General features: G+C 59.9%; 51 protein-coding genes (2 of these 51 cut by a window edge). 16 read left to right on the forward strand and 35 right to left on the reverse strand.

From position 1 onward, the window contains the following. The 6 genes from ASG55_RS25145 to galE form a co-directional block, all read right to left on the reverse strand. Positions 1 to 114 carry the 5' end (the start) of a YjbH domain-containing protein gene (locus tag ASG55_RS25145; protein WP_056791450.1) on the reverse strand. 1,965 nt of this gene lie to the left of the window's left edge, so 114 of the gene's 2,079 nt are visible here — the first part of the coding sequence; it begins with the start codon at positions 112 to 114; its stop codon lies beyond the left edge, outside the window. Continuing rightward, on the reverse strand, positions 111 to 872 hold the full coding sequence (locus tag ASG55_RS25150; protein WP_056791453.1) for a capsule biosynthesis GfcC family protein: 762 nt from the start codon (positions 870 to 872) through the stop codon (positions 111 to 113). The genes ASG55_RS25145 and ASG55_RS25150 overlap by 4 nt, the downstream gene beginning before the upstream one ends. Further along, positions 869 to 1,534, reverse strand: coding sequence for a YjbF family lipoprotein (locus ASG55_RS25155; RefSeq protein ID WP_056791455.1), 666 nt, complete (start codon positions 1,532 to 1,534; stop codon positions 869 to 871). Before ASG55_RS25155 ends, ASG55_RS25150 begins: the two co-directional genes overlap by 4 nt. 12 nt (positions 1,535 to 1,546) lie before the next feature. Then, positions 1,547 to 2,662, reverse strand: coding sequence for a polysaccharide biosynthesis/export family protein (locus ASG55_RS25160; RefSeq protein ID WP_177180896.1), 1,116 nt, complete (start codon positions 2,660 to 2,662; stop codon positions 1,547 to 1,549). A gap of 91 nt (positions 2,663 to 2,753) precedes the next feature. Then, positions 2,754 to 2,990 (reverse strand): hypothetical protein, encoded by a 237-nt coding sequence (locus ASG55_RS25165; protein WP_016775457.1) that lies wholly within the window; start codon positions 2,988 to 2,990, stop codon positions 2,754 to 2,756. 230 nt (positions 2,991 to 3,220) lie between these two features. Further along, complete coding sequence (gene galE, locus ASG55_RS25170; protein WP_016775458.1) at positions 3,221 to 4,237, reverse strand: UDP-glucose 4-epimerase GalE; 1,017 nt, start codon at positions 4,235 to 4,237, stop codon at positions 3,221 to 3,223. A gap of 387 nt (positions 4,238 to 4,624) precedes the next feature. On the opposite strand from galE, the gene galU reads away from it, so the two are divergent. Then, positions 4,625 to 5,458 (forward strand): UTP--glucose-1-phosphate uridylyltransferase GalU, encoded by an 834-nt coding sequence (gene galU, locus ASG55_RS25175; RefSeq protein ID WP_056791458.1) that lies wholly within the window; start codon positions 4,625 to 4,627, stop codon positions 5,456 to 5,458. Positions 5,459 to 5,490: 32 nt separating this feature from the next. Then, positions 5,491 to 5,904 carry a mannose-1-phosphate guanylyltransferase gene (locus ASG55_RS25180; RefSeq protein WP_016770593.1) on the forward strand — a complete coding sequence of 138 codons (414 nt, stop codon included), beginning with the start codon at positions 5,491 to 5,493 and terminating at the stop codon, positions 5,902 to 5,904. A 99-nt stretch (positions 5,905 to 6,003) separates the two neighbouring features. Here the strand turns inward: ASG55_RS25180 and ASG55_RS25185 are convergent, their stop codons facing one another. From ASG55_RS25185 to ASG55_RS25220, 8 genes are all read right to left on the reverse strand, one after another. Then, positions 6,004 to 7,134, reverse strand: coding sequence for an SGNH/GDSL hydrolase family protein (locus ASG55_RS25185; protein ID WP_056791461.1), 1,131 nt, complete (start codon positions 7,132 to 7,134; stop codon positions 6,004 to 6,006). Between the two features lie 104 nt (positions 7,135 to 7,238). After that, positions 7,239 to 8,285, reverse strand: a complete 1,047-nt coding sequence (locus tag ASG55_RS25190; protein ID WP_056791464.1) for an acyltransferase family protein — start codon at positions 8,283 to 8,285, stop codon at positions 7,239 to 7,241. Between the two features lie 12 nt (positions 8,286 to 8,297). After that, positions 8,298 to 9,401 carry a hypothetical protein gene (locus ASG55_RS25195; protein ID WP_056791467.1) on the reverse strand — a complete coding sequence of 368 codons (1,104 nt, stop codon included), beginning with the start codon at positions 9,399 to 9,401 and terminating at the stop codon, positions 8,298 to 8,300. Beyond that, complete coding sequence (locus ASG55_RS25200; protein WP_056791469.1) at positions 9,392 to 10,624, reverse strand: polysaccharide biosynthesis C-terminal domain-containing protein; 1,233 nt, start codon at positions 10,622 to 10,624, stop codon at positions 9,392 to 9,394. The genes ASG55_RS25195 and ASG55_RS25200 overlap by 10 nt, the downstream gene beginning before the upstream one ends. Then, a complete protein-coding gene (locus tag ASG55_RS25205) occupies positions 10,621 to 11,733 on the reverse strand; it encodes a polysaccharide pyruvyl transferase family protein (protein WP_056791471.1) in 1,113 nt (370 codons plus the stop codon). The genes ASG55_RS25200 and ASG55_RS25205 overlap by 4 nt, the downstream gene beginning before the upstream one ends. 15 nt (positions 11,734 to 11,748) lie before the next feature. Next, on the reverse strand, positions 11,749 to 12,831 hold the full coding sequence (locus ASG55_RS25210; protein ID WP_056791473.1) for a glycosyltransferase: 1,083 nt from the start codon (positions 12,829 to 12,831) through the stop codon (positions 11,749 to 11,751). A 40-nt stretch (positions 12,832 to 12,871) separates the two neighbouring features. Continuing rightward, positions 12,872 to 15,094 (reverse strand): polysaccharide biosynthesis tyrosine autokinase, encoded by a 2,223-nt coding sequence (locus ASG55_RS25215; RefSeq protein WP_056791475.1) that lies wholly within the window; start codon positions 15,092 to 15,094, stop codon positions 12,872 to 12,874. Positions 15,095 to 15,133: 39 nt separating this feature from the next. Beyond that, positions 15,134 to 15,574 (reverse strand): low molecular weight protein-tyrosine-phosphatase, encoded by a 441-nt coding sequence (locus tag ASG55_RS25220; protein ID WP_041477312.1) that lies wholly within the window; start codon positions 15,572 to 15,574, stop codon positions 15,134 to 15,136. A 289-nt stretch (positions 15,575 to 15,863) separates the two neighbouring features. On the opposite strand from ASG55_RS25220, the gene ASG55_RS25225 reads away from it, so the two are divergent. Next, positions 15,864 to 16,820 (forward strand): glycosyl hydrolase family 5, encoded by a 957-nt coding sequence (locus ASG55_RS25225; RefSeq protein WP_056791478.1) that lies wholly within the window; start codon positions 15,864 to 15,866, stop codon positions 16,818 to 16,820. A 202-nt stretch (positions 16,821 to 17,022) separates the two neighbouring features. After that, positions 17,023 to 17,949, forward strand: coding sequence for a transaldolase (gene tal / locus ASG55_RS25230; RefSeq protein WP_041477315.1), 927 nt, complete (start codon positions 17,023 to 17,025; stop codon positions 17,947 to 17,949). Between the two features lie 214 nt (positions 17,950 to 18,163). Here tal and rssC read toward each other — a convergent pair whose 3' ends face one another. From rssC to ASG55_RS25245, 3 genes are all read right to left on the reverse strand, one after another. Then, a complete protein-coding gene (gene rssC, locus ASG55_RS25235) occupies positions 18,164 to 18,646 on the reverse strand; it encodes an anti-sigma factor antagonist RssC (protein WP_003226553.1) in 483 nt (160 codons plus the stop codon). Continuing rightward, complete coding sequence (gene rssB / locus ASG55_RS25240) at positions 18,646 to 19,827, reverse strand: two-component system response regulator RssB (RefSeq protein WP_041477317.1); 1,182 nt, start codon at positions 19,825 to 19,827, stop codon at positions 18,646 to 18,648. Before rssB ends, rssC begins: the two co-directional genes overlap by 1 nt. 344 nt (positions 19,828 to 20,171) lie before the next feature. Further along, the gene (locus tag ASG55_RS25245; RefSeq protein WP_016775470.1) at positions 20,172 to 20,861 is read right to left on the reverse strand and encodes an MlaA family lipoprotein; all 690 of its coding nucleotides are present in this window, start codon (positions 20,859 to 20,861) and stop codon (positions 20,172 to 20,174) included. Positions 20,862 to 21,060: 199 nt separating this feature from the next. Between ASG55_RS25245 and ASG55_RS25250 the strand changes: the two genes are divergently transcribed. Together ASG55_RS25250 and ASG55_RS25255 are read left to right on the forward strand one after the other, a co-directional pair. Then, positions 21,061 to 21,681 (forward strand): phosphatase, encoded by a 621-nt coding sequence (locus ASG55_RS25250; RefSeq protein WP_056791481.1) that lies wholly within the window; start codon positions 21,061 to 21,063, stop codon positions 21,679 to 21,681. A 108-nt stretch (positions 21,682 to 21,789) separates the two neighbouring features. Beyond that, entirely contained in the window at positions 21,790 to 22,056 is a 267-nt protein-coding gene (locus ASG55_RS25255) for a DUF4404 family protein (RefSeq protein WP_056791483.1), read from the forward strand. A 187-nt stretch (positions 22,057 to 22,243) separates the two neighbouring features. Here the strand turns inward: ASG55_RS25255 and queF are convergent, their stop codons facing one another. Together queF and copI are read right to left on the reverse strand one after the other, a co-directional pair. Then, positions 22,244 to 23,074: an NADPH-dependent 7-cyano-7-deazaguanine reductase QueF gene (gene queF, locus ASG55_RS25260; protein WP_056791486.1), complete on the reverse strand. Its 831-nt coding sequence runs from the start codon at positions 23,072 to 23,074 to the stop codon at positions 22,244 to 22,246. A 61-nt stretch (positions 23,075 to 23,135) separates the two neighbouring features. Further along, positions 23,136 to 23,669, reverse strand: a complete 534-nt coding sequence (gene copI / locus ASG55_RS25265) for a copper-resistant cuproprotein CopI (protein WP_056791490.1) — start codon at positions 23,667 to 23,669, stop codon at positions 23,136 to 23,138. 166 nt (positions 23,670 to 23,835) lie between these two features. Between copI and ASG55_RS25270 the strand changes: the two genes are divergently transcribed. Both ASG55_RS25270 and ASG55_RS25275 read left to right on the forward strand, forming a co-directional pair. Next, positions 23,836 to 24,516, forward strand: a complete 681-nt coding sequence (locus ASG55_RS25270; RefSeq protein WP_056791492.1) for a heavy metal response regulator transcription factor — start codon at positions 23,836 to 23,838, stop codon at positions 24,514 to 24,516. Then, positions 24,516 to 25,862 carry a heavy metal sensor histidine kinase gene (locus ASG55_RS25275; protein WP_056791495.1) on the forward strand — a complete coding sequence of 449 codons (1,347 nt, stop codon included), beginning with the start codon at positions 24,516 to 24,518 and terminating at the stop codon, positions 25,860 to 25,862. Before ASG55_RS25270 ends, ASG55_RS25275 begins: the two co-directional genes overlap by 1 nt. Positions 25,863 to 25,981: 119 nt before the next feature. Here the strand turns inward: ASG55_RS25275 and ASG55_RS25280 are convergent, their stop codons facing one another. The 3 genes from ASG55_RS25280 to ASG55_RS25290 form a co-directional block, all read right to left on the reverse strand. Continuing rightward, a complete protein-coding gene (locus ASG55_RS25280; RefSeq protein WP_056791498.1) occupies positions 25,982 to 27,226 on the reverse strand; it encodes a lipoprotein-releasing ABC transporter permease subunit in 1,245 nt (414 codons plus the stop codon). A 63-nt stretch (positions 27,227 to 27,289) separates the two neighbouring features. Further along, complete coding sequence (gene lolD / locus ASG55_RS25285) at positions 27,290 to 27,988, reverse strand: lipoprotein-releasing ABC transporter ATP-binding protein LolD (RefSeq protein ID WP_024013628.1); 699 nt, start codon at positions 27,986 to 27,988, stop codon at positions 27,290 to 27,292. After that, a complete protein-coding gene (locus ASG55_RS25290; protein ID WP_041477329.1) occupies positions 27,981 to 29,231 on the reverse strand; it encodes a lipoprotein-releasing ABC transporter permease subunit in 1,251 nt (416 codons plus the stop codon). Before ASG55_RS25290 ends, lolD begins: the two co-directional genes overlap by 8 nt. 94 nt (positions 29,232 to 29,325) lie before the next feature. Between ASG55_RS25290 and ASG55_RS25295 the strand changes: the two genes are divergently transcribed. Together ASG55_RS25295 and ASG55_RS25300 are read left to right on the forward strand one after the other, a co-directional pair. After that, positions 29,326 to 29,907: a PilZ domain-containing protein gene (locus ASG55_RS25295; protein ID WP_016775478.1), complete on the forward strand. Its 582-nt coding sequence runs from the start codon at positions 29,326 to 29,328 to the stop codon at positions 29,905 to 29,907. 14 nt (positions 29,908 to 29,921) lie between these two features. Continuing rightward, on the forward strand, positions 29,922 to 30,644 hold the full coding sequence (locus ASG55_RS25300) for a glycerophosphodiester phosphodiesterase (RefSeq protein ID WP_056791501.1): 723 nt from the start codon (positions 29,922 to 29,924) through the stop codon (positions 30,642 to 30,644). Between the two features lie 42 nt (positions 30,645 to 30,686). On the opposite strand, the gene sthA is transcribed toward ASG55_RS25300, so the two are convergent. Both sthA and ASG55_RS25310 read right to left on the reverse strand, forming a co-directional pair. After that, complete coding sequence (gene sthA / locus ASG55_RS25305) at positions 30,687 to 32,081, reverse strand: Si-specific NAD(P)(+) transhydrogenase (RefSeq protein ID WP_016775479.1); 1,395 nt, start codon at positions 32,079 to 32,081, stop codon at positions 30,687 to 30,689. A 201-nt stretch (positions 32,082 to 32,282) separates the two neighbouring features. Beyond that, positions 32,283 to 33,296 (reverse strand): FAD:protein FMN transferase, encoded by a 1,014-nt coding sequence (locus tag ASG55_RS25310; RefSeq protein WP_056791504.1) that lies wholly within the window; start codon positions 33,294 to 33,296, stop codon positions 32,283 to 32,285. Positions 33,297 to 33,404: 108 nt separating this feature from the next. On the opposite strand from ASG55_RS25310, the gene ASG55_RS25315 reads away from it, so the two are divergent. Further along, a complete protein-coding gene (locus ASG55_RS25315) occupies positions 33,405 to 34,703 on the forward strand; it encodes an MFS transporter (protein WP_041477332.1) in 1,299 nt (432 codons plus the stop codon). 172 nt (positions 34,704 to 34,875) lie between these two features. Here ASG55_RS25315 and ASG55_RS25320 read toward each other — a convergent pair whose 3' ends face one another. Next, positions 34,876 to 36,339 carry a glyceraldehyde-3-phosphate dehydrogenase gene (locus ASG55_RS25320; RefSeq protein ID WP_016775482.1) on the reverse strand — a complete coding sequence of 488 codons (1,464 nt, stop codon included), beginning with the start codon at positions 36,337 to 36,339 and terminating at the stop codon, positions 34,876 to 34,878. A 354-nt stretch (positions 36,340 to 36,693) separates the two neighbouring features. Here ASG55_RS25320 and mfd point away from each other — a divergent pair, with 354 nt between their 5' ends. From mfd to ASG55_RS25335, 3 genes are read left to right on the forward strand one after another with little or no spacing between them, the layout of a single operon-like run. Further along, positions 36,694 to 40,143, forward strand: coding sequence for a transcription-repair coupling factor (gene mfd, locus ASG55_RS25325; protein ID WP_024013632.1), 3,450 nt, complete (start codon positions 36,694 to 36,696; stop codon positions 40,141 to 40,143). 10 nt (positions 40,144 to 40,153) lie between these two features. Continuing rightward, entirely contained in the window at positions 40,154 to 40,720 is a 567-nt protein-coding gene (locus tag ASG55_RS25330; RefSeq protein ID WP_056791507.1) for a CsiV family protein, read from the forward strand. 11 nt (positions 40,721 to 40,731) lie between these two features. Then, complete coding sequence (locus ASG55_RS25335; protein ID WP_056791511.1) at positions 40,732 to 43,422, forward strand: DEAD/DEAH box helicase; 2,691 nt, start codon at positions 40,732 to 40,734, stop codon at positions 43,420 to 43,422. A 148-nt stretch (positions 43,423 to 43,570) separates the two neighbouring features. On the opposite strand, the gene ASG55_RS25340 is transcribed toward ASG55_RS25335, so the two are convergent. The 4 genes from ASG55_RS25340 to ASG55_RS25355 form a co-directional block, all read right to left on the reverse strand. Next, a complete protein-coding gene (locus tag ASG55_RS25340; RefSeq protein WP_056791514.1) occupies positions 43,571 to 46,864 on the reverse strand; it encodes a DEAD/DEAH box helicase in 3,294 nt (1,097 codons plus the stop codon). Positions 46,865 to 46,873: 9 nt separating this feature from the next. Beyond that, on the reverse strand, positions 46,874 to 47,611 hold the full coding sequence (locus tag ASG55_RS25345) for an S-methyl-5'-thioinosine phosphorylase (protein WP_056791517.1): 738 nt from the start codon (positions 47,609 to 47,611) through the stop codon (positions 46,874 to 46,876). 13 nt (positions 47,612 to 47,624) lie between these two features. Continuing rightward, positions 47,625 to 48,635, reverse strand: coding sequence for a beta-N-acetylhexosaminidase (gene nagZ / locus ASG55_RS25350; RefSeq protein WP_056791520.1), 1,011 nt, complete (start codon positions 48,633 to 48,635; stop codon positions 47,625 to 47,627). Positions 48,636 to 48,793: 158 nt separating this feature from the next. Further along, the gene (locus tag ASG55_RS25355; RefSeq protein WP_056791523.1) at positions 48,794 to 49,501 is read right to left on the reverse strand and encodes a TetR/AcrR family transcriptional regulator; all 708 of its coding nucleotides are present in this window, start codon (positions 49,499 to 49,501) and stop codon (positions 48,794 to 48,796) included. Between the two features lie 229 nt (positions 49,502 to 49,730). Here ASG55_RS25355 and lexA point away from each other — a divergent pair, with 229 nt between their 5' ends. Together lexA and sulA are read left to right on the forward strand one after the other, a co-directional pair. Further along, entirely contained in the window at positions 49,731 to 50,339 is a 609-nt protein-coding gene (lexA, locus tag ASG55_RS25360) for a transcriptional repressor LexA (protein WP_016775490.1), read from the forward strand. A gap of 10 nt (positions 50,340 to 50,349) precedes the next feature. Further along, the gene (sulA, locus tag ASG55_RS25365; protein ID WP_041477346.1) at positions 50,350 to 50,823 is read left to right on the forward strand and encodes an SOS-induced cell division inhibitor SulA; all 474 of its coding nucleotides are present in this window, start codon (positions 50,350 to 50,352) and stop codon (positions 50,821 to 50,823) included. A 97-nt stretch (positions 50,824 to 50,920) separates the two neighbouring features. Here the strand turns inward: sulA and ASG55_RS25370 are convergent, their stop codons facing one another. The 6 genes from ASG55_RS25370 to fadB form a co-directional block, all read right to left on the reverse strand. After that, positions 50,921 to 51,154, reverse strand: coding sequence for a hypothetical protein (locus tag ASG55_RS25370; RefSeq protein WP_003226592.1), 234 nt, complete (start codon positions 51,152 to 51,154; stop codon positions 50,921 to 50,923). A gap of 106 nt (positions 51,155 to 51,260) precedes the next feature. Next, positions 51,261 to 51,785 (reverse strand): DUF6586 family protein, encoded by a 525-nt coding sequence (locus ASG55_RS25375; protein ID WP_056791526.1) that lies wholly within the window; start codon positions 51,783 to 51,785, stop codon positions 51,261 to 51,263. Positions 51,786 to 51,929: 144 nt separating this feature from the next. Continuing rightward, positions 51,930 to 54,563, reverse strand: coding sequence for a type I DNA topoisomerase (gene topA / locus ASG55_RS25380; protein WP_056791529.1), 2,634 nt, complete (start codon positions 54,561 to 54,563; stop codon positions 51,930 to 51,932). Positions 54,564 to 54,677: 114 nt separating this feature from the next. Continuing rightward, a complete protein-coding gene (locus ASG55_RS25385; protein ID WP_041477350.1) occupies positions 54,678 to 54,914 on the reverse strand; it encodes a DUF1653 domain-containing protein in 237 nt (78 codons plus the stop codon). Positions 54,915 to 55,007: 93 nt separating this feature from the next. Continuing rightward, a complete protein-coding gene (fadA, locus tag ASG55_RS25390; RefSeq protein ID WP_016775495.1) occupies positions 55,008 to 56,183 on the reverse strand; it encodes an acetyl-CoA C-acyltransferase FadA in 1,176 nt (391 codons plus the stop codon). Positions 56,184 to 56,212: 29 nt separating this feature from the next. Continuing rightward, positions 56,213 to 57,671, reverse strand: partial view of a fatty acid oxidation complex subunit alpha FadB gene (gene fadB / locus ASG55_RS25395; protein ID WP_024013640.1) — the 3' portion only. Its footprint extends 689 nt past the window's final position; only the last 1,459 of its 2,148 coding nucleotides appear in the window; its start codon lies beyond the right edge, outside the window — the gene reads right to left on this strand; it ends in the stop codon at positions 56,213 to 56,215.

The raw sequence follows: 57,671 nt of genomic DNA on the forward strand, positions 1-57,671 counted from the left end.
CGCCGTCGGCGTCTGCAACAGACCGGCGCCACCGAAGTCATTCTGGGTGATGCGCGGCTCGGCGTGAGCCAGACCGCAGGGCAATAACAACACAGCTGCAAAACGTAACTTCAACGAACCACCTCGGCCAGCTGCGTGGCAATGAATTCGGCCAACTGCTGATTCAATTCAGGAAGAGGCGGATCAAGATCATCATTTTTTATCGGCACCAGAATCCTGCTGCCGGCCACCGGAAACTGCCCGGACTCGCGATTCCAGTGCGCGATGCCGACGCGCCGCGAGACGCCGTTGGGCTGGATCAACCACAGGTAATCGGCCTCGGCATCGTCGAGAATCGAGCAGCCTTCGAGATATTCGCGGGCCTCCTGCAATGGCTGGTACGGCAAGTGACATGGCTCGGTGACCGCGCCCAACACCTGCACTTCATCAACCCGTTTCGGATAGATCAGCTGATCGCCGTCATCCAGACGAATGTTGCGCGCGAAGCCGACTTCCACCGCCACCGGATCGAGGTCAGCGATCTGCCGTCCGGTCACTGGCATTTGTCGGACTTCTTCAGCAACGCGCTGCGCCAGTGCCGCGCGGCTTGGCCGATCAAACAGCGTCGCCATGCGCTGCAGCACCTCGAGATCGAACAACACGCCGACCTTGAGCCGCGTCTGTTCCTCGACCAGCGACTGGCGCAACAAGCCGCCCGCCAGCCAATAGCCTTCGGCATTGGGCACGGCTTCGCTGATCACATCGAACAGGCGTCCACCCGGCGGCAATGCGATCGGCCCGGGATTGGCGACGTCGCCGGACACAGTGACGGCAGCCTGACTCGCCCCTGCGATCAGCAAAAGACCCGCCGCGATTAGGTTTAAGCGCTTCACGGCAGATGCCTGCGGTCAGGCGTCAATTGCACCAGTTTCACGCGCAGTTGCGAGGTCAGTTGTTGCTCGCTCTGCAGAATGAAACCGTCGCGCGGGTCGACCCAGTAACGGTTGGTTGCGCTGAGGCCGATGGCTGGGGCGTCGATCTGTTCATCGATGCGCAGCACCGAGTAAGCCTTGTCGAGAATCTCCAGGGTCTCGGTGGAACGGCGCGAAAAGCGGCTGTTGACGATCACGCCGACTTCCTGGCCCTTGTACAGATCGATCCAGCGCCGTGTGGTGAAACCGTCGGCGACGTGATGCAGACCGTGCTTGAACGGCGAATCATCGGCCAGCCGTGTGCCATCCAGATCACCTTGCAGACCGAGGCCGATGCTGCGCACGGCGAGGCCATCGCGCAGCAGCAACACCTGCTTGCCGGAGGCGACCCAGAATTGCAGGTCTCCGCGCTCGCGCACCAGCGCCAGCACGCCTGAGCCGGATGGCGTGGTCAGTTTCAGTTGCGGGTAGTTGACCCCGGCGACCTCAGCTGCTGTCACATCAACCTCGTCGGGGCCGACGACGGCGGCCTTGAGGTTGTTCAGCGACGCGCTCATCAGAGGATTGCAGCCGCACAGCAACGAGGCCGCCATCAGGCAGACGCCCACTTTCAATAGGTTCACAGTCGGGCGGCCTTATTTGCTGTTGTTGCTGTATTCGCTCCAGTTCTTCGCTGCCGAAGCCCCGGTGCCGACAATCGACGCCGACGGCACCAACTGGCTGATGAAACGGTTCCAGCGAGTGACGTTGGCCGGGCCGACGTAGACCACATCCTGTGGCCGCACCTGGAAGTGCGAAGCCAGCGCCATGGCGGTCGGTGATTCGGCTTCGAGCTGATAGATCTTCGCCGGCTCGACGTCGAGGTTTTCCACCCCGCGAATGACATAGACCGCGTTGCCGTTGGAGCTGGTCTGACTCAGGCCACCGACCGAACCGAGCACGTCGGAAAGATTCATGGTCGCGGTCTTGAAGCTCAGCGCGCGCGGCTGGTTGACCTCGCCCATGACGTAGATGCGCTTGTTGTCGTTGTACGGCAGATACAGCTGATCGCCGCCCTTGAGGTAGACGTTCTGCAGTTCGGAATCCTGCTGATTGAGCGTGTCGAGATTGAGCGGATAGACCCGCCCGTTGCGCGTCAGCAGCAGGCCCGACAAGTCGGCGTTATTGGTGTCGATGCCAGCGGAACCGAGAGCCTCGACCACGCTCAACGGATTGGTCGAAATCGCTTGCGGGCCGGCCTTCGTCACGGCGCCGGTGACCACGACTTTCTGACTGGCGAAGCGCAGCACCGCGACGTCGACCTGCGGCTCGGCGATGAATGCCGACAGGCGTTGTTCGATGTCCGCACGCAGTTGCTGGATGGTCCGGCCGGCGGCCTGGACTTCCTTGATGAACGGGTAATACAGCGTGCCATCGGAGCGCACCAGTCGGCCGTTGGCATCGATCTGTTGTTGCGCGCCGGAGGGGGCGGTGAGCTCCGGGTGATCCCAGACGGTGATGTACAGGACGTCGTTGTTGCCGATGCGATATTCCGCCGGCGTCACCAGCAGCTCCGCCGGCAGTGACTCACGTTTTTGCGTGGCGCGGTTCATGGCGATCAGCTTCGGGGTGATCGGGATCAGCTCGACCCGACTGCTTTCGCTGGCACCCTGGCGGGTGATATCGCTGGTGCTCAGGTACTGGCCGGGGGAAAACATGCAACCTTGCAAAGCGAGACTTGCCAACATTAAAAGATAAACACTACGAGTCATAATGGCACTACGCTATTCAAGGGCGAATCCAAAAAACAAAGTCACCCGACTTGCGTCGGGCGACTCTGTACTGCACTAACAAATGTTCCTGTTAGTTATGCGTGCCGGTTGTACCGGTGGTACCCGTCGTACCGGTGGTACCGCCGTTGGCACTGCCACCGCTGTTGGACGCCGCTACAGCACTGGCAACCATTGCAGTACTGGCCGCGGGCGCTTGCGAAGCCGCCACACTGCCACCTACATTGGTTACCGCTGTCAACGGCGCTTCAGCGGCGGCAGCCCAGTTGCTCAACATCGTCAACAGGGCAACTGCCATCACTTTTTTCATAACAACTCCTTTCTAACATTCGAACTGTTAAAAAACAGATCTGTGTCAGAGCTGGTAGCTTTCAAGTCCGCAAAGAGCGCGAACAAGATCCGTTGTTCTTTCACAGTCCTGTGCAACTGCTAAAGTCGAACGGCAGGTTTATATCTACGGACTTGCAAAAGGCATTGCCAGTGTAATTTCCCGACGTTATCTAACAACCTGACTGAAACTAACATCGGACTAAATGGCCATCATCGCGAATAACCATTGGGATGATTCGACTGCCAGCGCCAAGTGTCGGCAACCATGTCCTGCAAGTTGCGCGTGGCTTTCCAGCCGAGTTCTTTCGCCGCTTTCGAAGCATCGGCAAAACTCTCGGCAATATCACCGGCGCGACGCGGCATCATCCGGTACGGCACCGGCCGCCCGCAGGCCTGTTCGAAGGCATGCAGCACTTGCAGCACGCTGTAGCCATCGCCGGTGCCGAGGTTCCAGGTGTGAATGCCGGTGCGCTCGCTGATCGACTGCAACGCTTTCAAATGCCCGTCCGCCAGATCGACGACATGAATGTAATCGCGCACGCCGGTGCCATCGGCGGTCGGATAATCGTTACCGAAGATCGACAGCTCGCGCAGGCTGCCGACCGCAACCTGGCTGATATACGGCACCAGATTGTTCGGGATGCCGTTGGGGTCTTCGCCCATGTGCCCGCTGGCGTGAGCGCCGATCGGATTGAAATAGCGCAGCAGCGCGATGCTCCAGCGCGGCTCGGCGAGGCTCAGGTCGCGCAGCACGTTCTCGACGATCAGCTTGGATTGGCCGTAGGGATTGGTCGGATTGCCCGTCGGAAAATCCTCGCGAATCGGCATTTCTTCAGGCTCGCCGTACACCGTCGCCGAGGAACTGAACACCAGCCGGAACACCCCCGCCGCTGCCATCGCCTGACACAGGGTGATGCTGCCGCCGACGTTGGTTTCGTAGTATTCGAGCGGCTTGCGCACACTCTCGCCCACGGCTTTCAGCCCGGCGAAATGCAGCACGGCGTCGATCTGATGCTCGCGGAAAATCCGGTCGAGCAGCGGCCGATCGCAGACATCGCCGCGAATCATCCATGCACTTTTGCCGCAAATGGCTTCAACGGCGTGAAGTGCTGCGTCGCTGCTGTTACAAAGATTATCCAGAACGACAACTTCATAACCTGCTTCAAGCAATGCAAGTGTGGTATGCGAGCCGATATAGCCGGCACCACCCGTTACCAGAATCTTCATAGCGTGGTCCGTCATTGAATAAATACCCGGTAGCGTGTCAAGCCATGCCTGGTGGATATGCGGAGCAATTCACACAAACAGGGCGACAACAACCTCAAACAAATTTAGTTCAACCACTGGCAATAATTATTTTTGCCGGTCAAACTGTTTGACGGGTACTTATTAGCACTCCCTGGATACTTATCACTATCGACAGATACCGACTAAAAATAACTTACAACCAAGTAGTCGACATCTCATAACATTAGCGCTTTTTAACAGCACAACTAATTGCCAGCAACAACCTGACTCGGGTATTAAAGTAAGCCTTCAATAATCATTGAAACTTGCCGCCACTTTGTGGCGCGCAACCGTCGCCTGTGTTCCATGACTGTCCAGGATACTTTTATGATTCGTAAATGTTTGTTCCCCGCTGCCGGCTACGGCACGCGTTTCTTGCCGGCGACCAAAGCCATGCCGAAAGAGATGCTGCCGATCGTCAACAAGCCGTTGATCGAATACGCCGTTGAAGAAGCACGGGACGCCGGCCTGCAACACATGGCCATCGTCACCGGCCGGGGCAAGCGCGCGCTGGAAGACCACTTCGACATCAGCTACGAACTCGAGCACCAGATTCGCGGCACCGAGAAAGAGAAATTCCTCGCCGGCACCCGCGAGCTGATCGACACCTGCACCTTCTCCTACACCCGTCAGGTGGAAATGAAAGGCCTTGGGCATGCGATCCTCAGCGGCCGCCCATTGATTGGCGACGAGCCGTTTGCCGTGGTGCTGGCCGACGACCTGTGCCTGAACCTCGAAGGCGACGGTGTGCTGTCGCAGATGATCCAGCTGTACAGGAAATTCCGCTGCTCGATCGTCGCCATCCAGGAAGTCCCCGCCGACCAGACTCACAAGTACGGCGTGATTGCCGGTGAGCTGATTTCCGAGGGCATCTACCGGGTCAACAATATGGTGGAAAAACCGGCGCCGCAGGACGCGCCGTCGAACCTGGCGATCATCGGGCGCTACATCCTCACCCCGGACATCTTCGACCTGATCGCCGACACCCAACCGGGCAAGGGCGGCGAAATCCAGATCACCGACGCACTGATGAAACAGGCGCAAAACGGCTGCGTGCTGGCCTACAAATTCAAAGGCCTGCGCTTCGATTGCGGCGATGCCGAGGGTTACTTGCAGGCGACCAATTTCTGCTACGACAACGTGTACCTCAAAGGCCGCTGAGACGGCTTTTCTCTCCCCACAGGCAGGCAACCATGAACATTGCACAACATTCGACAGAGATTGAACGTGAGGTGGGCAACCTCGGGGTGATGAGCTGGTTGTCGCGCCATCAACCGCTGCCCAGCGCCAACGAAACCTGGCTGGGCACGATTCTGCTGGTGGAGCGGATCGGTGTGTTTCCTGCGTCCGGCGATATCCGCCGGCCGCTGCGTGATCCCTATCCGCTACTCGCGCACCTGAAGGCGTTGTATGGCGAACAGGCGCTGGAAATGGATGACCGCGATGGCCTGAAAGTGATCTTCAGCGACTGGCGCTTTCGCGTGCGCATCTGCTGCAACGACCCGGCGATCATCATTAACGTCGAGACGCGCTGTGATGCGCGGTTGATGCCGCGCAAGCTTGACGAACTGCTGGGGCTCATCGACGCCTTCAAGCACGACGCCTGATCACCCGGGCGTCACGCCGATCCATTGTGGGAGCGAGCCTGCTCGCGAAAGCGGCGGCACAGTCAGCATTGATCGTTCCCACGCTCCGCGTGGGAACGATCATGGTGGCGAGTCGTCGCAACCGGTACTCGTACCAGTTATCCAGCCATAAAAATAATCGGCAATCACCTTCCCGCCCGTGGCCGGCAACGGATGAATCCTGTCCGGGCCGATCATCGCGCTGGCGTAGCGTTTGACGTCGGGGCCGAATGCGCATTGCAGGTTGGCGAAACCGAGCTGCTGCTCACGCGCCCACGGCTCGAGCACCTGCGCGTAGGCCGACATCGGATAAGCGCTGGAGCGCGTGGTGTCCTGACGCATGATCAGGTTGATGCTCGCCGCTGGCTGGATCTCGCGGAGCATGCTCACCAGGCCCTGAACGTTTTGCAGGTACTGCGCAGGTTTGACGCCGAAGCCCTGATCGTTGCCACCGAGCATGATCAGGTACACGTCGGCCGGGATCTTCGATACCACGGCTTTCCACTGCGCCTGCCACTGTCGATCGGCGTGATAGAAATCCGCCGATGCCGCGCCGGAGGCCGCCAGTTTCGACACCCGAATGCCCTTCTCATCATTCGTCATCCAAAGGCCGAACAACGTGGGCGCGCCCTTCACCACTTCCAGTCTGAATGACCAGTCTGCGGCTGATGGAGCGCCCGCTAGCGCGACTTCCTGAACACCTGAGCCTGCGAGTTTCAACGGTTGCCAGTCTTGGGCGGGCGACCAGCGATAGCGCAACTCGTCGGACTCGCCATTGCCCAGATACAACAGTTTCGCCTGAGTGACCGTGGTATCGATGCGCGGCGAAGGGTTGGCATCGACTTGCAACCAGTCGCCCGGCTTGCCGCTGATCGTGCGACTGTCCGGGCTGGCCTGGCCCAGGTCGGAAACCTTCCAGCCGCCGCCGAAGTATTTGTCGCTGCTGCGGGTGTATTTGAAATGCGTGCCGCCCAGCGCCGCGCCGTGGTTGAAACCGACGTAACCGGGGCCGGCAAAACCCACCTCGGCGGCCACTCGCTGCACCAGTTTGTTCAGGTAGAAATCCTGCCCGGCGGTGTAGCTGTCGCCGATCACCGAAACCGCCAGCACCTTGCCGGTCTTGCCGTCGCGCCACTGCGCAAAGCGCTGGCGGGCATCGTCTACCGTGATGGCCGAGGTGGCGACTGGTTGAGGGGCGTCTACTGGCATCATTGAATATTTCCTTTGTCCGGGATGGCCCCTTCGCGAGCAGGCTCGCTCCCACAAAAGACGCAATCCACACAACCTCTGTGGGAGCGAGCCTGCTCGCGAAGCTTTCAGCTGTTCTGCGTCTGCACCACCGGAGCGACAATCACCGGTGCTTTCCTCTTCGCCGCACGCTCGCCAAGGAACAACACCGAAGTGAAATTGAACCGACTGAACACCATCGCCAACAGCACCGGCCCGAGCAATCCACAACTCAGACCACCGAGCACCAGCAAGCTCTCATCCTTCACGCCGAGGCGCCCGAGAACAAACCGCGAGGTCGCCGCGAACAAAACATGAAAAAGGAAAATCGCATAGGAATATCCACCGAGCCAGGTCAGCGCTTTCGAACGCATGTCACTCGACAGCAACGCAATGCAAGACACGCAACCCACCGTCAAACCGATCAGGCTGCGGCGATCGACAATCAGCTCTCGATCAATCGCCGCGACGTACAGCAACGTCAGCGAGATCAGCACAAACAGCAGCGGCCCGATCACTTTGAAACGCTGCTTCAAAACATCGACATTTTCCTGACCGATCATCCCCGCAACAAAAAACGGCAGCAGGTAAATCGCACCGTTGATACCGAACGCATCCAGCGGCAACGGCGGCAGCAGGAACAACACCGCAGCAAACGCAAACAAGCCATACAGCCGCGTTGCTGAACGCAGCAGGCCACGCCATTCCAGCAAGCCGACGAAGATGAAAATGCTGAACACCGCCTGCAGGAACCAGAAGTGGTTGATCGGTACCCAGAACGACAACAACGCGTCGATCACGCCGACGTCCTTGTTCACCCCCGGACCCACCGCTTGCAGCACCGAGAACGGCACGCCGACGCAGAACAGCGGCACGATCAGCCGCCGCACCTTGCCAGCGAAGAAGGCGGAAAAGTCATTGCCGCGAATCTTGTAGATCGAATAGATGTAGCCGGAGATAAACGTGAACAGCGGCATGCGCACGTACACCATCGAGTCGGCGATGACCCGGAACGGCGAGCCGATGTCGATCTTCAAGCCGCCGCCCAGCGGGCCGATGACGTGATAGAGCACCAGCAGCAGGCACGCCAGGCCGCGTAGGGTTTCGATCTCCAGGGATTTTTTCTTGCTCGACATAGAGCACCTGCCTTAAGTGAGAATTCTTGATTCGACCTGCACCGGTTTGTTCGCGCGCAGCATCAAGCCCAGGCCGACGAACAACACCGGCACGACCATCGAGAAGTGTCGGGCGAAGGAGCCGAAGTCCGGCTCGAACAAGCCTTGCACCAACAGAAACGCCAGCGGAATCGCGATCAGTTCCTTGGGTTTGGTCTGGATCGGCGCGCCCTTGTAGTCGGTCGAAGTGATGACTTTGAACAGTAGCAGCGCGGTCATGATCATCAGCGCAACGAAGATCACCTGCCCCGGCCCGGACAGCAGAATCAGCTCAACCGGGAACGACAGGCGGAAGAAAATGATCATCGAATCCAGTGCCTGGGAGACGAAGTCACTGCCGCTAAGCCACGAGACGATCAGTGACTTCGAGCCCTCCTCGCCCGCCGTGCGCAGCTCGTTGTTGCTCGCCCGGATCGATGACACCGGAAAGCCCAGCGCCAGCTGAATGGCCATGGCCACCGCCAGATAAAACAGGAACAGCATCAGAAAGAAGGTGAAGCGCGAGACGTACTTTTTCATCACGCAGACGCCGACCCACGACAGCGAAAACAGAATCCAGTACGGCCGGATCAGCACGCCGTAAATCACCGCTGAAAGAAAAAAACCGCCGCGATATTTGCGCGTCAATGCGCTGAGCAGAATGCTCAACACCGCCACCGACACGATGATTTCCTTGGTCAGGTTCTCGAGGAAAAACGAGCGCACGATGCCCCACAGGCACAGGGTGCCGAAAATGGTCAACGGCATGCGCCGAAACACCACCACCGGAATTGCGGTGAGGAAGAAATTGCAGAACATGCCGTAGGCCCAGGCATTGGTCAGATTGATCCCGGTGGGCCGCAGCAGGAACGCCGAACACTCGTAGGACGAGCGATCCGGCGAGAACGGGTTCCAGAAATTGCAGTTGTCGGCACGCGCATACGACGACCACAAGGTCATCGCATCCGGCCCCGGATCACGCGGCACCAACAGCGGCATCGCCACTGACAGAAACAGTCCGGTGAACAGGATCAGAAAGGAAATCGACGAATCGAATGTGCGCCCGCGAAATTCGATGCGCGGCAGCTTCAGGCCCATGACAGCGCAGCCTTCTTTGCGCCGGTGACACGGGTCAACACTGCAATCACACCAAGTTGCACGACAATGGCGAAGACGTTGCCCCACGCCGCGCCATAGATCGAGTAATGCTTGATCAGCACATAGCTGACCGGCACCGAAATCAGCAGACAGATCGCCGCGCTGGCCAGCGACACCCGGCTGTTTTTCGAAGCAATCAAACCGCCCCAGACGATATCGCCAATCGCCCGCAACGCGAAGGAAAAAATCAGCACCGCGAGAATCGCGTTATCGGGACGCGGCACGCTGGCGGCGACGTAATCGAGCAGCACATTGAAAAACACATAGATCGCCACGGCCACAACGGCGGAGACCGCTAGCGAGCGCATCACCCATTTGTTGACGAACAGTTGCTTGACCGTGAATGCCTGCTGATCGGCCTGGAAACGCTTGGCCAGCACCGGAATGCCGACCACCGCCACCACCGCATACGACAACGCCTGCAAAGTGTTCGCCGCCGACCACGCGTACACATATTTACCGAGGCTGGCGTAGGGCTCTAGGTCGATGATCAGAAAGCGCTCGGCGTACTGACTCAGGGCGATCAGACCGGTGCCGAGATAGAACGGCAACCCGGCCTTCCACACCGTCGCGGTGTCCAGCGTCGCTGCTTCGCGGCCCTTGTGCACGTTCACCACGATCAGGTAACCCGCAATGATCACCAGCACGTTGGCGGCGACCCACAGCCACAACACACTGGCGATGCCCGCGACCCAGCCGAGCACCATGCCGCCCACCGCCAACACCGCCCACAGGCCGGTCTTGATGAAGAACAGCAAGGCGCCGGCGGTGGCTTTCTGCGCAGAAAACACGAAGGAATTGATTTCGAACGACAGGTGCTCGGTGAGCAGCACCAGGGTCACGCACAGGATCAGCGTGGCGGTCGCTTCCACCGACTGGAACAGCGAATAGACCAGCACCGTCAGTACCGACAACAACAGCCCGACCGCCAGATACAGCAGCAGAACCTTGTCGACCACCCGCCGCGAGCTGCCGCCGACGCTGATCAAACGGTTGATCTCGGAACTGAAGCCGACGCTGTAGAACTTCGAAGCGATCAGCGAAGCCGCGACCACCACACCGTAAAAACCCAGCGCCTCGTAACCGAGGTAATGGGTGATGGCCAACACCAGCAAGAACTTCGCGCCCAAGGCTCCGCCGCGAAGCAACAGCCGAAATATCATCGAACGACACCCTTGATGATTTCGTCCATGGCCACGGTTTTCGCCTCGATCTCGCGGCAAGTGTCGGTCAGGCGCTTGCCGAAATCCGCCAAGGCATTGGGCGCGTAAACGGTGTTGATGATGGTGTCGACGTCGATATCGCCGCCGTTGATCACCCAGTCCTCGACGCCCATGTCCTGATAGGCGCCAAAGCCTTTGCGCTCGTAGCTGATGTGATACGCCGGCACGCCGGAGAGCAGCGATTCGATGGCGCCGTGCAGACGCACCGAGATCACCAGGTCCGGTTGGTATTTGGCGATGGTTGCCTTCAGCGACAGCAGATTTTCGTTGATGCCCAGCTCGCGGTAGAACGCGCCGTCATCGTTGCCCCGCACCGCGCTTTGCACGGCGCAGACCACTTTGCTTTTGTTCTTCAGACGCTGCAGCAGCAGTTTCAGATTGGCCACGTAAGCGACCTTCTTCTCTTTGCTCCACTCCGGCGGCTTGCGCAGCACCACGCAAACCGTCGCCGGCGAGGCGGCACAGCGGGTGAATTTCGGTTGCTGAAGAATCTTGCTCGCCAGCGACTGCACCGCCAGATCCGGCGCGCGGTAGACGTTTTCGCAAGCATCGAAAATTGCCGAGGAACGGTTGTCACGCACGAACACCGCATCAGCGCTGGCGTAGTGTTCAACGATCTTGCTGCTCTCACCGTGGAACGGGCCGATGCTCTGCGGCAGGTACACCGACGGCACTTTGCTGAGAATCGCGGTTTCCAGTTGCTTGGCATGGCCGAGCTTCAGCTTGATGTGCTCGAAGGCGCTTTTCGAACGCATGTAACCGCCGCCAACGCCGACGATCAGATCGGTCTTCTTCAGCAGATCGGCGAGCCCGGCGTAGGACTGATTGAGAAACACCGCTTGCTTGACCCGGCCCAGACCTTTGGCCGCCATCACCGGCGCATCGAAACGCGGGTGCGGCAGATAGTTGAACGACTCAGGGTCGGACGCCACGACACTGATCGCGGTGTCGTCACCGAAGTTACGCTGCACCAGAGCAATGGCCAGATCGACGAGCAGACCGTCACCGGAGTTGGACGCACTGTAGCCATGCAAAATCGTTACGTTCATAAGCTTGAGTTCTACTTAATAAGTGGGAGCTTGATACAGGTCGTAGGTCTGGCGGATCATCAACGCGGCGCTGAAGCGTTCGCGGACAATGCTCCGGCCTTCATTGCCGAGGTCGAGCAGGCGCGGCTTCTGGATGATCGTCAACACGTCGGCCAGCGCCTGGTGATCACCGGACGGAAAGACGTAGCCGGATATTTCGTTGGTGACCAGTTCCGGCAGCGAGGTGCAGTTGCTGGCAATCACCGGCAGCCCCATGGCCATGCCTTCCAGCGGCACCATGGCAAAGCCTTCCCAGCGACTCGGCACGATCAGCGCATCGGCTTTCTGATACAGCGCCTGCACTTCACTCGGCGTCACCCAGGGTAGGTACTCGACCGAATCCATCGGCGGGCACTCGACAGAGTCTTCGTTGACTGCACTGCCAACCACCGTCAGTTTGAGGTCGTTGCGATTGACCTTGGCGTAGGCCTTGAGCAGCACATCGAAGCCTTTCTGGTAATCCAGACGCCCGACGAACAGCAGATGAATCGGCTCGGCTCCAGCGCTTTTCGGTGCGTCGTCCTTGTGGTGAATGCCGTTGTAGATCAGCTTCATGCGCTTGCGCTCGATGCCGAAACGCGCGGCTTTATCCAGCTCGTACTGGCTGACGCAGATGATCACGTCGGTGACTTTCTGCAGCACGCGCTCGATCCACGCATAGACCTTCTGCTTGGTCGGCGAGCTTTCCATCAGGAACGAAAACGCATGCGGGCAGTAGACGATTTTCGGCTTGCGCCATGGTCGCAACAGCACGCACACCACACGGCCGATCACCCCGGAAAAGGTGCTGTGCAAATGCACCACGTCGGGTTTTTCCTTGAGCAGCACCTGGCTCAGACGCCAGGCGAAACGCAGCAGCGACGGCACGTTGCGGCCACTGCGTGGAAAGGTGCGCACCTGCTGCGGGGCGATGCCGTGCAGCTCCTTGGCCTGATCCTCGGGTACCAGATAGACCAGTTGATAATTCGCCGCGTCGTCTTCAGGGGATGCCGAAATCGTGCGGATCACCGTCGCCACGCCACCTTTGATCGTCTCTGCCACGTGCAGTATTTTTTTCACAGCTCACCCACTTCAAACAGGAAAGAACAATCGGCAACCATCAGGATTTGTCGGACGCGTATTCGTAGTTGTAATAGCCAGTGCCGCCGTAATAGCTGGCCGCACGCTTCTCGACGCCGTTGAACACCGCGCCTTTCAACTCGATGCCGTTCTGGGCGAAGCGGCGAATGGTCAGTTCGATCTCTTTGGCCGGGTTCACCCCGAAGCGGGTGACGATCAGGCTGATGCCGGCCTCGCGACCGACGATGGCGGCATCGGTCACTGCCAACAGTGGCGGCGTGTCGATGATCACCAGGTCGTAGCGCTCGCTCAGTTGCGCCAGCAGTTCGCGGAAGTTGGCGTGCATCAGCAGCTCGGAAGGATTGGGCGGCACCTGTCCCCGGCTGATGAAGTGCAGGTTGTCGACTTCGACCTTGTTGATCGCCTGTTCGAGGGTGCAGCGCTTGACCAGCAGGTCGGACAGACCGTTGCTGATCGGCGTGTTGAGGGTTTTGTGCAGGTGCCCTTTGCGCATGTCGGCATCGATCAGCACCACGCGCTGGCCGCTCAGGGCCATGACCGCCGCAAGGTTGGACGAGACAAAGGTCTTGCCGACCTGCGGGCTCGGCCCGGAAATCATGATGCGATTGTTGGTCGAATCGAGCCCGGCAAAGTGCAGGCAGGTGCGCAGGCTGCGGATCGATTCGATCGACAGATCGGTCGGATTGCGCAGCGCCAGCAGGTACGCCGGTTTGTCGACGCCATCGCGGGCGCGGCCCTTTTTGTTGTCCTCTTCTTCCTGCAAGGCGCTGTAGGGAATCGACGCATAAACCGGCAGGCCCAACTGCTCGATGCCTTCCGGGCCTTCAAGGCCACGGCTGAGGGATTTGCGCAGCAGCACCAGCGCCACGCCGACAAACGCGCCGAGCAATGTCGCGATCAGCACGATCAGTGGTTTCTTCGGTTTGATCGGATTGGTCAGGTCGACATCGGCGGTGTCGATCAGGCGCACGTTGCCGACGGCCCCGGCGCGGACGATGTCGAGTTCTTGGGATTTGTTCAGCAACTGCGTGTAGATCTGCGAAGCCACCTCGACGTCACGGGTCAGGTTGAGCAATTCCTGCTGGGTGGCCGGCAAGTCCTGGACCTTGCCTTCGAGGGATTTCTGCTGCTGGGTCAATTCGCCGATCTGCGTCATCAAGGCGCGATAGGCCGGGTGCTGTTTGGTGAACTTGCGATCGAGTTCGGCCTGCTGCATTTTCAGCTCGGAAATGCGCGTTTCCAGCGCCACCGACTGGCCCAGCACCGACTGGGTTTCCAGCGAGATGTTTACGGTCTTGCCGTGGGTCTGGTAGGCATTCAAGGCGTCGCTGGCCTTGGCCAGATCACGCTTGACCTGGGGCAACTGGCTTTGCAGGAAGGCCAGGCTCTGCGCGGCTTCCGCCGAAGTGCGCCGTACGTTTTGCTCGACGTAGAGCGAGGCGATCTTGTTGAGGATCTTCACCGCCTCGGCCGCGTCGGAGCTGGCCAGCGCCAGACGAATGATCCCCGACTCCTTGCCTTGTTCGGAGATATCCAGCGCGTCCTGATAGCCCTGAATGGTCACAATCCGAGGATTGCGCACCACCTGAAAGCGCGTGCCGGGGTTGGCCGAAAAGTGCGCGATCTGCCCTTCCACGCCATCGTTGGCAAACGCTTCGCCGGCCACGCCTTCGGCGAGCAGATTGTCGTTTTCATCGAACAGCTGAAAACGCTGCTGCTCGCCGGCGATCAGGGTGAGTTTCTTGCCGAGCAGGTCTTTCGGCAATTGCAGCCGAGTGAATTCCAGACGTTCGCCGCCCCAGGCATAACTGTTCAAACCGAAACGCGGCGGCGCGACGCTGGTCTCGCTGTCACCGCGATAGCGCCGCGAAAGGAAGCCGCCGATCAACGGGAACGTGTTGGGCGTGACGTCGATATCCAGGCGCAGGTCGTCAACGGTTTTGCCGATCACCGCGCGGGATTTGATGATGCCGATTTCGGTCACCGACGGCGATTGCCCGCCGAGCATGCTGTTGAGGTCGGAGAAACCGAGCATGTCGTTCTTTTTCGGTTCGACCTGCACCAGCGCGTTCGCCAGGTACACCGGCGTCGCCAGAACCGCATAGGCGACGCCGGTGACCATGAAGGCACCGGTCAGCGCGCCGATCAGCCACTTCTGGTCGATCAGGCTGCCGAAGATGCCGAGCAGATCAATACTGTCTTGATCATTGTCGCGGGTGCCGATTACGGACGGTAACTGCATAAGTCTGTTCTTACCATTTACTGTTCTGAAGAAGATTCATCAATGCCCGAGACGCTTTGCCCATGAACTAACAGCATCTTCGATCAATGCGTGGGCATGAATAAACGCGGCTTTGCCTTGACGATACGGATCATGTATTTCGCGCTCGCTCTGCCACTTGCCGAGCAGAAACACTTTGCCTCGGGCGTGCGAGGCAATCTTCAGCACTTGATTGACGTGGGTCTTTTCCATGACCAGGATCAGGTCCGAGTCATTGACGATGTCCGAGGTCAGTTGCCGCGCCTTGAAGGCCTCGGCGCAATGCCCGTGCTCTTCGAGAACCTGCCGCGCCGAGGCCTCCACGCCCTCGCCCACGCGGGCGGACAGGCCGGCTGAGGACACGGTGATGGCGGACTGGCCCAGCGCGTTGCGCAGCAGCAGTTCAGCCGTCGGACTTCGGCATATATTGCCCACGCAGACAACGAGGATCTTTTTGAACAAGTCTTGCTTTCCTGTGTAATATCAAACAGCCAACATGTCGCGAAAGTTAATGAACCCTCACGACTTTCCTGCACTCAGAAATAGCTTCGCCCTGTTAGTACAGGAACATTAAGTACCACAGCGTTTTAAGCCGCCCCAACCACAATTAGCGGACTAAAAATAACTGTGATTTTCAGTTGCTGTTTTCCTGACAAAAAATAACATCCGCGCACTTAGTGCCATCACCGTTATCGGAAATTGAGTAACGGGATAAATATTCGTAGTTGTCATTCTCTTCAGGAGAGCAGACATGAAAACAGCACAGCGCAATAAACTCGCCGCCCTCGCCCTGATGGCGCTCGGTGCCACCAGCCAGGTTCACGCCAGTGAGCTGTTCCCCAACCTTCCGGCGAAAACCATCGGCGTGCAGGTGAAAATCCAGAGCTTTACCGCCGCCGATGCCGCGCAGATCAAGGCAGCAGGCTTCAGCTTTGTACGCTTCGGTGTGTGGAGCGACAGCCTCACCGCCAAGACTTATCAGAAACAGGTCAGCGACGCCTTCGCCGCCGCCGCTTCCGCCGGCCTGCCGGTGCTGCTCACGGTGCGCGCGATCAAGGCACTGCCGGCCACGTCGCCGGAGGAGCTGAACGCCGCCGGCGGTAAGTTCGCCAACACCGTAACCGGGCTGGAAAAATCCTGGAGCTCGCAATTGGTGGCGATCGAAATCTGGAACGAGCCGGACCTGGAAACCTATTGGCCGACGCGCAATTTCGATACAACGTTCGTGCCGTTCATGGCCGGCATGTGCAAGGCCTTCGAAGCTCAGCCACAGACGACACCACGGGTCGGTTTCGGCTTCGCCCGGCCGCCCAGCGCGGGCTCGGCGTCGACGGTGGCGCTGAAAAGCATCGTCAGCGATTACCCCAAATGCTTGAACGCCGTGTCCTACCACCCTTACGGCATGACCGCCACGCAGATCAGCAACGCGCAGACCTTCATCCAGCAGAACTTCAATCTGCCGGGGGTCATCAGTGAATGGGGGGTTTCGGCCCTCGCCTCCAACGGTGGTCCTGAGGGGCAAGCGACCAAGATCAACGCGTTTATTACCGACGTTAAACGCCTCAATATTCCGCTGACCTCTATCTATGAATGGCGGAACAGTGATTCCGGCAGCAACGATCGCGAGAAGAACTTCGGCTTTCTCACCTCTGACGGCCAGCCAAAACCGGCGCGGTTGTCCGTGGAAGGTGTGTTGAACGCTGAGTAGGCGTTGGGCGACCGGCCTGTTCACAGGTCGGTTGCTTTGAACCTGTGGGCTGTTTTGGCATCGTATTCAGCGACACCGCGCCCCGCCTTTCAAACAATCGTTTTCAGGTTGTTGCCGCAGGGGCCATCGATCCACCAATGCACCCTTGAGTGCCCGCCAGCGCTCGGGTAATGTCTTCAGACCCATAGGATAGAGCACGCCCATGACTTCCAAGCTGGAACAACTCAAACAGTTCACCACCGTGGTTGCCGACACCGGCGACTTCGAAGCGATCGCCCGAGTCAAACCGGTCGACGCCACCACCAACCCTTCCCTGCTGCTCAAGGCTTCGGCCATTCACGGTTACGCCGAACTGCTGAACGATTGCGTTCGCGACTGCAAGGGCGATGTAGGCCTGGCCAGCGACCGTTTCGGCGTCGCAGTGGGCAAGGAAATTCTCAACGTGGTTCCGGGCCGCATCTCCACCGAAGTGGATGCGCGCCTGTCCTTCGACCAGGATGCGATCCTCAAGCGTGCGCATCGCCTGATCGAGCTGTACGACAAGGCCGGCGTCGGCCGCGACCGCGTGCTGATCAAGATCGCCTCGACCTGGGAAGGCATCCGCGCCGCCGAGATCCTCGAGAAGGAAGGCATCCAGACCAACCTGACGCTGCTGTTCTCCTTCGCCCAGGCCGCCGCCTGCGCCGACGCCGGGGTGTTCCTGATTTCGCCGTTCGTGGGCCGCATCTACGACTGGTACAAGAAGGCCAACGGCAACGACTACACCGGCGCCGATGATCCGGGCGTGCAGTCGGTGACGCGCATCTACAACTACTACAAGGCCAACGACTACAAGACCGTGGTCATGGGCGCGAGCTTCCGTAACATCAACCAGATCGAGCAACTGGCTGGCTGCGATCGCCTGACGATCAGCCCGGAACTGCTGGAGAAGCTGGCCGCCGATACCGGCAAGCTGGAACGCAAACTGGCGCCGGGCAATGCCGGTGAAGCACGCCTGAGCCTCAACGAAGCGCAATTCCGCTGGTTGTCCAACGAAGACGCGATGGCCACCGAGAAACTGGCTGAAGGCATCCGTCAGTTCGCCCGCGACCAGGAGAAGCTGGAAGCGTTGCTGCAGGCCAAGCTGTGATTTGAGTCTGTAGAACGCAAAAAGGGCGAACCTGTGAGGGTTCGCCCTTTTTCATTTGCCTGCACTGATAAATGTATCGACCGACCCGACGCCATCGCGGGCAAGCCCGCTCCCACAGGGTATGTGGAGAACCTAAGTTTGAGGTTTCACGCGATCATTGTGGGAGCGGGCTTGCCCGCGATGAGGCCAGCCCAGACACCATCAATTCATGAGGTCAGTGTCTTTCCAGGGCATTGACCAGATCATGAAACGCTTCACGATTGGAATCGTTCAGGCCCATGAGAATCTTGTGCGCTTCCAGCACCTTGATTCGCACCACTTCCTCGGATTGGTCCTGATCCGGCAGGTCGTCCAGGCACTCCGGGCACGGCACCGGGTGGTTGACGATGTTGAACACCTGCTCGAAGCCCATCGACTGCAAAAGCCGAGTGATGTCTTCGTGGGTGGTGACAACCGTCGGCAACAGGCCGACCTTCTGCCGCGACAGGATCGACAGTTTGGCCAGCAGGCCGAGGGTGGTGCTGTCGATGCTGCGGGTTTCGGTCAAATCGATCACGATCGCGTTGAAATTCAGCGCGGTGAAGATTTTCTCAATAGTCGCATCCAACGCCGAACACAGGGTCAGGCGAACTTCACCGACGAACTTCAGGACGAAGGTGCCGTCCTGCTCGGCGAACTGGATTCTACCGGTACTCATTAAAGATTCCTGCTCAACACCAACAGGGCGATATCATCCGGCATCTCCCCTAGCGTGGCCAAACCAAACACTTGCCGCAGACCATCCAGGCTGCCGCCCGCCGACTTCACCCGTTCGGGCAAAGCAGCCTCTTTTTCTTTGAGCGTTGCTTCCGGCAAAAGGTCCAGAATGCCATCAGACATCAGCGTCAGGCTGAACGTCGGCGGCAGCTCAAGCACGTGGTCTTCGTAGGTGGCTTCGTTGAAAAGCCCCACCGGCAGACCACGGCCTTCGAGATAACGAACACTGTCAGGCGTGTACAACACAGGCAAAGGCAGATGGCCGCCGATGCTATAGGTCAACAAACCGGTCTCCTCGTCGATGACTCCACCGACCATTGTGACGTGTTTACCCAGCTTACAACTGATCAGCCCCCGGTTGATATGACCGAGCACTTCCGAAGGTTTGAACTCCGGCAAGGTACCGCTGCGTTTTGACTCGAAGAGCAAACGCGTGGTCATGAACTTCAACAGCACGGTGACGAAGGCTGATGACGCGCCATGCCCGGAAACATCCGCCAGATAAAACGCGACCCGGCGCTCGTCAACGCGGAAATAGTCGACAAAATCACCCGACAGGTACAGCGACGGGATGATCTGGTGGGCAAAGTTGAATTCGTCGATGCTCCACGGGCTTTCCGGCAGCATGTTCATCTGCACCTGGCGACCGGCGTTCTGGTCTTCCTGGAGCAGGTTCAGGCTGGCTTCAAGCTCGCGGTTGGCCTTTTCCAGCTTCTCGCTGTAGCGCTGGTTTTCCAGCAGCAGCCGCGCACGATCCAGGGCCCGGCGCACGGAGTGCTCGAGCACAGCCAGATCTTCGAGAGGCTTGATCAGGTAATCCGCCGCACCAAGGCGCAGGGCCTCGACTGCGTCGTTCATCACCCCGGCACCCGAGACCACGATCACCGGCGTCTCCGGTGAGCGCTCGGTAACCTGACGGATCAGTTCGAGACCGCCCATCTGCGGCATGCGCAGATCGCAGATGACCAGATCGGGCTCGTCTTGCTCGAATACCTGAAGACCCTGTTGACCGTTGCCGGCCTGCAGGACGCTGAAACCACTGTCTTCCAGATAGGCCGCGAGGCTCGCGCGCACTACCTCGTCATCATCGATTATCAGCAGCGTGGCACTGGTTTTTGGCATGTGGGCAAACGGCGCCAGAATTAGGTTGGCGTAGTGAGCGGGGCAACGGCCCTGCGCAGACTACTGGATTCGCTTTCTAGCCTCTCTGTTGCAGCGCTTTCAAGCATTCGCCTGGCGCGCGGTTTTAAACAGAGGTGCCCTTCTAAGGCGCAGACGGTACTCCCATCCGCAGAGCGTTTCAAGCATGCGCCGATTGTCGCTTGACGACTTTGTTTGTCAAATCACCGGGAGTTATAAGAACCGCTCCAACGGTAACCCGATGGAAGGTAGTGGCAGTCGCAGGCGACGCTCTGGCGCGGACAAAAAAGGCGACCCGAGGGTCGCCTTTCTGTCGCCGGTCGAAATCAGAAATCGTCTTCGACCTGACCGTCCTTCACCTTGAACTCGCGGTTCTGCAGGTAAGCGTTGCGGATGAAGGTGTATTTATCGCCGCTGATCAGCTTTTCGCTCGACAGCAGGCTGGCGCGAGTGTCAACGATGTTCAGGCCGAAGATCGAGTTGCGCGTCGGCACGTGGTCGATGTAGCGGTACGCGCCGGTGAAGCTGTCGACATATTTCGACGGTGCGTCACGCAGGGTGCTCGGCCCCATCAGCGGCAGCATAACGTACGGGCCGCTGCCCACGCCCCAGTAACCGAGGGTCTGACCGAAGTCTTCGTCGCTGCGGTTCAAGCCCATCTTGGTGCCGACATCAAAGAAGCCGAGCAGACCGAAGGTGGTGTTGAAGATCAGTCGGGCGGTATCAACGCCCGCCGCAGCCGGTTTGGCCTGGAGAATGTTGTTCGCCAGGTTGGTCACGTCACCGACGTTGCGGAACATATTGTGAATGCCGTCTTCAACGAACTGCGGGGTGATGAACTCATAACCCTGGGCCAGTGGCTTCAGCGCGTAGGTGTCAACGAAGTCGTTGAACTGGAAAATCGGCCGGTTGACGCTTTCCCAAGGGTCTTCTTCGGTGGCCGCCTGGGTGGCGAACGGCGCCAGCAACAGGCTGGCACATACACTTAGCTGAGTGAGCGAAGGGCTCCAGCGCATAGAAAAACTCCTTGGATTCGATACTGGCGCGGTCCTCTCGGCCCGGGCATTAAGGCCGCTAGTATAAGCGTAAACGGCGATTTGGGCAGTGCGCCGCTGCAACGATATGCAGGAAGTTTCCTACGCAGGCTTTCACCCGCCTGTCATGCAACTGTCACCCCAGTGCCTTAGTCTTGAGCGTTATTTCAGGGACGTTGCCATGACTCACGCCGAAACCTTGCCCGTCGCCGCGCCCGGCCTGACTGCCGTGCTGTTCGGCCTGAGCGGTTGCCTGGTGGATTTCGGTGCCCGCGCCGCGCGAGAGCTCAACGCCCAGCCGGAACATGCCAAAACTACACCGGGCGCACTCGATAGCCTGAAAAGTTTGCAGCGCCAGGGAATTCCCTGCGCGTGGCTCGACGAATTGCCCCCTGCCCTCGCTCAGCCACTGGCCGCGTCGCTGCCGGACTGGATCAAACCGACGCAACATTCAGCAACAATGAATCCATGGCCAGCGCCCAACGCGTGCTGGCAGGCGTTGATGAGTTTGAACATCGACCGCCTCGACGGTTGCGTGCTGGTCAGTGGTGAGCCGCGCCTGTTACAGGCCGGTCTGAATGCCGGGTTATGGACGATTGGCCTGGCGTCCTGTGGCTCGCTATGCGGCCTGAGCCCGAGCGAGTGGCAGGCGCTCTCGCAAAAGGAACGCGAAAAGTTGCGCGGCAAGGCAACCGTGCAGTTGTTCGGCCTGGGCGTGCATTCGGTAATCGATCATCTCGGCGAACTGGACGCCTGCCTCGCCGACATCAGCTTGCGCCGCGCCAAAGGCGAAAAGCCCTGACCGGCGTCATGCAGGTTTACCGAGAGTGGATTAATCTAAAGGTCAGCCATAGACCTTTGGCGCGCGGCTGCGGTCAATGCCAGTGCCTATTGATAAAAGGAAACCACCATGCCCGCCCGACGAGAACTGCAGGATCAGCTCAACACCTTGCGTGATCAATTGGAGCAGAACCCGCCTCTGTCCGAGTCTGAACGTGAAAACTTACACCGGTTGATGGCGCAGATCGAAGCAGAAATTCAATTGGAAAATCAGCTACAGGACAACAACCTGGTGGACGGGGTGAACCTTGCCGTGGAGCGCTTCGAAGTCGAACACCCGGCGATCGCCGGCACCCTGCGCAACATCGTCAACGCGCTGGGCAGCATGGGCATCTGACGCCCCGCCGCACAAAAAAGCCCTGCCAGCGATGGCAGGGCTTTTTCATTTGCAAAATGTGCATGCAAGCCCTTGAGGGAGCGAGCCTGCTCGCGAAGGCGTCGTGTCAGTCGACATCATCGTTTAATGACACACCGCATTCGCGAGCAGACTCGCTTCCACATTGGATGTCGCACATTCAGGATCTTTATTGACGTACGAGCCGATGATTCGGCAGTTGTACGCTTTCGGTACTGCGATACGGATTGATATCCAGCCCACCCCGGCGAACGTAACGTGCAAACACGGTGAGCTTTTCAGGTTTCAACAACCGCTGCAGATCGAGGAAAATCCGCTCAACGCATTGTTCATGGAAGTCCGAATGCTGGCGGAAGCTGACGATGTACTCCAGCAGGCTGGCGCGATCCAGCGCCGCGCCGCGATATTCCACCACGACGCTGCCCCAGTCCGGCTGGCTGGTCACCGGGCAGTTGGATTTGAGCAGGTGGCTGTGCACGCTCTCCTCGACCACGCGCGAATTGTCGCAACGCAGCAGCTCCGGACGCGGATGCTCATAGTTGCTCACGCTGATATCCAGATCGTCGATGCACACGCCCGGCAACGCCACCACGCCTTCGGCTTCGACGTCCTTCAGACTGCGAACCCGAACGCCCACAGGTTTGCCGGCAGCGGCGGACAGATCCTTGACCAGCGTCGCTTGCAATATGGCAACGTCGGCGAACGGCGTCTGGTTCAGCGAGTTGAGGTAGAGCTTGAACGACTTCGATTCGATGATGTTCGGCGAGTCCGCCGGGATGCTGAATTCAGCGATCGCCACCACCGGTTTGCCCGAGGGCAGCAGCCACGACAGCTCGAAGCAGTTCCAGAAATCCACGCCTTTATACGGCAGGGTTTCGGCGGTCAGGCCCAGCTCGGCCCATTTCGCGGTGCGCGGAATCGGGAACAGCAGGGACGGCGTGTAGGTGGCGATGTATTCGCTGGATTTGCCCAGCGGCGAATGTTCGGCTGCGGGATGCATGGCGGAAACCTGACTGAAGAATCAGCGGATTCTACCAGCCTTTGCCCGCGCCTTTGAGTGCTTACTGACTGACTGTCAGTTTGCCGACCATGCCGGCCTGATAATGCCCGGGGATATTGCAGGCAAACTCGAGCGCCGTGGCCTTGCTGAAGGTCCAGGTCAACTCGGCGGTTTTACCGGGCTCGACCAGCACGCTGTTGGGGTCGTCATGCTGCATGCCGTGGCCCATCGCCGCGTGATTCATGCCCGCCATGTCGTGGGACATTTCTTTCATGCCGGTAGGCGTAAGCATGCCGCTTTGCTGCATCTGCAACATTTCCTGCTGGTGACTGGCATGCATCGCCGCATCACCGAGGTTGAATTCATGCAGCAACTGGCCTTTATTCACCAGTACAAAGCGAACCGTCTCACCGGCCTTGACCTGTATGGCTTTCGGGTCGAAGTTCATGTCGCCCATGACGATTTCGATACTGCGCGTAGCCTGGCTCGCCGCTGCCGGCTGGCCGAAGGCGAAGGTGTGCGCGGGTGCCGCCCAGGCTGGCGAACTCAATGCCAGCAGACAGGTGGCTATTTTCAGCGAGGTGCGCAAAAACATGGTCGTACTCCAACGAGACAAGGTTCAGCCTGTGGGAAACTCTAACCACCCAGTGCTGGCATCGACCTGACAGGCAGATTACAACTTTGTCAGCTTGGCGCTTATCGCCGGATCTCACGGTATAACGCCCTCGCCCTTTTTCATCCCGAAGCAGCCCGAGTCGCCCATGAAACTGTTGATCGTCGAAGACCAAGCGAAAACCGGCCAATACCTGCGTCAGGGCCTGACCGAGGCCGGATTCAATACCGAGCTGGTGGCCGATGGCATCAGCGGCCAGCAACTGGCCTTGAGCGGTGACTACGCGCTGTTGATCCTCGATGTAATGCTGCCCGGGCGCAGTGGCTGGCAGATTCTGCAAGCGGTGCGCAGCGCTGGCCTCGAAACGCCGGTACTTTTTCTCACCGCCAAAGACGCCGTGGAGGACAGGGTTCAAGGCCTCGAACTGGGCGCCGACGATTATCTGGTCAAGCCATTCGCCTTCTCCGAATTGCTCGCCCGGGTGCGCAGCCTGTTGCGACGCGGCAGCGCAATCGCCCAGGAAACCAGCCTGCAACTGGCCGATCTGCGCCTGGATCTGATCCGCCGCCGGGTCGAACGCAGCGGCCAGCGCATCGACCTGACCGCTAAGGAGTTCGCCCTGCTGGAAATGCTCCTGCGCCGCCAGGGTGAAGTGTTGCCGAAGTCGCTGATCGCTTCGCAGGTCTGGGACATGAATTTTGACAGCGACACCAACGTCATCGAAGTGGCGATCCGCCGCTTGCGCCTGAAGATCGACGATGACTTCCCCAACAAGTTGATCCACACCGTGCGCGGCATGGGTTACGTGCTCGAAGAGCGTTCGCTGTGATGCGTAGCCTGTCCTTGAGCACGCGCCTGGCGCTGTTGTTTGCCGCCTGCACTGCGGTGGTCTCGCTGTTCGCCGGGGTGCTGTTCGACCGCGCCAGCGAGGCGCACTTCATCGAACTCGATCAGCAACAACTGGAGACGAAACTGATCGGCCTGCGCCGCGCCTTGCAGGATCTCCAACCTGCCCAGCGCGAGGCGCGGCTGGCCGATGAACTCAGCCGTCAGGCCGATCTGTCGTTGCGCATCACCAGTGGCGACGGGCAGCACTGGTATGACAGCTCGGTGCAAATTCCGAAGAATCTGCCCCTGCAAACCGGCCTGTCTACCATCAGCCATGACGGCACCGATTACCGCGTGCTGCGCGCCCCGCTCTACCCGGACACAGCGGATTCGCCACAACTGACGCTGCTGCTGGACATCACCCATCACCAGCATTTTCTTACGCGCATGCAGCATCTGATCTGGCTGACCGTCGGCCTGTCGGCGCTGGCCACTGCCGTGCTCGGGGCCTGGGCCGCGCGTAGCGGTCTGCGCCCGTTGCGGCGGATGAGCGCGGTGGCCCGTGGGATTTCTGCGCAATCGCTGAATGCCCGACTGCCTGAAGAGAAGATGCCACCAGAGCTTGCAGAAATGGCCTACAGCTTCAACGCCATGCTCGCACGCCTCGACGACTCGTTTCAGCGCCTCTCGGCGTTCTCCGCCGACATCGCCCATGAGCTGCGCACGCCACTGTCGAATCTGCTGACCCACACCCAGGTCACCCTCACCCGCCCTCGGGCACTGGAGGATTACCGCGAAGCGCTGCACAGCAACCTCGAAGAACTGCAATGGATGGCGCAACTGGTCAACGACATGCTCTACCTGGCCAAGGCTGACCACGGCTTGCTGATGCCCAAGCGCGAACCACTGGAGCTGGCGGATGAGGCCGACATGTTGCTGGAGTTTTTTGCGCCATTGGCGGAAGACGCTGGCGTGAGCTTGAGCCGTGAAGGTGAGGCGCGTATCGAAGGTGATCGCGGCATGTTGCGCCGGGCGTTGTCGAACCTGCTGGATAACGCGCTGCGGTTTACCCCGGCCGAGGGGTACGTTCGCTTGAGCATCGTCGACGAGGCGAAAGCTGTGCGCGTTTGCGTCGAGAACAGTGGCGAGGGTATTTCCGCGCAATTACTGCCACGTCTGTTCGACCGCTTCTATCGAGCGGATCCGGCGCGGCAGGAAGGCAGCAGTGAGCATGCGGGGTTGGGGCTGGCGATTACTCAGTCGATCGTGCGGGCGCATGGCGGGCAGATTCATTGCGAATCTGAAGCGGGTTGGACGCGGTTTGTGATCGAGTTGCCTCGGACCTGATCGTTCCCACGCTCTGCGTGGGAATGCAGCCCGGGACGCTCCGCGTCTCTTCAAGAGCCGAACGCAGAGCGTCCTTTGAGGCATTCCCACGCAGAGCGTGGGAACGAGCATGGAGTCGCTTACGAATATCTCAGCGCATGCGCCGGCTCAATCTTCGCCGCTCGCCACGCCGGATACACCGTCGCCAGGAAGCTCAGGATGAAACCCGCCGAGCAGATCAACAGCACATCCCCACCCTGCAGTTCCGAGGGCAGGTTGCTGACGAAATACACATCCGAACTGAAGATGTGCTGCCCGGTCACACGCTCCACCCAGCCGACCAATTCACTGACGTTAAGCGCGGCGATAACGCCCAGCACGCCGCCAATGATGGTGCCGACAATACCGATCACCGTGCCCTGCACCATGAAGATCGCCATGATCTGCCGGGGCGTGGCACCGATCGTGCGAAGGATCGCGATGTCGGCGCCCTTGTCGTTCACCACCATGATCAGCGTTGCGATGATGTTGAACGCCGCCACCGCGACGATCATCAGCAACAGCAGGCCGATCATGGTTTTTTCCATCTTCATCGCGCTGAACAGGCTGCCCTGGGTGTGAGTCCAGTCGTCAGCCTTGAAGTCAGCGCCGAGGCCACTGGCGATGTCCGCAGACACTTTCGGTGCCGCGTACAGATCCTTGACCGCCAGCCGCACGCTCTGCACCTGATTCGGCTGCCAGTGCTGCATGGTCGCGGCATCGGCGACATGGATCAGGCCCATCGAGCCGTCCAGCTCGGCGCCGACCTTGAACACGCCAACCACATTCAGGCGCTGCATGCGCGGGGTGATACCGCCCGGCGCGGTGCTGACTTCCGGGACGATCAGAGTGATCTTGTCGCCGACATTGAGGCGGAAACGCCGCGCGGTGATTTCACCGATCACCACACCGAACTCACCCGGCTTCAAGGCATCCAGACGACCCTGGACGATGTGCCGGGCAACGATCGACACCTTGCCTTCCTGGGCCGGATCAACGCCGCTGATCTGAATTGGCTGCATCGAACCCTTGTAGGAAAGCATGCCTTCCATCTCTGTGAACGGCACGGCGGCCGTCACTTCGGGATTTTTCATCGCAGCCGCAGCGACCGGCTGCCAGTCGTCGATCGGCTTGACGCCAACGATGGTCGCATGGGGCACCATGCCAAGGATGCGCGAGCTCATTTCGCGCTGAAAGCCGTTCATCACCGACAGCACCACGATCATCGCCAGCACGCCGAGGGCGAGGCCGATCATCGAGGTCATCGAAATGAACGAAACAAAGCGATTGCGGCGCTTGGCGCGGGTATAGCGCGTGCCGATAAAGATCGATAACGGTCTGAACATTCGCTGGGGCACCGTATAGAAATAAAAGACCCGGCACCGTTACGGGCGCCGGGTTTCAGCCAGTCAGATGGGGGTCAGGCAACCTTCCTGCAACTGCAGGACGCGGTCCATCTGGCGAGCCAGGTTCATGTCGTGCGTCACCACCAGGAACGCCGTGCGCATCGAAGTGCTCAGCTCCAGCATCAGATCCTGAATGCCTTCGGCGGTATGCAGGTCGAGGTTGCCGGTTGGCTCATCGAGCATCACCAGCCCCGGGTTGTTCACCAGTGCACGGGCAATGGCCACGCGCTGACGTTCGCCGCCGGACAGCTCGGCCGGTTTGTGTTCCAGACGATGGCCGAGACCGACGCGCTCCAGCAATGCCGTGGCACGCTGGCGCGCCTCCGGGATGGCGGTCTTGCCGATCAACAGCGGCATGCAGACGTTTTCCAGCGCGGTGAATTCCGGCAGCAGGTGGTGAAACTGGTAAACGAAACCAAGCGCGCGATTGCGCAGCAGGCCCCGCTTCTTCTCGCTCAACGCCGACAGTTCTTCACCGTCGAGCCAGACGCTGCCCTTGCTCGGCGTATCGAGGCCGCCGAGCAGGTTGAGCAAGGTACTTTTGCCGGAACCGGATTTACCCACGATCGCCACACGCTCGCCCGGGTGCAACTCCAGTTGCAGGCCGGCCAGCACTTGTACCGACTCAGGCCCCTCCTCGTAGGACTTGCCCAGGTTACGGCAGCTCAGAATTGCTTGTTCACTCATGCCCGACTCACTCATAACGTAACGCCTCCGCCGGCTGGGTGCGCGCGGCACGCCAGGCGGGATACAGGGTGGCGAGGAAACTCAGGACCAACGCAGCGGCGCAGACCATGACGACGTCCTGGCTCTGTACCTGCGAAGGAAGATAATCAATGAAATACACGTCAGCATTAAGGAACTTGTGGCCGATCAGCCCTTCAAGCGCCGAAATGGCCGCACTGACATTCAGTGCCGCGAGGATCCCGACCACCGCGCCGATGGCCGTGCCGACCACGCCGATCACCGTGCCCTGAACCATGAACGTGCGCATGATCGTGCCCGGAGTGGCGCCGAGGGTGCGCAGAATGGCGATGTCGCCCTTCTTGTCGTTCACCACCATCACCAGCGTGGAAATGATGTTGAACGCGGCGACGGCGACGATCAGCAGCAACAGCAGCCCGATCATGGCTTTTTCCATGCGGATCGCCTGATACAGGTTGCCGTGGGTGCGGGTCCAGTCGCGGGCGTAGTAACGATCTTCGCCGAGCTGCTGGGCGATGTTCCACGCCTCACGCGGTGCCTGGAACAGGTCGTCGAACTTCAGCCGCAGGCCCTGCACCTGATCGGCTTTCCAGCGGTGCATTTTCGCCAGATCCTGCAGATTGGTCACGCCGAGGTAGCCGTCGAGCTCACCGGCACCGACATGGAAAATCCCGACCACGGTGAAGCGCTTCATGCGCGGGAACATCCCGGCCGGGGTCACGCTGACCTCCGGCGCGACGAAGGTGACCTTGTCACCGATGCCGACGCCAAGCTTGGTCGCGGCCTTGTCGCCGATGACGATGCCGAAGCTGCCCGGTGTCAGGTCGTCGAGTTTGCCCTGCTTCATGAAGTTGTCGATGATCGACACATTGCGCTCGAGCGCAGGATCAATGGCATTGAGCAACACTTTGGAAACCTGGCCGTTGTTGGTCAGCAGGCCCTGCATCTGGGTGAACGGCGCCACCGCCGTCACCTGCCGGTTCTGCCTGACCTTGTCGGCTAGGCTTTGCCAGTCGTTGATAGGCTCACCGGTCTCGAGAGTGGCGTGGGGCACCATACCCAGCACGCGGGTGCGCATCTCATGGTCGAAGCCGTTCATCACCGACAGCACGACGATCATCACGACCACGCCAAGGGCGAGCCCGATCATCGAAGTCAGGGAAATGAATGACACAAAATGATTGCGACGCTTTGCACGGGTATAACGCGTGCCGATAAATACGAAGAGAGGTCTGAACATGTCGGGGCTTGTTCGGAGGGAAAAGGAACGTCCTTGTGGCGGGGGTCGAAAACCAGCTTTACACTCAGACCACCGCCGCTACCATGGGTTCGCCATGTCGACATTAGATGAAGAAGATCGCCGCGAATACTACCGTATCGAGGACACGATCGCACTGGAAATTCGGCCCCTGTCCGCTCCCGAAGCCGCAGGCCAGGAAGTGTTGCAGGATGCTTCCCCACTGTTCAACCTGCTCAGCGAACTGCACCTGAGCGAATTCGAGTCGCAGCACCTGTTGCGACAGATCAGCGAGCGCGACCGCGCCATCGCGGCGTTCCTCAAATCGCAGAACAAACGCATCGACCTGCTCAGCCAGGTAATCGCCCTGACGGTGCTCGGACACATCGGCGAGCCGCAGCCGGTGATCATCTCCGAGGGCGGGATCGACTTTCAGTACCCGACCCCGATTGCCACCGGCGCGCACCTGTCGGTGAAACTGGTGCTGATGCCGCAGGCGCTTGGCCTGCTGCTGCGCGCCCGGGTCACCCATTGCGATCCCAAGGGCGATGGCTATGACGTCGGCACCGAGTTCGAGCGCCCGACCGATGCCCAGCGCCAGTTGCTCGCTCGCTACATTTTGCAGAAGCAGGCTCAGGAACGCCGTCTGGCCCGCGAACAGAACGAATCTGGCATTTAACTTAAGGAAGCACCGTGACCCTCATCTACGGCCACCGCGGCGCCAAGGGCGAAGCACCGGAAAACACCCTGAGCAGCTTTCAGGAATGCCTCAAGCACGGCGTGCGCCGCTGCGAACTGGATCTGCACCTGTCCAAGGACGGCGAGCTGATGGTCATCCATGACCCGACGCTCAAGCGCACCACCGACCGTCGCGGCAAAGTCGTCGAGCACACCGCCGCCGAACTGGTGACCTACGACGCACGCAAGGGCGGCCCGGGCTGGATCCAGCCGTGCCCGATTCCGACGCTGGAGGAGCTGTTCGAGCAATGTGATTTCGAGCACTGGCAGCTGGAAGTCAAAAGCGCTTCACGCACCCGCGCGGCGACTACCGTGCTGGCGATTCGGGAAATGGCTCAACGGCATGGCCTGCTCGACAAGGTGACGATCACCTCGAGTTCACGGGAAGTCTTGAAGGCAGCGCTGGACCTGGTACCGGACGTATCCCGTGGCCTGGTGGCCGAATACGCCTGGCTCGATCCGTTGAAGGTGGCGGCCAGCTACGGTTGCGAAATTCTCGCGTTGAACTGGACGCTGTGTACGCCGGAACGCCTGCAGAAGGCGCAGCGTCAGGGCCTGCATGTGTCGGTGTGGACCGTCAACGAGCCTGCACTGATGCGCAGACTCGCCGACTTCGGCGTTGACAGCCTGATTACAGACTTTCCCGGTTTGGCCACTGCCACCCTTGAGAATTGCTGAAATCGGTCTCCCCGGCCGGCTCAGGCCACCGGCCGGAGCCCGTCAAAAAAGCCGGTTGAGGCCGTCGTACGCCGCGACCCGATAGGCTTCGGCCATGGTCGGGTAGTTGAACGTGGTGTTGACGAAATACTTCAGGGTGTTCAGCTCGCCCGGCTGATTCATGATCGCCTGACCGATGTGAACGATCTCCGACGCCTGATAACCGAAGCAATGCACGCCGAGCACTTCCAGCGTCTCGCGGTGGAAGAGGATCTTCAGCATGCCTTGCGGCTCACCGGCAATCTGCGCCCGCGCCATGCTCTTGAAGAAGGCCTTGCCGACTTCGTACGGCACTTTGGCCTGGGTCAATTCCTGCTCGTTCTTGCCGATCGAGCTGATCTCCGGAATGGTGTAGATGCCGGTCGGCACGTCGTTGACGAAACGCCAGCTGCCATTGTCGACGATGCTGCCGGCGGCAGAACGACCCTGGTCGTGGGCGGCACTGGCCAGGCTTGGCCAGCCGATCACGTCACCGGCGCCGTAGATGTTCTCCACGCAGGTGCGGTAGTTCTGGTCGACTTCGATCTGGCCACGGCTGTTGACCTTGACCCCGATGTTTTCCAGACCCAGCGTGTCGGTGTTGCCGGTACGGCCGTTGCACCAGAGCAAGGCGTCGGCCTTGATCTTCTTGCCGGATTTCAGGTGCAGGATCACGCCGTTGTCCACGCCTTCGACGCGGTCGTACTCTTCGTTGTGACGCACGGTGATGTTGTTGTTGCTGAAGTGGTAGCTCAGCGCCTGGGAAATTTCCGAGTCAAGGAAGCTCAGCAACTGGCCACGGTTGTCGACCAGTTCGACCAGCACACCCAGACCACTGAAGATCGACGCGTATTCGCAGCCGATTACCCCAGCGCCGTAAACGATCAGTTTGCGCGGGGTGTGACCGAGGCTGAGGATGGTGTCGCTATCGTAGATACGCGGGTGGTGGAAATCGATGTCCGCCGGGCGATACGGGCGCGAACCGGTGGCGATGATGATGTGCTTGGCCACCAGCTTCTCGACCACGCCGTTGCCGCAAACCACTTCGATGGTCTGCTCGTCGGCGAAGCTGCCGGTACCGAAGAACACGTCGACGCGGTTACGGGCGTAGTAGCCGGTGCGCGATGCGACTTGTTTGGAAATGACTTTTTCGGCGCTTTTCAACACGTCCGGGAAGGAAAACCAGCGTGGCTCGCCGATCGCGCGGAACATCGGGTTGGTGTTGAACTGCATGATCTGCCGCACCGAGTGACGCAGTGCCTTGGACGGGATGGTGCCGAGGTGGGTGCAGTTGCCGCCGACCTGACGACGGCTGTCGACCATCGCGACCTTGCGCCCCGCTTTGGCGGCGTTCATTGCCGCGCCTTCTCCCGCCGGGCCGGAACCCAGTACCACCACGTCGTAGTTGTAGACAGCCATGCGTACTCCTCAGAACAGGCCGCGGTGCCAGCAGCACCGGCGGCTAAATCACGCCGAACGGCGGCGCGAAGGAACAATTGGGGGCCAGTGAAGAACCCGGACACAGTCTATAGAAGCGTCAACGCCGCGCACATTAACCCTTGGTCGCGTCGTAGGCTACTTTTGCCTGCACTACAACGCCAGCTTTCGTCTTGTCTCCGGTCAGTTTTTTTCACCGACAAGCTGCGTAAATGCCTGACTGCTGCGGGTGACGAAACCTGTATCGGCACGCAAGACAAAGAATGCAGCAATGTCATGCTTTTGGGCATAGTCCCGTGCCCTTTCCGGCCCGAGAATCAGCAACAGCGTCGATAGTCCATCGGCCATCAACGCTGAAGGATGAATCACCGTGACTGACGCCAGATCATGTAGGACCGGCCTTCCGCTGCGTGCATCGAAGGTGTGGGAATAACGCCGACCGTCCTGCAGAAAATAATGGCGGTAGTCACCGGAGGTGGACACGCCGTAGCCATCGACATCGATAATCCGCTCGGCCACTTGCTGGTCATCGCGAGGCTCTTCGAGAGCGATGCGCCACGCGGAACCATCCGGCTTCTTGCCCCGGGCTTTGAGTTCGCCCGTGGCTTCGACCAGGTAATTGTCGATGCCCATGCCCTGCAATCTGGCGGCGATGGTATCCACGGCGTAACCGGCGGCAATACTGTTGAAGTCGACTTCGACGGCGGCGTCCTTGCACAACCGTTCGCCGTCGATGCGCAGATGCTGATGGCCGACCCGCTGCATGACCTCGGCCACAGCGGCCGCATCAGGGATCTTTTCCTCGCGTCCTTGCGGGCCGAATCCCCAGAGGTCCAGCAGCGGTTCCACGGTCAGGTCGTAGGAGCCTTCGCTTTGCATTGAAAGCTGTTCGCCGATACGGACCAATTCGAGCACCGCTGCCGGCATGGCTTGGCAGCTATCGGCGGGCAAGGCGTTGAAACGCTCGATGACGGAGTCACTGCGGTAAGTCGACAGCTGTTGATCGACTTCGCCGAGGATGCGCTTCACTTCACCGCGCACTTGCGCAGGATCGGCGACCCCGGCGTGGCGCACGTATTTGACCGACCAGGTGCTGCCCATGGTCGAGCCACCGACCTGTTCCAGGGAATCGCCGTTGCCGCAGCCGCCGATTGCCACCGCCAACACCACAAGCCCCAACCAGCGTCCAGTTAACATTTCTTCATCTCCCCGCAAAACCACGGCGGCCATTATGAACTACAAGCGCCCGCTCGCTTCCCCATGGCTGCAACGCCTTTATACAAAATTGAACAGTGAGTACCTCCCATGTCCTCCACCACGGGCAAAGGCAAAGCGATCTTTCGCGTTGTCAGCGGCAACTTCCTCGAAATGTTCGACTTCATGGTCTACGGCTTCTATGCAACGGCCATCGCCAAAACCTTCTTCCCCACCGACAGCGCCTTCGCTTCGCTGATGCTGTCGCTGGCGACCTTCGGCGCCGGCTTCCTGATGCGCCCGCTGGGGGCAATTTTCCTCGGCGCCTATATCGACCGTCACGGACGGCGCAAAGGACTGATCATCACCTTGGCGATGATGGCCGCCGGTACGGTGTTGATTGCCTGCGTGCCTGGCTACGCGACGCTCGGCGTCGCCGCGCCGCTACTGGTGTTGTTCGGCCGTCTGTTGCAAGGCTTCTCGGCGGGCGTGGAACTGGGCGGTGTGTCGGTGTATCTGGCGGAAATTTCGACGCCGGGGCGTAAAGGCTTTTTCGTCAGTTGGCAGTCCGCCAGCCAACAGGCAGCCGTGGTGTTCGCCGGTCTGCTCGGCGTTGGCCTCAACCACTGGCTGAGTCCGGAGCAAATGGGCGAATGGGGCTGGCGCGTGCCGTTTCTGATTGGCTGCATGATCGTGCCGGTGATTTTCTTCATCCGTCGCTCGCTGGAAGAAACTCCGGAATTCCAGGCGCGAACCCACCGCCCTACCCTCGGCGAAATCGTCCGCTCGATCGGGCAGAACTTCGGCATCGTCATTGCCGGCATGGCGCTGGTGGTGATGACCACGGTGTCGTTCTACCTGATCACTGCGTACACGCCGACGTTTGGCAAGGCTGAGCTGCATCTGTCGGACCTCGACGCCTTGCTGGTGACGGTGTGCATCGGCTTGTCGAACTTCTTCTGGCTACCGGTGATGGGCGCGGTATCCGACAAGATCGGCCGAAAACCCTTACTGCTGGCGGCGACAATTCTGGCGATCCTCACGGCGTATCCGGCACTGTCGTGGCTGGTGGCGAATCCGAGCTTCAGCCATTTGCTGATTGTCGAATTGTGGCTGTCGTTCCTGTACGGCTCGTACAACGGCGCGATGGTGGTGGCGCTGACCGAGATCATGCCGGTGGAAGTGCGCACGACCGGGTTTTCCCTGGCTTACAGTTTGGCAACGGCGACGTTCGGCGGATTTACTCCGGCAGCGTGCACCTATCTGATTCATGTGCTGGACAACAAGGCAGCACCGGGCATCTGGCTAAGTGGCGCGGCGGTGTTGGGCTTGATTGCGACACTGGTGCTATTCCGTGGCAACCGGCATGAGTTGCGCACCGCGCAGGCCTCGGTAGCCAGCGGCGCCTGACAGAATGCTTTCGCGAGCAGGCTCGCTCCCACAGAAGATTGTGAACGACACTGATCCAGTGTGGGAGCGAGCCTGCTCGCGAAGAGGCCGGCAAGGACGCCGAAGATCCAACAGGCCCACAAACAAAAACGCCCCGACAAAATGTCGGGGCGTTTTCATTCAAGCCTGAGGCTTAGCGCGGGAACGCTGGCGGATTCACATCAGCCATGTCTTCCATCACACGAACTACCTGGCAGCTGTAGCCGAACTCGTTGTCGTACCAGACGTACAGAACGACGCGGTTGTCCTGCACGATGGTCGCTTCAGCGTCGACTACACCGGCGTGACGCGAGCCAACGAAGTCAGTCGACACCACTTCCTGCGAATTGACGAAGTCGATCTGCTTGTGCAGCTCGGAGTGCAGAGCCATGTAGCGCAGGTACTCGTTCATCTCTTCGCGGGTGGCGGCTTTCTCAAGGTTGAGGTTGAGAATGGCCATCGACACGTTTGGCGTCGGAACACGAATCGCGTTACCGGTCAGCTTGCCGGCCAGCTCAGGCAGAGCCTTGGCAGCAGCGGTGGCGGCGCCGGTCTCGGTGATCACCATGTTCAGCGCGGCGCTGCGGCCACGGCGATCGCCCTTGTGGAAGTTGTCGATCAGGTTCTGGTCGTTGGTGTACGAGTGAACGGTTTCGACGTGACCGTTGATGATGCCGAACTTGTCGTTGACCGCTTTGAGCACCGGCACGATGGCGTTGGTGGTGCAGGAAGCAGCCGAGACGATCTTGTCGTCAGCGGTGATTTCACCGTGGTTGATGCCGTGAACGATGTTCTTCAGCTTGCCCTTGCCAGGCGCGGTCAGAACAACGCGGTCGATACCCGGGCAGGCCAGGTGCTGACCCAGGCCATCGGCGTCACGCCAGACACCGGTGTTGTCCACCAGCAGCGCGTCTTTGATGCCGTACTGGGTGTAATCCACCTCGGTCGGGTTCTTCGCGTAGATCACCTGGATCAGGTTACCGTTGGCGGTGATGGTGTTGTTTTCTTCATCGATGGTAATGGTGCCGTTGAACGAACCGTGTACCGAATCGCGACGCAGCAGGCTGGCGCGTTTGGTCAGGTCGTTCTCGGCGCCTTTGCGCACGACGATGGCGCGCAGACGCAGGCCGTCGCCACCACCGGTTTTCTCGATCAGGATGCGCGCCAGCAGACGGCCGATACGACCGAAGCCGTAAAGAACAACGTCGGTGCCTTTGCGGGCCGAGGCGTTCTGCTGGCCAACCACGTCAGCCATCTCTTCACGCACGAACTGCTCGGCGCTGCGGCCGTTGCCTTCATTGCGGAATTTGAACGCCAGCTTGCCCAGATCCACCGACGCCGCGCCGAGCTTGAGCTCGCTCATGGCCTTGAGCAGTGGGAATGTTTCGTGGACGGAGAGTTCGCTGTCGTCCGAAGAACGGTGGCGAGCAAAGCGGTGAGCTTTGAGAATCGCGATGACAGACTGGTTGATCAGGCTGCGGCCATAGATCGAGCTAACCACGTTGTTATTGCGGTAGAGCTGACCGATAAGCGGAATCATCGCTTCTGCGAGTGCTTCACGGTCGATCCATTCACCAAGACACTGGTCGGGCTTCTGAGTCACGGTAACCTTCCACATGTAGGGGCAGAAAAAAGGGGCTACATTATGCCGCCGAGAAGCCCTTTCAGCAATGCGCGCTTGTCGCGCAATCGGTAACAAAATCCCGTTCAAAAAATTTACGCCTTTCTCCAGCCCAGTAAAACCGGGGCTTTCAGCGCAGTCAATTTTTCGACGACTGTTAGACGATGTCTGTAACCCTCCGTAACACCACCCGGTTTCGGCACTACATAACCATGAAAAAAGTGCTCGTTTTTATGGTTACCACTACATTTCGTCCAAACCGTGAAGATAGACGCAGTCTGCAACTGACAGGCGGCACCGGAGGCCGCTACAATTACCGACTTTGTCGCAACGCCTGGAGCTCAACCTTCCGTGCCTGTTCTGCGTCTACCGTTACTCCCTGCCGAAGCAGGTAAACAGCACTGGGGCAATCTGCCCGGTGCCGCCCTCAGCCTGGCGATTGCCGAGGCTGCCAGCGCTGCCAAGCGCTTTACCCTGCTGCTGACCGCCGACAGCCAAAGCGCCGAACGGCTGGAACAGGAGCTGAGTTTCTTCGCCCCGGATTTGCCCGTACTGCATTTCCCCGACTGGGAAACCCTGCCCTACGACCTGTTCTCGCCGCACCAGGACATCATCTCCCAGCGCATCGCCAGCCTTTACCGCCTGCCGGAACTGGCCCACGGCGTGCTGGTGGTACCGATCACCACCGCCCTGCATCGCTTGGCGCCGACCAAATTCCTCCTCGGCAGCAGCCTGGTGCTGGATATCGGCCAGAAGCTCGACGTCGAACAGATGCGCGCGCGGCTCGAAGCCAGCGGCTATCGCTATGTCGACACGGTGTACGAGCACGGCGAGTTCACCGTACGCGGCGCGCTGATCGACCTGTTCCCGATGGGCAGCAAACTGCCGTATCGCATCGACCTGTTCGACGACGAAATCGAAACCCTGCGCACCTTCGATCCGGAAACCCAGCGTTCAATCGACAAGGTCGAGTCGGTCAAGCTGCTGCCGGCCCGCGAATTCCCGTTGCAGAAAGACGCAGTCACCCGCTTCAAGGCGCGCTTTCGCGAGCGCTTCGACGTCGACTTCCGTCGCTGCCCGATCTTTCAGGACCTGAGCAGCGGCATCACCCCGGCCGGCATCGAGTACTACCTGCCGCTGTTCTTCGACGAAACTTCGACGCTGTTCGATTACCTGCCTCAGGACACACAAGTGTTCTCGCTGCCGGGCATCGAGCAGGCGGCGGAAAACTTCTGGAACGACGTGCGCAATCGTTACGAAGAACGCCGCGTCGATCCATCGCGTCCTTTATTGCCACCGGCCGAATTGTTCCTGCCGGTGGAAGACTGCTTCGCGCGCCTGAAGAACTGGCCACGGGTCGTTGCCAGTCAACAGGACGTTGAAAGCGGTGTCGGCCGCGAACGCTTCCCGGCCCATGCGCTGCCCGATCTGGCCATCGAAGCCAAAGCCACGCAACCACTGGCGGCGCTGGCCGGTTTCCTCGAAGAATTCCCCGGGCGCGTGCTGTTCACCGCTGAATCGGCGGGTCGTCGCGAAGTCCTGCTGGAACTGTTGGAACGCCTGAAGTTGCGGCCGAAAACCGTCGACAGCTGGCCGGACTTCGTCGCCAGCAAGGATCGTCTGGCGATCACCATCGCCCCGCTCGACGAGGGTCTGCTGCTCGACGACCCGGCGCTGGCGCTGGTGGCGGAAAGTCCGCTGTTCGGCCAACGGGTCATGCAACGTCGTCGTCGCGAGAAGCGCAGCGACGTCAGCAACGATGCGGTGATCAAGAACCTCACCGAACTGCGCGAAGGCGCGCCGGTGGTGCATATCGATCACGGCGTCGGCCGCTACCTGGGCCTGACGATCCTGGAAATCGACAATCAGGCCGCCGAATTCCTCACCCTCGAATACGCCGAGAACGCCAAGCTTTACGTGCCGGTGGCCAACCTGCACCTGATCGCACGTTACACCGGCAGCGACGATTCGCTCGCGCCGCTGCACCGCCTCGGTTCGGAAACCTGGCAGAAAGCCAAGCGCAAAGCCGCCGAGCAGGTGCGTGACGTCGCCGCCGAATTGCTCGACATTTACGCCCGTCGCGCCGCCCGTGAAGGTTACGCCTTCGCCGACCCGAAGGCCGATTACGCCACCTTCAGCGCCGGTTTCCCGTTCGAGGAAACACCCGATCAGCAAGCCACCATCGAGGCCGTGCGCGAAGACATGCTCGCGCCGAAACCGATGGATCGCCTGGTCTGCGGCGACGTTGGCTTCGGCAAGACCGAAGTGGCCATGCGCGCCGCGTTCATCGCCGTGCACGGCGGTCGTCAGGTGGCGATTCTGGTGCCGACCACCCTGCTCGCCCAGCAGCACTACAACAGTTTCCGCGACCGCTTCGCTGACTGGCCGGTGACCGTGGAAGTGATGAGTCGCTTCAAATCGGCCAAGGAAGTCAACGCGGCGATCGCCGATCTGGCGGAAGGCAAGATCGACATCGTCATCGGCACGCACAAGCTGCTGTCCGATGATGTGAAGATCAAAAACCTCGGGCTGGTGATCATCGACGAAGAACACCGTTTTGGCGTACGCCAGAAAGAACAGCTCAAGGCCCTGCGCAGCGAAGTCGACATCCTTACCCTGACCGCGACGCCGATTCCGCGCACGCTGAACATGGCGGTGTCGGGCATGCGCGATCTGTCGATCATCGCCACGCCGCCAGCGCGGCGCCTGTCGGTGCGCACTTTTGTCATGGAGCAGAACAAGAGCACGGTCAAAGAGGCCCTGCTGCGTGAACTGCTGCGTGGCGGTCAGGTTTATTACCTGCACAACGATGTGAAGACCATCGAGAAATGCGCCGCCGACCTCGCCGAACTGGTGCCAGAAGCGCGCATCGGTATCGGCCACGGGCAGATGCGTGAACGTGAACTCGAACAAGTGATGAGCGACTTCTACCACAAGCGCTTCAACGTGCTGATCGCCTCGACCATCATCGAGACCGGCATCGACGTGCCAAGCGCCAACACCATCATCATCGAGCGCGCCGACAAGTTCGGCCTGGCCCAGCTGCACCAGTTGCGTGGTCGTGTCGGCCGCAGTCACCACCAGGCTTACGCCTACCTGCTGACACCGCCACGCCAGCAAATCACTTCGGACGCGGAAAAACGTCTGGAAGCGATCGCCAATACCCAGGACCTCGGCGCCGGTTTCGTGCTGGCCACCAACGACCTGGAAATCCGTGGCGCCGGCGAACTGCTCGGCGACGGTCAGAGCGGGCAGATTCAGGCCGTCGGTTTCACCCTGTACATGGAAATGCTTGAGCGCGCGGTGAAGTCGATCCGCAAGGGCGAGCAGCCGAACCTCGATCAACCGCTGGGTGGCGGCCCGGAAGTCAATCTGCGGGTGCCGGCGCTGATTCCGGAAGATTATCTGCCGGATGTGCATGCGCGGTTGATTCTGTATAAACGCATCGCCTCGGCCACCGACGAGGAAGGCCTCAAGGATCTGCAGGTGGAGATGATCGACCGCTTCGGCCTGTTGCCGGAGCCGACCAAGAACCTGGTGCGGATCACCGCGCTGAAATTGCAGGCGGAAAAGCTCGGCATCAAGAAAGTCGACGGCGGGCCGCAAGGCGGACGCATCGAGTTCGAAGCGCAGACGCCGGTTGACCCGATGACCCTGATCAAGCTGATCCAGACGCAGCCCAAGCGCTACAAGTTCGAAGGCGCGACGATGTTTAAATTCCAGGTGCCGATGGAGCGCCCGGAAGAACGTTTCAATACTGTCGAGGCGCTGTTTGAGCGTCTCATCCCGAAATCCGCTTGAAGGACGCCCGATGCGCCTGTTCCGCTCTCTGACTTTGTTGCTTGCACTTGCAGCACCGACGGCGTTTGCCGATGACACGTATCAGGTCGAAATGATCCTGGTGCGCCAGAATGCCGTCCCGGCCATCGTCAGCCGCGCCGCCCCGGAAGACTGGGCCGCTGGCGCCCAGCGTCTGGGCAGCGACAGCCAGCGCACCCCAGCGCTGAATGATGTAGTGAACAAACTCACCGCCAGCGGCGAGTACACCGTGTTGATGCACAAAGCCTGGCAGCAGAGCCTCGGCGAAGCGCCGGCGAAAGTCGCAGTGAGCGAAGGTCAGGAACAGTTCGGCCAGTTCCCCATCGAGGGCACGCTGGAAATGAAACTCGGCCGCTTCACCGACGTGACCGCCGATTTCTGGGTCAATCAGATCGACGCCAATGGCCTGGTCACCGCCAGTGAGCGTCTGCGTCAGGACAGCCACACCAAGAACGGCCAGCTCAATTACCTCGACAACGGTCATCTGGCCCTGCTGATCAAGATCACGTCCCTGACCGCGCCAGCGCCTCGCGAAGCGCCTGAAGTCGTGCCGGACTGATCGAAGTCCTTATGCCGCCGCCCCTGAGCAAACCGCTGGCCCCGTCGTGGGTCAGCCGATTCAAAGAACAGAGTCTGGAGCGCGGCCGCCGCTACGCTTTGGAGAATCGAGTGCGCATCGCCCAGGTCGGCGATGCGACCATCACCGCCAGTTGCGAAGGTTCTGGCGGTAGCGTTTACCGACAGACCATCCATCTGCGCGAGTCAGCTAAAGCGACGCTGTTGCTGGTCGACGCCACCTGTACCTGCCCGGTGCGCAGCAACTGCAAACACTGCGCGGCGGTGCTGCTGAAAATCCAGGAAACCCTCGACTACCCCGCCGCCGCGAAAGATGCCGAGTTGCTGGAAAAACTCCAGGCCGTGCTGGAGAACCGTAGCCCGAAAGCGCCGCCGCAAGTGCTGGTGGACAACGTGCAACCGGTGCCACGCCTATGGCTGGCGAGCGTGGAGTTCAGCGCCTTCGAGCCGCGCAACGGCAAGATGCAGCGCTACATTCAGCATCGTGCGGCGCTGTCGTTCAGCTATCTGGACGAATACGTCAGCGGGCAAAAACACAGCGATATCCTGATCCGTCAGGAAGCCCAGACCCTGCGGATAAAACGTCACCCGGACGTCGAACAGTCCTACCGCGAACAGTTACGCATCCTCGGTTTCCGCATCGCCACCCGGCAGAGCAAAGCGCTGCCGGAAAGCGCCGGCGAACTCTACGAGATGGTCAACGACAGCGCCTGGCTGACCTTCACGCTGAATGACTTGCCGAAGTTGCGCAGCCAGGGCTGGGAGTTGCAGATCGATGAGGAATTCGGTTTCGACCTGACCGCCGTCGACGACTGGTACGCCACCGTCGAACAGGCGCCGGAGCGCGACTGGTTCGATCTGGAACTGGGCATCATCGTCAACGGCGAGCGCCTGAGCCTGCTGCCGATTCTGCTGAATCTGATGCGCTCGCACACCGAGATCCTCAACCCGGAACGCCTGGCCCGCCGTCGCGATGACGAGCTGATTCTGGTGAACATTCCGCAACGCACCAGCGAGCATGGGCCGTTGCAAGTGGCGCTGCCGCTCGGTCGCTTGAAGCCGGTATTGATGACGCTGGGCGAGTTTTATTTGCAGGAGCCGGGCGAAACCACCCTGCGCCTGAGCAAGGCTGACGCCACCCGGCTCAATTCGCTGGAAGGCCTGCCGCTGTTGTGGGAAGGCGGCGAGCAGATCCGCACCTTCGCCCAGCGCCTGCGCGACATCCGCGACTTCACTGCCGAAGCGCCGCAAGGTCTGAATGCAACGCTGCGCCCGTATCAGCTCGAAGGTTTGAGCTGGATGCAATCGCTGCGACAACTCGAAGTCGGCGGCATTCTCGCGGACGACATGGGCCTGGGCAAAACCCTACAGACCCTGGCGCATATTCTCAGCGAGAAGAACGCCGGACGCCTCGATCGTCCGTGCATGGTGGTGATGCCGACCAGCCTGATTCCGAACTGGCTCGATGAGGCGGCGCACTTCACCCCGCAACTGAAAGTGCTCGCCCTGTACGGCGCCACGCGCAAAAAGCACTTCGACAATCTGGCCGACTTCGACCTGATCCTCACCACTTACGCCCTGTTGCCCAAGGATCTCGAACGTCTCGCCAAACAGCCGCTGCATGTTCTGGTGCTGGACGAAGCGCAATACATCAAGAACCCCAACAGCAAAGCCGCCCAGGCCGCCCGCGAGCTGAACGCGCGCCAGCGCCTGTGCCTCAGCGGCACGCCGCTGGAAAACCACTTGGGCGAGCTCTGGTCGCTGTTCCACTTCCTGCTGCCGGGCTGGCTTGGCGATGTGAAAAGCTTCAATGCCGATTACCGTGTGCCGATCGAAAAGCGCGGCAGTGAAGTCAGACTGCAGCACCTCAACGGTCGGATAAAACCGTTTCTGCTGCGCCGCACCAAAGAGCAGGTCGCCACCGAGCTGCCGCCGAAAACCGAAATCATCCATTGGGTCGAACTCAACGAAGCGCAGCGCGACGTGTACGAGACCATGCGCCTGGCGATGGACAAGAAGGTCCGCGACGAGATCACTCGCAAAGGCGTGGCACGCAGCCAGATCATCATTCTCGAAGCATTGCTCAAGCTGCGCCAGGTCTGCTGCGATCTGCGCCTGGTCAACGACGCCACCCTGCCCGCGCGCGGCAGCACCTCGGGCAAGCTCGACAGTCTGATGGAAATGCTGGAGGAGTTATTCGAGGAAGGCCGGCGGATTCTGCTGTTCTCGCAATTCACTTCGATGCTGTCATTGATCGAAGAGGAGTTGAAAAAACGCAAGATCGCTTACGCCCTGCTCACCGGCCAGACCCGTGACCGGCGCACACCGGTGAAGGAATTCCAGAGCGGCACGCGGCAGATTTTTCTGATCAGCCTGAAGGCCGGTGGCGTCGGCTTGAACCTGACCGAAGCCGATACGGTGATTCACTACGACCCGTGGTGGAACCCGGCAACCGAGAATCAGGCGACTGACCGCGCGTATCGAATCGGCCAGGAGAAACCGGTGTTCGTCTACAAGATGATTGCCCGGGGCACGGTGGAAGAGAAGATTCAGCACCTGCAAAAGGAAAAGTCCGACCTTGCAGCGGGCGTGCTCGATGGGCGCAAGGCCGGGGACTGGAAGTTGCAGAGCGATGATATTGAAGCGCTGTTTGCGCCGTTGCCGGACAAGATCGACAAGCGCTGAAAGCGGCGTCGCTGGTTAGATAGCTATCGCTGGCAAGCCAGCTCCCACAGGGTTATGACCTGTACCGAAGATTGTGTTTCAACTCGATACCTGTGGGAGCTGGCTTGCCAGCGATGGGGTCATCCAATATTGCGCAATCACTCAGGGCTCAACCCTTGGAAACCGGCAACGGCGCAAACAACGCCTCGATATCACTCTGTTCCAGTTTGAATCCCCCCGTCGTGCCGCCCTCAAGCACCGCCCCGGCCAGCGCAGCCTTCTCCTGCTGCAACGCCTGGATCTTCTCTTCGACGGTGCCTTTGGCAATCAACTTGTAGACGAACACCGGATTGTTCTGCCCGATGCGATACGCCCGATCGGTCGCTTGGTTCTCCACCGCCGGGTTCCACCAAGGATCGAAGTGAATCACCGTGTCTGCCGCCGTCAGGTTCAGACCGGTACCGCCGGCCTTGAGGCTGATCAGAAACAACGGCACCTTGCCGCCTTGGAAATCCCTCACCGGCGTGCGCCGATCGGTGGTGTCGCCGGTCAGCAACGAGTAAGCAAGCCCGCGTTGCTGCAACTCCTGCTCGATCAGCGCCAGCATCGAGGTGAATTGGGAAAACAGCAGAATGCGCCGCCCTTCACCGAGCAATTCTTCAAGCATCTCCATCAGGCTGATCAGCTTGCCGCTGCCGGAACGCAACGCCTTCGCCGTGAGCGGCATATTGACCAGGCGCAGATCACAGCAGACCTGGCGCAGCTTGAGCAGCGCATCGAGGATGATGATCTGGCTGCGCGCCACGCCGCTGCGGGCGATTTCGTCGCGGACCTTTTTGTCCATCGCCACACGCACCGTCTCATAGACGTCGCGCTGACCATCGCTGAGTTCGACCCAGTGGATGATCTCGGTTTTCGGCGGCAACTCGGTGGCGACCTGATCCTTCTTGCGCCGCAGCAAAAACGGCTTGATGCGTGCGGTCAGGTGTTGCATGCGCTGGACATTGCCGTGCTTCTCGATCGGCGTGCGGTAATCGCGATTGAAGGATTTACTGTCGCCGAGCCAGCCGGGCATGAGGAAATGGAACTGCGACCACAGCTCACCGAGGTGGTTTTCCAGCGGCGTACCGCTCAGACACAAGCGCTGATGGGCCTGCAAGTCACGCGCGGCCTGGGCGGCTTTGCTCAGCGGGTTCTTGATGTTCTGCGCTTCGTCGAGAATCAGCACGCTCCACGGCTGCGGCTGCAAGATCTCCAGATCCCTGGGCAGCAATGCGTAAGTGGTCAGCACCAAGTCGTATTCGGCGAGATTGGCGAAGTCCTTCTGCCGCCCGGTGCCGTGCAGCGCCAGGACTTTCAACTGCGGCGTGAAGCGCTCGGCTTCGTCGAGCCAGTTGGGAATCAGGCTGGTGGGCATCACCGCCAGTGCCGGACAGTCCAGGCGCCCGGCGTGTTTCTCCGTGAGCAGATGCGCCAGGGTCTGCAAGGTTTTGCCCAGGCCCATGTCATCGCCCAGAATGCCGCCGACTTCCAGCTCGCGCAGGGTCTGCATCCAGTTCAAGCCTTCGAGCTGATACGGGCGCAGTTGCGCGTTGAGGCCGGCAGGCGCAGCAACCTGGGCGTGACTGGAATTCTGCAGACGCTTGGCAAAAGTGCGCAGGCGTTCGCCGCCCTGCCAGTCCAGCGGTACGCCATCGAGCATACTCAGGCGTGCGGCGTCTGGAGCGGTCAAGCGCAGCGCATCGCCCTGGTGTCCGCCCAGATACAGCTCGCCCAGCGTCGCCATCAACGGTTTGACCCGACTCAGCGGCAACGCGACCTTGGCGCCGGCCGGGTCGCCAAAACCGCTGGGCTTGAGCTCGATCAGGAGTTTTTCATCATCGTTGCGCTGCGCCAGATTGACCGGGTCGAGCAAGCGCGGCTGGGTCCGCAACAGGTGCAGAAGGATCGGCAGCAAGCTGTAGCGCTCGCCGTTGACGACGATACCCAACTGCAGATCAAACCACTGATGCGTGGCCTCTTCTTCGACCTCGGCGTACCACTGTTCAACCGGTTGTACATCGAAATGGAAACCGGGACTGATCTCGATTTTCCAATCTGCGGCGCGCAGTGTGGCCAGCCCTTCGTGCATGAACCCGAGCCAGGCGGAATCATCCGGCAAGGTAAACATCTCGCCGGGACGATCCATTGCACTCTTGCGCGTGGCTTTCTTGAAGCCATGTTTTTGCAGGTTCTGGCGCAGCTTCTTTTCCAGCGCCGGTTGACGCTGAATGCGCTGGGTTTCGCTGCCATTGAGGATCATCACTTCCGGGTTGCGATCCACCGCCGGATGACCGTTGTAGGTAAACAGCAGAGCGGCGCGGTGCTCCAGCACGTATTCCCAGCGCGAACGTTCCCGGCCGCTGACCAGGACGAGCTGCGGCTGCGGCAGCACGTCATCGATGATCCGTTCGGTGAGCTTGTGCGGTGGCGCAATTTGGCTCGCCGCGCTCATGCGATGGCTGAACTGCATGGCCTGACGCGCCGGAATGTCTGGCGCCAGGGTCAAATGGCAGGCGAGCTTTTCTTCCAGCTCAGTGAACAGCGGGCCAACCTGGCGCTGCTCGCGATCAAGATAATAAAGCGGCTCCAGCGCCAGCACGGTTTCCTGCGCGGCTTCGGCACTGCTCCATTGCGCGCGGAATCCGCCATCGGCCTGCTCAGCCCAAGAGAACTGACCCACGCGTTTCGCCCCCGGTGTCAGCGCTCGCAGGTCTTCGAAATCGAGGAACAGCCGCGAGGTACGCAGGAGCATTTCCAGCAGTTCGGCGCCACTGCTGCCTTCCAGCGGATAGCCGCTGTAATAGGCGTGATGGGAATGCATGGCGACCAACAGCCGGGCGATGCGCAGATCCAGCTCGGACAGGTAGCCCGGCTGGCGCATGAGCATTTCCGCGAGCGAGTACATCGGTTTGACCTCGCGTAACTCGCCGCTCTTGAGCTGATAGACCTTGAAAATATCAAGCAGCCACTTGCCGTTCGCAGACGTCGGTTTGAGCTTGTAAAACAGACGCGTGCCTGCGGTTTGCGCACTTTCTTCAGCGGGCTTGGCCGGCACGGGAATTGTTGAAAGCCAATGCTCGAGCGCTCGCCCCAACGGGATCTGTGCATCATTGTCAGACGCATCCTCACCCGTGCCCAGCAGGTGATAGATCACCGCCGCGCTGTGCTTACAGTCCAGTGCAACAGGACAGCTGCACAGGCAACGCAGGTTTACCGACCCCAGCCGATCTTCGGACAGATAAATGCTTTGCTCATAGGCCTGAAGTTGCGAACCGACGCAGAACGCCTCGATCTTCCTGTCATCGATCTCGAGGATCTCTACCCGGTCATCGGCGGCATAAGCGCGGGCCTTGGCCAACGCCTTGCTACTGAATGCGTGGGTCCATGTCAGCCCTTTAAGCCGCTCGATGAAAATGCTCATGGACAGTCCTTAGCTGGCCAGCACTCGCGCCAACGTTGATTTCACCTTGCCCATGCCATCGTGCAAGGCCTGCTCGATTTCGGCCATGGTGATGACTTCGGTGGTCTTGCCGGCTGCAGGATTCACCACCAGCGCCAGACAGGCGTAATCCAGATCCAGCTCACGCGCCAGCGCCGCTTCCGGCATGCCGGTCATGCCGACGATGTCGCAGCCGTCACGCTCCAGTCGCACGATCTCGGCGACCGTTTCCAGACGCGGACCCTGGGTGCAGGCGTACACGCCTTGATCGCTGTATTCGCAGCCTTCGGCGGCGACTGCGGCAATCAATTGCTGACGCAACGGCTCGCTGTAGGGAAAGCTGAAGTCGATGTGGGTGACGTGTTCCAGATCATCGGCGAAATAGGTGTGCTCGCGCCCACTGGTGTAGTCGACGATCTGGTGCGGCACGCAGAAATGCCCGGTGCCCATGGCCGGATGAATACCGCCCACCGCGTTAACGGCGATGATCGCTTCGGCACCCGCCTGCTTCAACGCCCACAGGTTGGCGCGGTAGTTGACCTTGTGCGGCGGGAAACGATGCGGGTGACCGTGACGGGCGAGAAACAACACTTCCTTGCCGGCGTATTCACCAATCTGCACCTCGGCCGAAGGCGCGCCGTACGGGGTGTCGACTGCCAGCGACTGGCGAATGATCAGGCCTTCGAGCTGAGTCAGGCCAGTGCCACCGATGATTGCGTAAACGGTCATAACGAAAAAATCCTTAATCGATCAGTTGAGCGTCTTTGAGCGCGCCGAGGGCGGTGAGCCAACGCGGGTCCTGACGATAATCGGTGCTGGCGAAGGCCTGACCGCGCATCTTCGCGATGCGCGCGGAAGGCTTGACCTTCATACGCTGGGCGGCACTCAACGCCAGCTCGGCTGCCGCGCGGTCGTTGCATACCAGGCCCATATCGCAACCGGCACTTAGCGCGGCTTCGATGCGGCTGGCAGCGTCGCCGACCACGTGGGCGCCGGCCATCGACAGATCATCGCTGAAGATCACGCCATCGAACTGCAACTCGCCGCGCAGGATGTCCTGCAGCCAGCGTCGGGAGAAACCGGCCGGCTGCGAGTCGACTTGCGGATAGATGACGTGGGCCGGCATGACGGCGGCCAGTTGTTTGCTGAGTTTGGCGAAGGGCACCAGATCATTGGCGCGGATCACGTCGAGACTGCGCTCGTCGTTCGGGATCGCCACATGGGAGTCGGCTTCGGCCCAGCCGTGGCCTGGGAAATGTTTGCCGGTGGCGGCCATGCCGGCGCTGTTCATACCGCGAATGAATGCACCGGCGAGCAAGGCAGCGCGCTCGGGATCCCCTTCGAAGGAACGGGTGCCCACCACGGCACTGCGCTGATAGTCCAGATCCAGCACCGGGGCGAAACTCAGGTCGAGCCCGACCGCCAACACTTCGGTGGCCATGATCCAGCCGCATTGCTCGGCGAGATACTCTGCATTCGGGTTATCGGCGATGGCGCGCATCGCTGGCAGACGGACGAAACTCTGACGCAAGCGCTGCACACGCCCGCCCTCTTGATCCACCGCCAGCAGCAGATCCGGACGAATCGCGCGGATCGCGGCGCTCAGTTCGCGCACCTGGCGTGGATGCTCGATATTGCGGGCGAAAATGATCAGGCCGCCCACTTCGGGCTGACGCAACAATTGGCGATCTTCGGCCGTCAGCCAGGTACCGGCGACGTCCACCATCAACGAGCCTTGCAGGCCAGCAGTCATAGAGATTCCTTGAAAACGAAAAACCCGATCTGCTTGCATTCGCTACCGTGGGCAATGCCCGGACGGTCAGCAGAATTCATGCAGATCGGGTTCAGTACGAGAGTCGGCATGGCCGGCTAGCTTAGCGGATACCAGCTGCCGCGCCCACCCGTGCGCGGTCAAACCTTGGCGGCGACCGGTATGGATTTGCTGCGCGGACGCAATTGCGCGCTGGCCATGGCTGTATCGGTGACGCCGGTTTCGGCGCGCATGCCGGCAGCGAGGAACGGCACCATCAGGCGCATCACTTGTTCGATGGAGGTATTCACGCCGAAATCGGTCTCGGCGATCGCGCGCAAGGCCTTGATCCCGGACATGCTGAACGCTGCGGCGCCGAGCATGAAGTGCACGCGCCAGAACAGCTCGATCGGTGGAATGCGTGGCGCCGCTTCGTTGACCAGCAGCATGTAGCGGCGGAACACTTTGCCATACATGTCTTCCAGATAACGTCGCAAGTGGCCCTGGCTCTGGCTGAACGCGAGGCCGAGCAAACGCATGAAGATCGACAGATCGTTACCGCTGCGAGGCTGCACGACGAGCGCTTGCTCGACGAGAATTTCCAGCAACTCTTCGAGGGTCGGCTTGTTCTCAGGCTTGGCCTGACGGCGCTCCAGTTCTTTATCGAGGCTCACGCAGAACGGACCGAGGAAGCGCGAGAACACAGCTTGAATCAGCGCCTTTTTCGAGCCGAAGTGATAATTCACCGCAGCCAGATTGACGCCAGCCTTGCTGGTGATCAAACGCAATGAGGTTTCAGCGAATCCTTTCTCCGCGAACAACTGCTCGGCAGCATCAAGAATGCGTTCAACGGTTTCCGACTGGGCCATGGCTACTCCGCCTGACAAACACTTGTTTGAAACATACGTTTCAGCCTAAGCCTTGTCAAGCCTGCCGGTTCGTTTTGGGAATGGTCGGTCAGCTATTTAACCACACAAGGCGCCAGCATTAATAAGCGCCCTTCGCGACCGCTCGGCGGGCGGCAAAAAAACGCCCATTGCCAAGACCGCTTCACTGTATATAATCCCAGTCACTGTATAAAAAGACAGAGCGATCAATATGCTAAAGCTGACGCCACGCCAAGCCGAGATTCTGGCCTTCATCAAACGTTGCCTCGAAGACAACGGCTATCCGCCCACCCGTGCGGAAATCGCTCAGGAATTGGGTTTCAAATCGCCAAATGCGGCGGAAGAACATCTCAAGGCCCTGGCCCGCAAGGGCGCGATCGAGATGACCCCGGGCGCTTCCCGCGGCATTCGTATTCCCGGCTTCGAAGCCAAGGCCGACGACTCCACCCTGCCGATCATTGGCCGAGTGGCTGCCGGCGCGCCGATCCTCGCCCAGCAGCACATCGAAGAATCCTGCAACATCAACCCGACCTTCTTCCATCCTCGCGCCGACTACCTGTTGCGTGTGCACGGCATGAGCATGAAGGATATCGGCATCTTCGACGGCGACCTGCTGGCAGTGCATACCACCCGCGAAGCGCGTAACGGCCAGGTTGTGGTTGCGCGTATCGGCGACGAAGTGACGGTCAAACGCTTCAAGCGTGAAGGCAGCAAAGTCTGGCTGATTGCCGAGAACCCCGAGTTTGCCCCTATCGAAGTCGACCTGAAAGATCAGGAACTGGTGATCGAAGGCTTGAGTGTCGGCGTCATTCGCCGCTAAAGGAGGCTCCATGCAGTTCCCACACACACCTCAGCAAACACAACTGCCTTTATTTGAAGCGTTTCTGGCGCAACCGATTGCGCCGATCCTCAAAGACGTGGTCGAGCGTGACTGGAATGCCAAACCTGACGCCTTCAGTGAGCTATCACTGCGTGGTGCGGCCGGGAACTGCCTGAACCTGCTAGCGCCGATCCTCCGTGAATTGAGCGAGGATCAGGATGCGCGCTGGCTGACGCTGATCGCCCCACCCGCCAGCCTGACGCAAACCTGGCTGCGCGATGCCGGCCTGAACCGCGAACGCATCCTGCTGCTGCAACCGCGTGGCACGCAGAGTGCTCAGCAACTGGCGTGCGAAGCGTTGCGACTGGGTCGCAGCCACACCGTGGTGACCTGGCTAAACCCGTTGAATGCCAATTCACGGCAACAACTGATCAGCGCCGCGCGCACGGGCGAAGCTCAGAGCCTGAACATTCGTTTGGGTTGATTGTTGAGTAATGCGCGCTGTGTGAAGCGCAGGGCTTCTCCAAGGACAGAGAAGCCGATCTGAAGCGCAAGCGACCGAGAAAAGGCCAAAGCGTGGATCAATGAAGAACCCGCGGCCCTTCTTCCTTATCAAACTCGCCTTCAACCATACGACCTGCCATCTGCACGCCGACGCTCAACATCGCTTTGGCAATTTCAACGTGCTGGCCTTGCAGGAACGCCTTGGCATCCTCGGAGAAATCCAGCGTCACCAGAGAACCTTCGTCCTCGGCCCTGCGCAGTTCGATTCGGCCGTCTGGTAACTCGACAATTTCTAGAAAGGACGTTGGCATATAAGTCTGTTCTCCACGAAAGGCAGCGATTATATAGACATCATTCGAGCTTCGCTCGGGATCTTGACCAGCAGCATGTTTCAGATTGCCACTGCGCCAAACTACCTCAGCACTCGTTCAAGCCTTCCCGGAAACGCAGGGCCAGACCTTTGAGGTTCTGCCGCCAGCTCTCCAGCTCATCTCGACCGAGCTCTTCCGGCGCCTCTTCTTCATCAAGATTAATCGCTTGAATCAGCGGTTGTGTCACGTCGCCTTTCGGCTTGCGTGGCGCCCTCGGTGGCTGAAACAGTGCTGCGTGCGCCGCCAGCAGTTTCGCCAGCCAGGTTTCCGGATTACCGGCCAGCTCGACCATTTCGGCCAACTCCGGAATGGCGATCGACTCCAGCACTTCGCGCTTCAACAACTCCTCTGCCCTTGGCAAATTGGCCTGCGGCAGACGATAAAAACCGGCGATCTCATGACACAAGCCCAGCAGTGCGCCGTAGAGGTGGAACAACGCCGACTCACGCCCGGCCTGGATCAGCGCCAGAGAATTCATCGCCCGCCCTTCTTCAGCACGAGCCAGAGCTTCGAGTGACAGCCCGGCGAAATAGATCTTCTGGTTGGTGCGGGTATAGAGTTCGTGGGCCATGACGGCAGCCTCCACAACGAAATAATTGCTTCACACAGGCCCGGCAGTGTCATGGATCAGCCGATGCCAGCGCAAGCAAAAAACAAAAAGGCCGCATGAAAACCCGAAGGGTTCATGCGGCCTTTTTGCTGTTCAGACTAGCGCTTACTCAGCCTTGGCCTTTGCGCTGCGCTTGTCTTCAACAGTCCACTTGCCACCGTCGTAATACGCTTTCCAGCCTGTCGGCTTGCCGTCGACTTCGGTCTGTACGTATTGCTCCTTGGTCTTGCGGCTGTAGCGGATGACCGCTGGCAGACCGTCAGGATCCTTTTGCGGAGCCTCGCACAGGAAGTGGTACTTCGGATCGATCTCGTCCTTGTGCGGCAGAATCTCGATCACCAGCGGAGCGCGAGTCTCGCGGTTTTTCGGGAACTGACTGGCGGCCAGGAACAGACCGGACGCACCATCGCGCAAGATGTAGGTGTCGTTGACCTTTTCGCATTTCAGCTCAGGCATCTTCACCGGATCCATCTTCGGCGGCGCCGCGTCACCGCTCTTCAGCAACTTGCGGGTGTTCTTGCACTCAGGGTTGGTGCAACCGAAGAACTTGCCGAAACGGCCGGTCTTGAGCTGCATTTCGCTGCCGCACTTGTCGCATTCCAGGCTCGGACCTTCGTAGCCCTTGATGCGATAGCTGCCCTCTTCAATTTCGTAACCAGCGCAATCCGGGTTGTTGCCGCAGATGTGCAACTTGCGCTTTTCGTCCAGCAGGTAGGCGTCCATCGCCGTGCTGCAGATCGGGCAGCGATGCTTGCCACGCAGTACCAGCGATTCCGATTCGCCCTCGTCGTCCGCTGCGATTTCATCGCCCGGCACCAGGTTGACGGTGGCCTTGCAGCGCTCTTTCGGCGGCAGGCTGTAGCCCGAACAGCCAAGGAACACGCCAGTCGATGCGGTACGAATCTGCATCGGACGACCGCACGTGGTGCACGGAATGTCAGTCATGACCGGCTGGTTGGCGCGCATGCCGCTGTCCGGGTTTTCCGCTACTTCGAGTTTCTTCTTGAAGTCGCCGTAAAACTCGTCCAGCACGTTTTTCCAGTCGCGCTCGCCTTGCGCCACGTCATCGAGGTTCTCTTCCATGCCGGCGGTGAAGCCGTAGTCCATGAGATTGGAGAAACTCTCGGACAGACGCTCGGTGACGATGTCACCCATCTTTTCCGAGTAGAAACGACGGTTGTGCAGGGTCACATAACCGCGATCCTGAATGGTCGAAATGATCGCAGCGTAAGTCGAAGGACGACCGATGCCGCGTTTTTCCATCTCCTTGACCAGACTGGCTTCGGAATAACGCGCCGGTGGCTTGGTGAAATGCTGCGACGGGTCAAGCTTGATCAGCTTCATCACATCGCCCTGGGCCATGTCCGGCAGCACGTCATCATCGCCAGGCTTGGCAATTTGCGGCATCACCCGGGTGTAACCGTCGAACTTGAGGATACGGCCCTTGGCACGCAGCTCGAAGTCGCCAGCGCCGACGCTGACGGTGGTCGACAGGTACTGCGCCGGCAGCATCTGGCAGGCTAGGAACTGGCGCCAGATCAGCTCATACAGACGCTCGGCATCGCGCTCCATACCCGCCAGCTTGCTCGGCGTGGTATTGGCGTCGGACGGACGAATCGCTTCGTGAGCCTCTTGCGCGCCTTCCTTGCTGCTGTAAACGTTCGGCGTTTCCGGCAGGTATTTCTTGCCGAATTCGTCCTCAATGTATGTGCGCGCCATCGCCACGGCGTCGGCCGAGAGATTGGTCGAGTCGGTACGCATGTAAGTGATGTAGCCAGCTTCGTACAGACGCTGGGCCATCATCATGGTTTTCTTCACGCCGAAACCGAGGCGGTTGCTCGCAGCCTGCTGCAAGGTCGACGTGATGAACGGCGCCGACGGCTTGCTGCTGGTCGGTTTGTCTTCGCGCTTGACGATGTTGTAGCTGGAAGACTTGAGCTTCTCCAGCGCAGCCATGGCCTGGGCTTCATTCAGCGGCTTGAAGGCTTCGCCTTTTTCGCGAGCCACTTCGAAACGCACGGTCGAGCCTTTGGTGGTGCCGAGATCAGCGTGCACTTCCCAGTATTCTTCGGGATTGAACGCACGGATTTCACGCTCACGCTCGACTACCAGCTTCACCGCAACCGATTGCACGCGACCGGCGGACAGACCACGGGCGATCTTGGCCCACAGCAGCGGCGAGACCATGTAGCCGACGACGCGGTCGAGGAAGCGACGCGCCTGCTGGGCGTTGACACGATCAATGTCCAGCTCGCCCGGCTCGGAGAAGGCTTCCTGGATCGCCTTCTTGGTGATTTCGTTGAACACCACGCGCTTGTAACGGCTGTCGTCACCACCGATGGCTTCGCGCAGGTGCCAGGCAATGGCTTCCCCCTCGCGATCCAAGTCGGTTGCGAGATAGATGGTGTCAGCATCCTTGGCGAGCCGGCGCAGCTCTTCGATGACCTTTTCTTTGCCCGGGAGGATCTCGTACTGGGCTTTCCAGCCGTGTTCGGGATCCACGCCCATGCGCGAGACCAGTTGCTTGCGCGCTTTCTCTTTCGGCGAGAGCACCGGACCTTCGCCCGCAGCAGCCTTGCCGCGCTTGGCGGCTGGCTCTTTGCTGGCGCTAGCCGAACCGCTGGTGGGCAGGTCTCGGATATGGCCGATACTCGACTTCACCACGTATTGGTTACCCAGATACTTGTTGATGGTCTTGGCCTTAGCCGGGGATTCCACAATGACCAGCGATTTGCCCATGGATCAGAAAATTCCTGAATTCTAGAAGTGAAAGGCGGTTGGCGCCTGACGCGGCACCGCTATATATAGTTGATACAAGGTGAGGTCAAGCGCAGGGTTGTCTGCGCAGTCGCCTCATGCCTTGTCAAAGACGCTCGGTTCGGCCTGCACCAAAGCAAAGCGCGGCACCTGCTCGCCGTCAACCTCGACCGACTCGACGAACATGCTCAGCGGGCGCACCCAAAAGCCGTAATCGCCATACAGGGCTTGGTAAAAGACCACTTCTTCTTCGGTTTCGGAATGCCGCGCAACACTGAATACACGGTATTGCGGACCTTTGTAATGTTGGTAGAGCCCAGGTTGTATCGGCATGCTTCGGCCCTCACTGAAATCTTTTCAAAAATAAATAAAAAACCCAAAAACAAAAACCGGGGCACTGGGCCCCGGCTTCCATCGACGAGACGCTTAAACGCGTTCGAAGACGGTGGAGATGCCTTGGCCGAGACCAATGCACATAGTGGCCACCCCGAAGGTGCCGCTATTCTGCTTCATCACGTTCAACAGGGTGCCGGAAATACGTGCACCGGAGCAACCGAACGGGTGACCCAGGGCGATCGCGCCGCCGTGCAGGTTAACCTTCTCGTTCATCTTGTCGAGCACTTTCAGATCTTTCAGCACTGGCAGAGCCTGTGCGGCGAAAGCTTCGTTGAGCTCGAAGAAGTCGATATCGTTGATGCCAAGGCCTGCGCGCTTCAGGGCTTTTTGTGTTGCCGGCACTGGACCATAGCCCATGATTGCCGGATCCACACCTGCCACTGCCATCGAACGGATCACCGCCATAGGCTGGATACCCAGGTCCTGTGCACGCTGCGCCGACATCACGATCATGCACGAAGCACCGTCAGTGATCTGCGACGAAGTACCGGCAGTCACGGTGCCGCCCTTTGGATTGAATGCCGGCTTCAGCGCCGCCAGACTTTCCAGGGTGGTTTCCGGACGAATGGTTTCGTCGTAGTCGTACAGTTTCAGGAAACCGTTCTCGTCGTAACCCTGCATCGGGATGATTTCGTCCTTGAACTTGCCTTCCACGGTTGCCTTGTGGGCCAACTGGTGGGAACGCACGCCAAAGGCATCCTGCTGCTCACGGGTGATGCCGTGCATCTTGCCGAGCATTTCAGCGGTCAGGCCCATCATGCCCGAGGCTTTTGCCGCGTACAGCGACATGTGCGGGTTCGGATCGACACCGTGCATCATGCTCACGTGGCCCATGTGCTCGACGCCGCCGACCACGAACACGTCACCGTTGCCGGTCATGATCGCTTGCGCAGCAGTGTGCAGCGCGCTCATCGACGAACCGCACAGACGGCTGACGGTCTGGCCGGCCGAAGTGTGCGGAATCTGGGTCATCAGCGACGCCATGCGCGCGATGTTCCAGCCCTGCTCCAGGGTCTGGTTGACGCAGCCCCAGATCACGTCCTCGACTTCCGCCGGGTCGACCTTGCTGTTGCGTTCCAGCAGTTTGCTGATCAGGTGCGCCGACATGTCTTCAGCGCGGGTGTTGCGGTGCATGCCGCCCTTGGAGCGGCCCATCGGAGTACGACCGAAGTCGACAATCACGACGTCTCTAGGATTCAAGCTCATAAGTTCACTCTCACTCTAGTTGGGGGCGCTTAACCGAAGAAGCTCTGGCCGTTCTTGGCCATTTCGCGCAGCTTCGCGGTCGGGTGGTACAGCGCGCCCAAATCAGCGTACTGGTCAGCCAGGGCAACGAACTCGGCAACACCGATCGAATCGATGTAGCGCAGCGCACCGCCACGGAATGGAGGGAAACCGATACCGTAAACCAGACCCATGTCGGCTTCGGCGGCGGTTTCAACGATGCCGTCTTCCAGGCAGCGCACGGTTTCCAGGCACAGCGGGATCATCATCCAGTTGATGATGTCTTCGTCAGTGACTTCGCGCTGCTCGTAAACGATCGGCTTGAGCACTTCGAGTACCGACGGATCGGCGACTTTCTTCTGCTTGCCTTTCTTGTCGGCCTCGTAGGCGTAGAAGCCCTTGCCGTTCTTCTGGCCCAGGCGCTTGGCTTCGTACAGCACGTCGATGGCCGAACGACGGTCATCCTTCATGCGGTCCGGGAAACCTTCAGCCATGACGTCGCGACCGTGGTGACCGGTGTCGATGCCGACCACGTCCATCAGGTAAGCCGGGCCCATTGGCCAGCCGAATTTTTCCATCACTTTGTCGATGCGAACGAAGTCGACACCGGCGCTGACCAGCTTGGCGAAACCGCCGAAGTACGGGAACAGCACGCGGTTGACCAAAAAGCCCGGGCAGTCATTGACCACGATCGGGTTCTTGCCCATTTTCTTCGCGTAGGCAACGGTGGTGGCGATCGCCAGTTCACTGGACTTCTCGCCACGGATCACTTCCACCAGCGGCATCATGTGCACCGGGTTGAAGAAGTGCATGCCGACGAAGTTTTCCGGACGCTTGAGGGCCTTGGCCAGCAGGCTGATGGAAATGGTCGAGGTGTTGGACGCGAGGATGGTGTCCTCTTTGACCTTGTCTTCGACTTCAGCCAGTACCGCTTGCTTGACCTTCGGGTTTTCGACCACAGCTTCGACGACCAGATCGACGTGACCGAAGTCGCCGTAGGACAGGGTCGGACGAATGCCGTTGAGCACTTCAGCCATCTTCGCCGCGGTCATGCGACCCTTGTCAACGCGGCCGACCAGCAGCTTGGCGGCTTCGGCCAGACCCTGCTCGATACCGTGCTCGTTGATGTCCTTCATCAGGATCGGCGTGCCTTTGGAAGCCGACTGATAAGCGATACCGCCACCCATGATGCCGGCGCCGAGTACGGCAGCCTGCTTCACGTCCTTGGCGATTTCGTCATAGGCCTTGGCCTTTTTCTTCAATTCCTGATCGTTCAGGAACAGGCCGATCAGGCTCTGCGCAGCAGATGTCTTGGCCAGTTTGACGAAGCCTGCAGCTTCCACTTCCAGTGCCTTGTCGCGACCGAAGTTCGCGGCTTTCTGGATGGTCTTGATCGCTTCAACCGGCGCCGGGTAGTTCGGGCCGGCCTGGCCAGCCACGAAACCTTTGGCGGTTTCGAAAGCCATCATT

This window comes from Pseudomonas sp. Leaf434 (assembly GCF_001425545.1).
GTDB classification, from domain to species: domain Bacteria; phylum Pseudomonadota; class Gammaproteobacteria; order Pseudomonadales; family Pseudomonadaceae; genus Aquipseudomonas; species Aquipseudomonas siliginis.

Bases quoted from the DNA above. Each gene is read 5' to 3' on its own strand.
- ASG55_RS25330 (WP_056791507.1), top strand. From the start codon at position 40,154: ATGCGCCTGTTCCGCTCTCTGACTTTGTTGCTTGCACTTGCAGCACCG.
- ASG55_RS25200 (WP_056791469.1), bottom strand. From the start codon at position 10,624: ATGATATTTCGGCTGTTGCTTCGCGGCGGAGCCTTGGGCGCGAAGTTC.
- ASG55_RS25375 (WP_056791526.1), bottom strand. From the start codon at position 51,785: ATGGCCCACGAACTCTATACCCGCACCAACCAGAAGATCTATTTCGCC.
- rssC (WP_003226553.1), bottom strand. From the start codon at position 18,646: ATGAGTACCGGTAGAATCCAGTTCGCCGAGCAGGACGGCACCTTCGTC.
- copI (WP_056791490.1), bottom strand. From the start codon at position 23,669: ATGTTTTTGCGCACCTCGCTGAAAATAGCCACCTGTCTGCTGGCATTG.
- ASG55_RS25245 (WP_016775470.1), bottom strand. From the start codon at position 20,861: ATGCGCTGGAGCCCTTCGCTCACTCAGCTAAGTGTATGTGCCAGCCTG.
- galU (WP_056791458.1), top strand. From the start codon at position 4,625: ATGATTCGTAAATGTTTGTTCCCCGCTGCCGGCTACGGCACGCGTTTC.
- ASG55_RS25340 (WP_056791514.1), bottom strand. From the start codon at position 46,864: ATGAGCATTTTCATCGAGCGGCTTAAAGGGCTGACATGGACCCACGCA.
- topA (WP_056791529.1), bottom strand. From the start codon at position 54,563: ATGGGCAAATCGCTGGTCATTGTGGAATCCCCGGCTAAGGCCAAGACC.
- ASG55_RS25215 (WP_056791475.1), bottom strand. From the start codon at position 15,094: ATGCAGTTACCGTCCGTAATCGGCACCCGCGACAATGATCAAGACAGT.
- galE (WP_016775458.1), bottom strand. From the start codon at position 4,237: ATGAAGATTCTGGTAACGGGTGGTGCCGGCTATATCGGCTCGCATACC.
- sulA (WP_041477346.1), top strand. From the start codon at position 50,350: ATGCAGTTCCCACACACACCTCAGCAAACACAACTGCCTTTATTTGAA.
- queF (WP_056791486.1), bottom strand. From the start codon at position 23,074: ATGCATCCCGCAGCCGAACATTCGCCGCTGGGCAAATCCAGCGAATAC.
- ASG55_RS25315 (WP_041477332.1), top strand. From the start codon at position 33,405: ATGTCCTCCACCACGGGCAAAGGCAAAGCGATCTTTCGCGTTGTCAGC.
- ASG55_RS25280 (WP_056791498.1), bottom strand. From the start codon at position 27,226: ATGTTCAGACCGTTATCGATCTTTATCGGCACGCGCTATACCCGCGCC.
- ASG55_RS25180 (WP_016770593.1), top strand. From the start codon at position 5,491: ATGAACATTGCACAACATTCGACAGAGATTGAACGTGAGGTGGGCAAC.
- ASG55_RS25320 (WP_016775482.1), bottom strand. From the start codon at position 36,339: ATGTGGAAGGTTACCGTGACTCAGAAGCCCGACCAGTGTCTTGGTGAA.
- ASG55_RS25255 (WP_056791483.1), top strand. From the start codon at position 21,790: ATGCCCGCCCGACGAGAACTGCAGGATCAGCTCAACACCTTGCGTGAT.
- ASG55_RS25225 (WP_056791478.1), top strand. From the start codon at position 15,864: ATGAAAACAGCACAGCGCAATAAACTCGCCGCCCTCGCCCTGATGGCG.
- tal (WP_041477315.1), top strand. From the start codon at position 17,023: ATGACTTCCAAGCTGGAACAACTCAAACAGTTCACCACCGTGGTTGCC.
- ASG55_RS25295 (WP_016775478.1), top strand. From the start codon at position 29,326: ATGTCGACATTAGATGAAGAAGATCGCCGCGAATACTACCGTATCGAG.
- ASG55_RS25270 (WP_056791492.1), top strand. From the start codon at position 23,836: ATGAAACTGTTGATCGTCGAAGACCAAGCGAAAACCGGCCAATACCTG.
- ASG55_RS25370 (WP_003226592.1), bottom strand. From the start codon at position 51,154: ATGCCAACGTCCTTTCTAGAAATTGTCGAGTTACCAGACGGCCGAATC.
- sthA (WP_016775479.1), bottom strand. From the start codon at position 32,081: ATGGCTGTCTACAACTACGACGTGGTGGTACTGGGTTCCGGCCCGGCG.
- ASG55_RS25385 (WP_041477350.1), bottom strand. From the start codon at position 54,914: ATGCCGATACAACCTGGGCTCTACCAACATTACAAAGGTCCGCAATAC.
- ASG55_RS25185 (WP_056791461.1), bottom strand. From the start codon at position 7,134: ATGATGCCAGTAGACGCCCCTCAACCAGTCGCCACCTCGGCCATCACG.
- ASG55_RS25275 (WP_056791495.1), top strand. From the start codon at position 24,516: ATGCGTAGCCTGTCCTTGAGCACGCGCCTGGCGCTGTTGTTTGCCGCC.
- lexA (WP_016775490.1), top strand. From the start codon at position 49,731: ATGCTAAAGCTGACGCCACGCCAAGCCGAGATTCTGGCCTTCATCAAA.
- ASG55_RS25250 (WP_056791481.1), top strand. From the start codon at position 21,061: ATGACTCACGCCGAAACCTTGCCCGTCGCCGCGCCCGGCCTGACTGCC.
- ASG55_RS25290 (WP_041477329.1), bottom strand. From the start codon at position 29,231: ATGTTCAGACCTCTCTTCGTATTTATCGGCACGCGTTATACCCGTGCA.
- ASG55_RS25165 (WP_016775457.1), bottom strand. From the start codon at position 2,990: ATGAAAAAAGTGATGGCAGTTGCCCTGTTGACGATGTTGAGCAACTGG.
- fadA (WP_016775495.1), bottom strand. From the start codon at position 56,183: ATGAGCTTGAATCCTAGAGACGTCGTGATTGTCGACTTCGGTCGTACT.
- ASG55_RS25195 (WP_056791467.1), bottom strand. From the start codon at position 9,401: ATGGGCCTGAAGCTGCCGCGCATCGAATTTCGCGGGCGCACATTCGAT.
- ASG55_RS25345 (WP_056791517.1), bottom strand. From the start codon at position 47,611: ATGACCGTTTACGCAATCATCGGTGGCACTGGCCTGACTCAGCTCGAA.
- nagZ (WP_056791520.1), bottom strand. From the start codon at position 48,635: ATGACTGCTGGCCTGCAAGGCTCGTTGATGGTGGACGTCGCCGGTACC.
- lolD (WP_024013628.1), bottom strand. From the start codon at position 27,988: ATGAGTGAGTCGGGCATGAGTGAACAAGCAATTCTGAGCTGCCGTAAC.
- ASG55_RS25355 (WP_056791523.1), bottom strand. From the start codon at position 49,501: ATGGCCCAGTCGGAAACCGTTGAACGCATTCTTGATGCTGCCGAGCAG.
- ASG55_RS25205 (WP_056791471.1), bottom strand. From the start codon at position 11,733: ATGAACGTAACGATTTTGCATGGCTACAGTGCGTCCAACTCCGGTGAC.
- rssB (WP_041477317.1), bottom strand. From the start codon at position 19,827: ATGCCAAAAACCAGTGCCACGCTGCTGATAATCGATGATGACGAGGTA.
- ASG55_RS25160 (WP_177180896.1), bottom strand. From the start codon at position 2,662: ATGACTCGTAGTGTTTATCTTTTAATGTTGGCAAGTCTCGCTTTGCAA.
- ASG55_RS25190 (WP_056791464.1), bottom strand. From the start codon at position 8,285: ATGTCGAGCAAGAAAAAATCCCTGGAGATCGAAACCCTACGCGGCCTG.
- ASG55_RS25310 (WP_056791504.1), bottom strand. From the start codon at position 33,296: ATGTTAACTGGACGCTGGTTGGGGCTTGTGGTGTTGGCGGTGGCAATC.
- ASG55_RS25335 (WP_056791511.1), top strand. From the start codon at position 40,732: ATGCCGCCGCCCCTGAGCAAACCGCTGGCCCCGTCGTGGGTCAGCCGA.